At 63.1% G+C, this 53031-nt stretch carries 40 protein-coding genes and 2 tRNA genes; 20 read left to right on the top strand and 22 right to left on the bottom strand.

Translation table 11 applies throughout. From position 1 onward, the window contains the following. Positions 1-99 precede the first annotated feature (99 nt). The 9 genes from ACMLHG_RS02110 (at position 100) to ACMLHG_RS02070 (ending at position 10632) form a co-directional block, all read left to right on the top strand. A complete protein-coding gene (locus ACMLHG_RS02110) occupies positions 100-912 on the top strand; it encodes a helix-turn-helix domain-containing protein (RefSeq protein ID WP_417169392.1) in 813 nt (270 codons plus the stop codon). Between the two features lie 98 nt (positions 913-1010). Beyond that, positions 1011-2213 (top strand): tRNA uracil 4-sulfurtransferase ThiI, encoded by a 1203-nt coding sequence (gene thiI, locus ACMLHG_RS02105; protein ID WP_417169390.1) that lies wholly within the window; start codon positions 1011-1013, stop codon positions 2211-2213. Between the two features lie 118 nt (positions 2214-2331). After that, entirely contained in the window at positions 2332-4062 is a 1731-nt protein-coding gene (locus tag ACMLHG_RS02100; RefSeq protein ID WP_294432615.1) for a GspE/PulE family protein, read from the top strand. Positions 4063-4079: 17 nt separating this feature from the next. Beyond that, positions 4080-5771 carry a GspE/PulE family protein gene (locus tag ACMLHG_RS02095; RefSeq protein WP_295808863.1) on the top strand — a complete coding sequence of 564 codons (1692 nt, stop codon included), beginning with the start codon at positions 4080-4082 and terminating at the stop codon, positions 5769-5771. 54 nt (positions 5772-5825) lie between these two features. Then, the gene (locus tag ACMLHG_RS02090; RefSeq protein WP_417169389.1) at positions 5826-7091 is read left to right on the top strand and encodes a type II secretion system F family protein; all 1266 of its coding nucleotides are present in this window, start codon (positions 5826-5828) and stop codon (positions 7089-7091) included. A 22-nt stretch (positions 7092-7113) separates the two neighbouring features. Next, positions 7114-8208: a mannose-1-phosphate guanylyltransferase gene (locus ACMLHG_RS02085; RefSeq protein ID WP_295808858.1), complete on the top strand. Its 1095-nt coding sequence runs from the start codon at positions 7114-7116 to the stop codon at positions 8206-8208. Then, a complete protein-coding gene (locus tag ACMLHG_RS02080) occupies positions 8208-8906 on the top strand; it encodes a type III pantothenate kinase (RefSeq protein WP_295808855.1) in 699 nt (232 codons plus the stop codon). The genes ACMLHG_RS02085 and ACMLHG_RS02080 overlap by 1 nt, the downstream gene beginning before the upstream one ends. Before the next feature lie 102 nt (positions 8907-9008). Next, a complete protein-coding gene (locus ACMLHG_RS02075; RefSeq protein ID WP_417169388.1) occupies positions 9009-9761 on the top strand; it encodes an IclR family transcriptional regulator in 753 nt (250 codons plus the stop codon). 4 nt (positions 9762-9765) lie between these two features. Further along, a complete protein-coding gene (locus ACMLHG_RS02070; protein WP_294432623.1) occupies positions 9766-10632 on the top strand; it encodes a hypothetical protein in 867 nt (288 codons plus the stop codon). Between the two features lie 21 nt (positions 10633-10653). Here the strand turns inward: ACMLHG_RS02070 and ACMLHG_RS02065 are convergent, their stop codons facing one another. Genes ACMLHG_RS02065 through ACMLHG_RS02020 form a run of 10 tightly spaced genes read right to left on the bottom strand, consistent with a single transcriptional unit; the run spans position 10654 to position 25336 of the window. Next, a complete protein-coding gene (locus ACMLHG_RS02065; protein ID WP_294432624.1) occupies positions 10654-11106 on the bottom strand; it encodes an META domain-containing protein in 453 nt (150 codons plus the stop codon). Between the two features lie 47 nt (positions 11107-11153). After that, complete coding sequence (locus ACMLHG_RS02060; RefSeq protein WP_417169387.1) at positions 11154-11822, bottom strand: hypothetical protein; 669 nt, start codon at positions 11820-11822, stop codon at positions 11154-11156. Between the two features lie 4 nt (positions 11823-11826). Next, entirely contained in the window at positions 11827-15024 is a 3198-nt protein-coding gene (locus ACMLHG_RS02055; RefSeq protein ID WP_417169386.1) for an OmpH family outer membrane protein, read from the bottom strand. Then, on the bottom strand, positions 14993-16108 hold the full coding sequence (locus tag ACMLHG_RS02050; RefSeq protein ID WP_295808846.1) for a hypothetical protein: 1116 nt from the start codon (positions 16106-16108) through the stop codon (positions 14993-14995). The genes ACMLHG_RS02055 and ACMLHG_RS02050 overlap by 32 nt, the downstream gene beginning before the upstream one ends. Continuing rightward, positions 16105-18144: a hypothetical protein gene (locus tag ACMLHG_RS02045; protein WP_417169385.1), complete on the bottom strand. Its 2040-nt coding sequence runs from the start codon at positions 18142-18144 to the stop codon at positions 16105-16107. Before ACMLHG_RS02045 ends, ACMLHG_RS02050 begins: the two co-directional genes overlap by 4 nt. Continuing rightward, a complete protein-coding gene (locus ACMLHG_RS02040; protein ID WP_417169384.1) occupies positions 18141-19877 on the bottom strand; it encodes a BatA domain-containing protein in 1737 nt (578 codons plus the stop codon). Before ACMLHG_RS02040 ends, ACMLHG_RS02045 begins: the two co-directional genes overlap by 4 nt. Beyond that, positions 19877-20788 (bottom strand): DUF58 domain-containing protein, encoded by a 912-nt coding sequence (locus tag ACMLHG_RS02035; protein WP_294432631.1) that lies wholly within the window; start codon positions 20786-20788, stop codon positions 19877-19879. The genes ACMLHG_RS02040 and ACMLHG_RS02035 overlap by 1 nt, the downstream gene beginning before the upstream one ends. 1 nt (position 20789) lies before the next feature. Beyond that, on the bottom strand, positions 20790-21797 hold the full coding sequence (locus tag ACMLHG_RS02030) for an AAA family ATPase (RefSeq protein ID WP_294432633.1): 1008 nt from the start codon (positions 21795-21797) through the stop codon (positions 20790-20792). 12 nt (positions 21798-21809) lie between these two features. Then, the gene (locus ACMLHG_RS02025) at positions 21810-23327 is read right to left on the bottom strand and encodes a DUF4159 domain-containing protein (RefSeq protein ID WP_417169383.1); all 1518 of its coding nucleotides are present in this window, start codon (positions 23325-23327) and stop codon (positions 21810-21812) included. Then, positions 23324-25336: a hypothetical protein gene (locus ACMLHG_RS02020; RefSeq protein ID WP_417169382.1), complete on the bottom strand. Its 2013-nt coding sequence runs from the start codon at positions 25334-25336 to the stop codon at positions 23324-23326. The genes ACMLHG_RS02025 and ACMLHG_RS02020 overlap by 4 nt, the downstream gene beginning before the upstream one ends. A 185-nt stretch (positions 25337-25521) precedes the next feature. Between ACMLHG_RS02020 and ACMLHG_RS02015 the strand changes: the two genes are divergently transcribed. Further along, positions 25522-26397 (top strand): AraC family transcriptional regulator, encoded by an 876-nt coding sequence (locus tag ACMLHG_RS02015; protein WP_417169381.1) that lies wholly within the window; start codon positions 25522-25524, stop codon positions 26395-26397. Here the strand turns inward: ACMLHG_RS02015 and ACMLHG_RS02010 are convergent. The 5 genes from ACMLHG_RS02010 to ACMLHG_RS01990 all read right to left on the bottom strand — a co-directional run bounded on the left by ACMLHG_RS02010 (position 26391) and on the right by ACMLHG_RS01990 (position 29079). Next, on the bottom strand, positions 26391-27410 hold the full coding sequence (locus tag ACMLHG_RS02010) for a DUF3089 domain-containing protein (protein WP_417169380.1): 1020 nt from the start codon (positions 27408-27410) through the stop codon (positions 26391-26393). The two genes, ACMLHG_RS02015 and ACMLHG_RS02010, sit on opposite strands and share 7 nt — an antisense overlap. A 128-nt stretch (positions 27411-27538) precedes the next feature. Further along, a complete protein-coding gene (locus tag ACMLHG_RS02005; protein ID WP_417169379.1) occupies positions 27539-28270 on the bottom strand; it encodes a type II secretion system protein in 732 nt (243 codons plus the stop codon). 168 nt (positions 28271-28438) lie between these two features. Continuing rightward, the gene (locus tag ACMLHG_RS02000; RefSeq protein ID WP_294432642.1) at positions 28439-28837 is read right to left on the bottom strand and encodes a DUF4870 domain-containing protein; all 399 of its coding nucleotides are present in this window, start codon (positions 28835-28837) and stop codon (positions 28439-28441) included. A 35-nt stretch (positions 28838-28872) separates the two neighbouring features. Continuing rightward, positions 28873-28949, bottom strand: a tRNA-Asp gene (locus ACMLHG_RS01995). Between the two features lie 53 nt (positions 28950-29002). Next, positions 29003-29079: transfer RNA gene (locus tag ACMLHG_RS01990), tRNA-Asp, on the bottom strand. 236 nt (positions 29080-29315) lie between these two features. Between ACMLHG_RS01990 and carB the strand changes: the two genes are divergently transcribed. From carB to ACMLHG_RS01965, 5 genes are all read left to right on the top strand, one after another. After that, positions 29316-32522 (top strand): carbamoyl-phosphate synthase large subunit, encoded by a 3207-nt coding sequence (carB, locus tag ACMLHG_RS01985; RefSeq protein WP_417169378.1) that lies wholly within the window; start codon positions 29316-29318, stop codon positions 32520-32522. A 65-nt stretch (positions 32523-32587) separates the two neighbouring features. Next, on the top strand, positions 32588-34003 hold the full coding sequence (locus ACMLHG_RS01980) for a PP2C family protein-serine/threonine phosphatase (protein WP_295808831.1): 1416 nt from the start codon (positions 32588-32590) through the stop codon (positions 34001-34003). 147 nt (positions 34004-34150) lie between these two features. Beyond that, complete coding sequence (locus ACMLHG_RS01975; RefSeq protein ID WP_294432646.1) at positions 34151-35347, top strand: nucleoside-diphosphate kinase; 1197 nt, start codon at positions 34151-34153, stop codon at positions 35345-35347. Positions 35348-35374: 27 nt separating this feature from the next. After that, a complete protein-coding gene (gene amrB, locus ACMLHG_RS01970) occupies positions 35375-36262 on the top strand; it encodes an AmmeMemoRadiSam system protein B (protein WP_417169377.1) in 888 nt (295 codons plus the stop codon). Positions 36263-36287: 25 nt separating this feature from the next. Next, the gene (locus ACMLHG_RS01965; protein WP_417169376.1) at positions 36288-36704 is read left to right on the top strand and encodes a secondary thiamine-phosphate synthase enzyme YjbQ; all 417 of its coding nucleotides are present in this window, start codon (positions 36288-36290) and stop codon (positions 36702-36704) included. 13 nt (positions 36705-36717) lie between these two features. Here ACMLHG_RS01965 and ACMLHG_RS01960 read toward each other — a convergent pair whose 3' ends face one another. Then, positions 36718-37989: an acetylxylan esterase gene (locus tag ACMLHG_RS01960; RefSeq protein ID WP_417169375.1), complete on the bottom strand. Its 1272-nt coding sequence runs from the start codon at positions 37987-37989 to the stop codon at positions 36718-36720. A 148-nt stretch (positions 37990-38137) separates the two neighbouring features. Between ACMLHG_RS01960 and ACMLHG_RS01955 the strand changes: the two genes are divergently transcribed. Further along, a complete protein-coding gene (locus ACMLHG_RS01955) occupies positions 38138-38695 on the top strand; it encodes a hypothetical protein (protein WP_417169374.1) in 558 nt (185 codons plus the stop codon). Continuing rightward, the gene (locus ACMLHG_RS01950; RefSeq protein WP_417169373.1) at positions 38692-39192 is read left to right on the top strand and encodes a type II secretion system protein; all 501 of its coding nucleotides are present in this window, start codon (positions 38692-38694) and stop codon (positions 39190-39192) included. Before ACMLHG_RS01955 ends, ACMLHG_RS01950 begins: the two co-directional genes overlap by 4 nt. A 75-nt stretch (positions 39193-39267) precedes the next feature. Here ACMLHG_RS01950 and ACMLHG_RS01945 read toward each other — a convergent pair whose 3' ends face one another. The 6 genes from ACMLHG_RS01945 to ACMLHG_RS01920 form a co-directional block, all read right to left on the bottom strand. Further along, positions 39268-42606 carry a hypothetical protein gene (locus ACMLHG_RS01945; protein WP_417169372.1) on the bottom strand — a complete coding sequence of 1113 codons (3339 nt, stop codon included), beginning with the start codon at positions 42604-42606 and terminating at the stop codon, positions 39268-39270. Positions 42607-42647: 41 nt separating this feature from the next. Next, the gene (locus ACMLHG_RS01940) at positions 42648-43304 is read right to left on the bottom strand and encodes an H-X9-DG-CTERM domain-containing protein (RefSeq protein ID WP_417169371.1); all 657 of its coding nucleotides are present in this window, start codon (positions 43302-43304) and stop codon (positions 42648-42650) included. 14 nt (positions 43305-43318) lie between these two features. Next, complete coding sequence (locus tag ACMLHG_RS01935) at positions 43319-44371, bottom strand: substrate-binding domain-containing protein (protein WP_295808874.1); 1053 nt, start codon at positions 44369-44371, stop codon at positions 43319-43321. Between the two features lie 115 nt (positions 44372-44486). After that, a complete protein-coding gene (dinB, locus tag ACMLHG_RS01930) occupies positions 44487-45599 on the bottom strand; it encodes a DNA polymerase IV (protein WP_295808817.1) in 1113 nt (370 codons plus the stop codon). A gap of 9 nt (positions 45600-45608) precedes the next feature. After that, complete coding sequence (locus ACMLHG_RS01925; protein ID WP_294432660.1) at positions 45609-47261, bottom strand: solute:sodium symporter family transporter; 1653 nt, start codon at positions 47259-47261, stop codon at positions 45609-45611. A 42-nt stretch (positions 47262-47303) separates the two neighbouring features. Beyond that, positions 47304-49565: a hypothetical protein gene (locus ACMLHG_RS01920; RefSeq protein WP_417169370.1), complete on the bottom strand. Its 2262-nt coding sequence runs from the start codon at positions 49563-49565 to the stop codon at positions 47304-47306. A gap of 198 nt (positions 49566-49763) precedes the next feature. Between ACMLHG_RS01920 and ACMLHG_RS01915 the strand changes: the two genes are divergently transcribed. The 3 genes from ACMLHG_RS01915 to ACMLHG_RS01905 all read left to right on the top strand — a co-directional run. Beyond that, on the top strand, positions 49764-50936 hold the full coding sequence (locus ACMLHG_RS01915; protein ID WP_294432664.1) for a glycosidase: 1173 nt from the start codon (positions 49764-49766) through the stop codon (positions 50934-50936). Between the two features lie 14 nt (positions 50937-50950). After that, positions 50951-51835: a PPK2 family polyphosphate kinase gene (locus ACMLHG_RS01910; protein ID WP_417169369.1), complete on the top strand. Its 885-nt coding sequence runs from the start codon at positions 50951-50953 to the stop codon at positions 51833-51835. Positions 51836-51904: 69 nt separating this feature from the next. Next, on the top strand, positions 51905-53031 hold a 1127-nt coding region (locus ACMLHG_RS01905), incomplete at its 3' end, for an ArnT family glycosyltransferase (protein ID WP_417169368.1).

Genomic DNA, 53031 nt, shown 5'->3' with positions numbered 1-53031 from the left:
CCATCGGGTTGTTTTCTTTTTTTTTCTTACTATATTATACCTGAAATTATCCAAAAAAAAATGGTGAAATATCCAAAAAACCTTTGATTTTGTCTAAATATGCCGAAAGAACTCTATCCGGTTTCCGAAGATGACCTCATTTCCGGAGAAACCCTCAGTCTGCCGACGACCCGCCCCTGGTTTCAACGGCTGACCGCCTCGTGGGGATTGATCGTTATCCGCTCCGGCCGCGGCACACTCTCCTGTGAAGGCAAGGCATTCTCTCCGGAACAGGGGACGCTCATTCTGCTGACTCCCGGCTTCTGCCACCGGTTTGCGCCGGAGCCGGGCTGGGAACTGCTCTGGTTTCACTTCCTCGCCCGTCCGCATGTGGCGGAAGCACTGCAGTGGCCGCAGACGATCCCCGGAGCCGGCGCCGTCCGGTTTTCCGGCGAAGAGGAGACGACGATCGGGAATACGCTGCGGGAAGTCCACCAGCTGGAACGGCTTCGCCCTCCGGGCTGGAATCCGCTGGCGATGCTGCTGCTCGAAAGCGTGCTGGTGCGCGGCTTCAACCGGATTCAGGCGGTCCGGGCGGAGCCGGATTCCGCCATCCGCCTCGCGCAGGAGCTGCTGCTCAACAGCAGCGACAGCGTGGACCGCATCGCCGCCCGCTGCGGCCTGTCGCGCGCGGCGCTCTTCGCAAAATTCCGGCGGGAGACCGGAATTTCGCCGCGTCAGTACCGCGAGTGCGCCATGCTCCGCCGCGCCGCGCGGCTGCTCGAACAATCCGGCCTCCCGGTCAGCGAGATCGCCGAACAATCCGGCATGCCCGATCCCTACTACTTTTCCACGCGCTTCCGCAAATTCTTCGGCCTTTCGCCGCGGGAGTACCGCCGCCGGGCGGCCGGGGCCCGGGTGGAGGAGTCGTAATTTCCGCGGAAAGGTGCCTCTTTTCCCTGCCGTCGGGCTTGAAAAAAACACACTCCCATGGTATTGTCTGCAACCATCTGGAACTTCAGGAAGAAATCATGTACAACAGCATCATCTGCCGCTATCACGAAATCGCGACCAAAGGCAACAACCGCAATATGTTTGAACGCTGCCTGGTCGATAACATCGCCCATCTGCTCCGGGAGGTCGGCGTCTGCCGGGTTCACCGGGTCCGGGGGAGAATCTGGGTGAACCGCGTCGACGGAGGAGCCTTTTCCTCCTCTGAAATGGAGGCGATTCTGCCGCAACTGGCGAAGGCGTTCGGGCTGGAGTCCTTCTCTCCGGCGATACGGCTCCCGGTCGAGATGGATGCCATCCGCGAAGCCGCCGTCGCCATGGCGCCCGAAGTGCTCGGCGCGGCGATGGAGAAGCAGGACAACGTGACCTTCCGCGTGCGGGCCCGCCGGAGCAACAAACGCTTCCCCCTCCGCTCGCAGGAGATCGAAATCGATCTGGTCAGCGCCATCGCCGAACGGCTCGGAGAACGGCGCTTCAAACTCGACCTCGACCATGCGGAAATCACCCTCGGCTGCGAGGTGCGCGACGAGTTCGCGGCACTCTTCTGGACCTCCCTGCCGGGCCCCGGAGGCCTGCCGGTCGGGAGCAATCCGCGGGTGCTGACACTGCTCTCCGGCGGCATCGACTCCCCGGTGGCCGCGTGGATGGTCATGAAACGCGGCTGCCCGACCGATTACATCACCTTTCACAGCTCGCCCTACACGCCGCCGGAAACCGAGGAGAAGGTGCGCCGCCTCGCCCGCCACCTCAACGAGTGGCAGATCCGGGGGAAACTCCATCTGTGCAACCTCGCGCCGTTGCAGAAACTGATCCGCGACTGCTGCAACGAGCGGATGCGCACCGTCCTCTACCGCCGCGCCATGCTGCGCATCGCCGAACAGGTCGCACTGCGCAGCGACTGCCGCGCGCTGGTCACCGGCGAAGCGGTCGGTCAGGTGGCGAGCCAGACCATCAACAACATGAACACCATCAACCGCGCGGTCGACATGCTGGTGCTCCGCCCGCTGGTCGGCGCGGACAAGAACGAATCGATCCGGATTGCGGAAGCGATCGGCACGATGGAGCTCTCCTGCATTCCGGCGCCGGACAGCTGCACGGTCTTCGCCCCCTCCAGCCCGGCGACCTCGGTTCCGCTGGAACTGGCCGAGGCCGAGGAGCGGAAAATTCCCGAATATTCCGCGGTAATCGAGAAAATCATTGCAGATATCGTCACCGAGGCTTGACATTTTCCGGAAACGGCGTTAACTTTCAGAAACGAATATTTTTGCGGAGCCGCCGACAGCAGTTGTTCCTCCGAGGCGGCGCCGCTTTACAAGAAAACGGTTCAACAGGGGGTGGATTTTGGCCAGAGATACCGAATACGTTCTCGGGTTGCTTCAGGAGTACGGCATGGTCACTCCGGAGCAGGTTGCCCAGGCCCGGCAGGAGGCCGCCGACAGCGAGGAGTTCGTCGACGCGGTCGACATTCTCAAGAAGAAGGGCATCGTTCAGGAGCAGGAGCTGCTCGCCATGCTCGCACAGCAGTACGGCATGGAATTGCTCGACCTCAGCCATTACGATATTCCGCAGGAGGTGATCGACTCCATGAGCGGCGACATCGCGCTCCACTACCGGGTGGTGCCGGTGATGAAGCACGATAATCTGCTCACCATCGCCATGAGCGACCCGACCGATATGGAGACGCTCGACACGCTGCGCTATCTGCTCGGCGGCGACGTCGATGCGGTCATCGCTCCGCAGCGGCAGATCGACCTCCAGATCGCCAAACACTACTCCGACGAAACCGAACAGGTCAACCGCTTCCTCGGCGACGCCAACATCGCCGACGCCGACATGCTGATCGAACAGAACGAGGAGGCCGCCGACAGCCGTCTCGGCGAGGCGGAGTCTGCGGAGGACGCCGACGCCCCGATCATCCGGCTGGTGACCAAGCTGCTGATCGACGCCTACAAGATGAAGGCGTCGGACATCCACTTCGAACCGATGGAGAAACGCTACCGGGTCCGTTACCGGGTGGACGGCGCGCTCCGCGAGGTGGACGGGCCGCCGAAGTACCTGCAGGCGAACTTCACCAGCCGTATCAAGATCATGTCGCACCTCGACATCACCGAGAAGCGCATTCCGCAGGACGGACGCATTCAGCTTTCGGTCGGCGACAAGGACATCGACCTGCGTGTGTCGTCGATTCCGACCACCCACGGCGAGAGCGTGGTCATGCGAATCCTCGACAAGGCGAGCATTCAGCTCGACATTCCGAAGCTGGGTTTTTACGCGGACGACCTCGAACTGGTCAACCGCATCATCAGTCTGCCGGACGGCATCTTCCTGGTGACCGGGCCGACCGGTTCCGGCAAGACCACCTCGCTCTACGCGTTTCTCAACACGATCAACACCCCGAGCCGCAAGATCATCACCGTCGAAGACCCGGTCGAATACCAGCTGCCCGGTATCAACCAGGTGCAGGTGGACCGGCACGTGGAGATGACCTTCGCCGCGGCGCTGCGCTCGATGCTCCGCCAGGCGCCGAACATCATCATGGTCGGTGAGATCCGCGACGTTGAAACCGCCGAAATCGCCATCAACGCCGCACTGACCGGTCACCTGGTGTTCAGCACGCTGCACACCAACGACGCGCCGGGCGCGATCACCCGACTGGTCGACATGGGGGTGAAACCGTTCCTGGTGGCGACCGCGCTGCGGGCGGTGATGGCACAGCGGCTGCTGCGCCGGATCTGCCCGGAATGCAAGAAGCCCTACACGCCGTCCGCGGCGGAGATCAAGATGCTGCGGTTGTCGCCGGAGTATCTCGCCAACCACCAGTTCTACAAGGGGACCGGGTGCAAAAAGTGCGGCCACACCGGCTACAAGGGCCGGATCGGTATTTACGAAATTTTCCAGATCACCGAAGATATTGCGCGGCTGGTGTTTGCGAATGAGTCGTCCGGCGTGATCCGCGAAGCGGCCCGGCGGGCCGGGATGCGTTCGCTCCGCGACGACGCGATGCGCAAGGCGGAGGCGGGGATTTCCACGCTCGAAGAGGTGATCTTCGTCACGTTGATGGATGAAAATTAAGCGGCAGGATTGATAAAATGCTCGATATCGAAAGTTCCGCACTGATCGACTTGCTCACCAATGAGCGTTCTCAGGGCCACCCCGGTCTGAAGGACCAGCTCCGGGAGGTGGTCGACGAACATGAACGCTCCGGCAAGCCGGTCATGGAGATCATTGAAAATTACGGCATCTTCACCAAGAAGGAGATGCTTGAGGCGATGGCGGAGAACCTCGGCTCCTACGTCTGGATTCCCACCGAAGAGGATCTGCCGAAGGAGGTGATCGATCTCATTGAGGTCAACACCGCGCGCAGTTACGGCGTGATTCCGCTCAAGCTCGACGCGGATGAGGACATGCTCCACCTGGCGATGCGCAATCCGCTCGACTACCAGACGGTGGAGTCGCTCCGGTTCATCATCAACCACAACATTCTGCCGGTGCCGGTCGATCCGGACCGGTTCGACCAGGAGCTGGAGCGCTACTACCCGGAGAAGGTCGACACGGTGGCGGACATCGTCGCCGCCTTCGGGGAACACGAGGAGATCGTCGAGGAGGATGACGTCGACCACTCCAACGACGCGCCGATCGTGAAGTTTGTAGATGTGGTGATGCAGCAGGCGATCAAGGACAAGGCGTCGGACATTCACTTCGAACCGTTCGAGAAGAACTTCCGCATCCGCTACCGGGTGGACGGCGCGCTCTACGAGATGCCGCCGCCGCCGAAGAGCCTGGCGGTGCCGGTGATCAGCCGGGTGAAGATCATCTCCGGATTGAACATTTCGGAACGCCGCCGGCCGCAGGACGGCCGTATTCAGCTCAAGGTCAACGGCAAGCCGATCGACCTGCGTGTCTCCTGTCTGCCGACCAGCTACGGGGAATCGGTGGTGCTCCGCGTGCTCGACCGCTCGGTGGTGAATCTGAGCCTCGACTCGCTCGGCATCGGCGAGGACGTGCTGGAGAAGCTGCGGGAACTCATCCACCTGCCCAACGGCATTCTGCTGGTGACCGGTCCGACCGGTTCCGGCAAGACCACGACGCTTTACTCGGCGCTCGGCGAGATCAACAATCCGGAAGACAAGCTGCTCACCGCCGAGGACCCGGTCGAATACGATATCGAAGGGATCATTCAGTGCCCGATCAACGACGCGGTGGGGATGACCTTCGAACGGGCGCTGCGCGCGTTCCTCCGTCAGGACCCGGACCGGATCCTCGTCGGAGAAATCCGTGACTTTGAAACCGCCCAGATTGCGATCGAGGCGTCGCTCACCGGGCACTTCGTGTTCAGCACGCTGCACACCAACGACGCGGCGAGTACCGTGACCCGTCTGGTGGATATGGGGGTGGAGCCGTTCCTGATCAGCTCCTCGCTGGCCGGAGTGCTGGGGCAGCGTCTGATCCGCCGGGTCTGCAAGAACTGCAAGACGCTCTACACGCCGACCGACGACGATCTGGAGCGGCTCAACCTGACGCGGGAGGAGATCGGCGACCACAAGTTCTGCTACGGCAAGGGGTGCCCCACCTGCAACTACACCGGGTACAAGGGCCGGAAGGCGCTGACCGAGTTGCTGGTGGTGAACTCGGACATCCGGGCGCTGATTTCGGACAATGCGCCGACCTCCGCCATCCGCGACAAGGCGCGGGAGCAGGGGATGCGCACGTTGCGGGAAGACGGACTCGCGGCGATTCTCAACCATGAATCGAGCGTGGACGAGGTCGTCCGCTACACCTGATGAATGAACGGCGCGGAAAGCGCCTTTGCAATAAAACCAATTGGAGAATGGATCATGCCGCAATATCTCTACTCCGCAATGGACGGAAACGGCAAGGAACAGAAGGGCAAGATCAATGCCGATTCCGAAGAAATGGCAGCGGTCGAACTCAAAAGCAAGGGGTTGTTCCCCACCTCGATCAAACCGGCCGTACTGACCTCCAAGAAGAAAGCCGCCAACCGCACCGGCAAGAAGAAGGGGGGCGGTTCGCTGATGAACGTCAGCCTCGGCGCGGCGGTGATCAAGCGCAAGGATCTGACGGTGGTGACCCGGCAGCTGGCGATTCTGCTGAGCGCGGGGCTTCCGCTCATCCGTTCATTGCACACGCTGGAGAAGCAGGCGCGCAACCCCGCGGTCAAGCAGGTGCTCGGTAAGACGGCGGAGACGGTCGAAGGCGGAGCGACCTTCGCGGAAGCGCTGGCGCAGCACCCGAAGTCGTTTGACAAGCTCTATCTGAACATGGTGCGCGCCGGCGAGGCGTCGGGCGCCATGGAGATCATTCTCGACCGTCTGGCGAGCTTCATGGAAAAGGCGGCGCGAATTTCCGGCAAGGTGAAATCGGCGATGATCTACCCGACGGTGGTGCTTTCGATCGCCATCCTCGCCATCGTCGGCTTGATGATCTTCATCGTGCCGAACTTCCAGAAGATCTTCAAAGAGCTGCTCGGCCCGGACGAGCCGCTGCCGGATATCACGCTGCTGGTCATGGGGATCAGCAATACGCTGGTTTCGGACTGGTACTTCTACATCGGCGGAGTCGCCGCCATCGTCGCCCTCTATCAGGTGATCGTGCACATTCCCATCGGCAAATGGGGGGTGGACTGGGTCAAATACAACATGCCGCTCTTCGGGCCGATCATTGCCAAGACGGCGATTTCGCGGTTCAGCCGGACGCTGGGCACATTGATGTCTTCCGGCGTGCCGGTGCTGAATGCGCTGGCCATCGTCAAGGAGACCAGCGGAAACGAGGTTGTTGCCTCGGCCATCCAGAAGGTGCACGATGCGGTCAAAGAGGGCGAAGGCATCGCCGTCCCGCTCAGCGAAACCAAGATCTTCCCGGAAATGGTGATCAGTATGGTGGAGGTGGGCGAAGAGACCGGTAAACTGCCGGAGATGCTCGACAAGATCGCCAACACCTACGAGGAAGAGGTGGACAACGCGGTGAGTGCGTTGACCTCGATGATCGAGCCGTTGATGATCGTCGCGCTGGCGGTGATCGTCGGTACGATCGTGATCGCGCTGTTCCTGCCGCTGACCAAGATCATCGAAAAGCTGAGCTGACGCGGGGAGAGCGGCGAATTTCATGAATCAGCCGATTTACGCTGTCGTCATGGCCGGCGGCAGAGGGGAGCGTTTCTGGCCCAAGAGCCGGAACGCCCGCCCCAAGCAGCTGCTCAAGCTGACCGGCGATCTGACGATGATCGAAGAGACCGTCTCCCGGATCAAAGATGTGACGGATGTGAATCATATTCTGGTCATCACCAACCAGGAATATGTCGAAGTCATCCGGCAACTGCTGCCGGAGCTGCCCGAAGGAAACATCATTGGCGAACCGGCGGGGCGGGACACCGGTCCGTGCGCGGCGCTGGCCGCTGCGCTGGTGAAGGAGCGCGGCGGCGGGGATGCCGTCATGCTGCTGCTGCCGGCGGACCATGCGATCCACCGCAGGCGGGAGCTGGCGGAGGTGTTGCGCGACGCCGCGACGATGGCGACGGAGCGGCCGGGGTGCCTGGTGACGGTCGGCGTACCTCCCACCGGGCCGGAGACGGCGTATGGCTACATCCATTGCGGGGAAGAGAGCGGCAGGATCGGTCTGACCCGCTTCTACCGCGGCCTCGGATTCAAGGAGAAGCCGGATCTGGAACGAGCCCGCGCCTTTGTGGAGGCAGGCTGTTACCGCTGGAACAGCGGCATGTTCATCTGGCAGGTCGCTTCGCTGGAAGAGGCGTTCCGCCGTCACGCGCCGGAGTTGAAGGAGCTGTTCGACGACCTCTGCACCCTGCTTCGGGAGGGAAAATTCGCAACGGAACTCGCGGAACGTTTCCGCCGGGCGCGCCGGATTTCGATCGACTACGCGGTGATGGAGAAAGCGGAAGATGTGGCGGTCGCGGACTGCCGGTTCGACTGGGATGATGTCGGCAGCTGGACTGCACTGCGCCACCACCTCTCCGTCAACGAGGAGGGGAACGCGGTCGAAGGATTGTTCGCGGGAATCGACGCCCGCAATCTGACGGTCATGGGCTCTGCCGATCATCTGATTGCGGCGATCGGCGTGGAGGATCTGGTGATCGTGAACACCGACGACGTGACGCTGGTCTGCCGGGCCTCTGAAGCGCAGCGGATCAAAGAGCTGCTCAAACTGGCGGATACGCGGCCTGAACTGAGGAAATTCCTCTGATGCTTTTTCTGCTCAACATCGGCAACACCCACACGCAGCCGGGGCTCTGGAACGGAAAAACGCTGGAGCTTCTGCCCCGGATTCCGACTGCGGAACTCCGGCCGGACCAGTTGCCGGATGATCTGCCGGTGGCGGCGGCAACTGTGGTGCCGGAGGTGCGCCGGGTGCTGGACCGCGAAGAGATCTTCTGGCTGACGCCGCAAAACGCCGCCCGGTGCGTGGATTTCAGTTATGTGGACAGTTCCACTCTGGGGGCCGACCGGGTCGCCAATGCGGTGGCGCTGGCGGAGTTCTATCCACTGCCGGCGCTGGTGGTCGACTGCGGCACGGCGATTACGATTGAAATCGTCGACCAGGAGCGGATCTTCCGGGGCGGAGCGATTGCGCCGGGCCGGCAGCTGATGCGCCGGGCGCTGTTCACCGGCACCGCTCAGCTGCCGGAAATTCCGCTCTCCTCCGAACTGCCGCAACACCCGGGGAGCAACACCCGGGAGACGATCCGGTTCGGCATCGACCGCGGCGCTGTGGGGCTGGTGCGGGAACTGGTGGAGTGTTCCGCCGGGAAATACGGCTGTATCACCCGGGTTGTAACCGGAGGCGACGCGCCGTTCTTTTCCGCAGCGCTCGGCTTGCCGGTGACGGTGCCGGAGTTCACGCTTCATGGCATCCGGATTGCCTGGTCCCGTTGCCGGGATTGACCGATTTCCTCTCATTTTCCCTTCGGGAAACTCGATTCCGCACTTGTCATTGTTACAATAATATGGTATTTTATCCCTGAACAGTAACAGGAGACAAATTTCATGCCGGAAAAAAAACCGTTGATTCAAGTGCTGGACCGGGCGCTGGATTTGTTGGAGATGCTGGCGCAGGCGAAGACGCCTCTGCGGGCGACCGATATTGCGCGGGAGATGGGGGTGAGTTTGCAGAGTGCCAACAATCTGCTGCGGGCGCTCTATCTGCGGGGATACCTGTCGCAGGATGAATCGCGCAGTTACCGGCTGGGACCGCAGTGCCTCTATCTCGGCAGCTTCGCCGACCGCTGGAGCGAACTGCGTGCGGCGGTGGCCGGGCCGCTGGCGGAACTGACCCGCAAAACCGGGTTGAGCGGTTTTGTCGGCATCATTGAGAACGACAAGCTGCTCTGCGTGGCACTGGTTCCGGCGGAAGAGCCGGAAATGTCGATTCAGCCGCCGCAGTTCTGGATGGAGGAGCTTCACTGCACCGCCTGCGGCCGGGTACTGCTGGCGGCGCTCACGCCGGAGGAGCGGCGAAAGCTGTTCGCGCGGACGACCCGGCGGAAGATCACCGGCCGGACCGAGGTGGATCCGGCGGTGCTCGAACCGCTCTGCGCGGAGGTGGCGGAGGCGGGCTTTGCGGCGGTGGATGACGAATCGCGGCAGGGGGTCTCCTCGCTGGCGATTCCGCTCCGGGACCGGGCGGGGAAGGTGTACGCGGCCATCGCGCTCTCCGGCCGCCGCGGGAAGTGGGAGCTTCTTCCGTTTGAACGCAAACTCGAAGCGCTGACCGAAGCGGCGTCGAAGATCCGGAGATAGAGGGGTGTGGCAGGGATTTCTGCTGGCGGTTTTAACCGGCTTCACCTGGACGGCGATCGGCGTGGTGCTGAGCCGGTGTGCAAAGGCGCGTTTTGATGTGATCGCCTACAGTCTGGCTCAGACCTTCTTCGGAATTCTTCTCACGGCGTTCTGCTACGTCCATTTTGGTGCCATCGCGTGGAGGGAGCTGCTGATCCTCCTCGTGCTGGTGGGAACGGGCGGGGTGATCAACTCCATTGCACAGATGGTGGTCCGGCAGGCGATGAGCCGGGGGAATCACGGTCCGGTGTGGGCGATTTCGCAGGCGGCGCTGGTGATTCCGTTTCTGGCGGGTGTGGTGCTCTGGGGGAACACCGGTTCGGTCGGCCAGTGGCTGGGGACAGGATTGATCGCCGGGGGAATTTTGATTCCGGTGGCGAAGCAGTTCCATTCGCAACGGAGCGGACTCCTGCCGACACTGCTGGCATTTCTGCTTTTCGGCGTGGTGCAGACGCTGTATGCGGCGCCGTCGCAGATTCCGGATTTCCACGATTCGGCGGGACTGCGTCCGACGCTGGTGTCGCTGGGCGGGTTTGCCGGGTGGTGCATCGTGCTGTCGGCGCGGCGGGAGCGGCCGGTCTGGAATCGGCCGACGCTGGCTCTGGCACTCTTCATGGCGCTGCTCTCGCTGGTGAGCTTGAAGATCTTCTTTCTCGGGCTGGATCAGCTCAGCCGGGCCGGGCTGGGGAACGTGGGAATTCCGCTGATTGTCGGCGCGAACATTCTCGGGTTCGCCTTCTACAGCAGGGTGGTGCTCCGGGAGAAGCCGTCGAAGCCGGAGGCGGCGGGAATCGCGATGGTGTTGGCGGGAATCGTCGCCACCGCATTCTGAAGGCCGCCCCCGGGAGAAACTTCATTTTTCCGGAGTAAATTCCGCGACGGTGGCCTTGCCGGACTTCAGCAGCAGACGGCCGTCCGCGCAGGAGAAGGCGTCGACCGACGCAAGCATTTTGAGGTAGGCTCTTTCATACTCCAGCCCGGGACCGGCCATCATCGTGGCGCCGAGGGTGCCGAACCGGATTGTCCCGGCGGCTTCGTCGTACGTGACCGGCCCGAAGTAGCGGTTGACGCCGGCGCATCCGGAGACGCGCCCGGCCTCCTTCCCGGCGGGGGCGAAGGAGAGGGTGATGGCGTTTGCCGGTTTTGCCCAGCTGCTTTGCGTGCCGGAGAGGGTGGCAAGATCGAGCTTCCACGCGCTTCCGGCGAGCGGCGTTGCGGCATTGCCGGGGCAGCTTACACAGGCGCATCCGGCGCCGCAGAGAACGGCGGCCGCGACGGCGAACACTCCCAGGAGCAGTTGTTTCATTTTCATCTGATGTTCCTCCATTCTGAATTTATGTTTGCATTGCCGGATCATTTCTCCGGCGGGGTTTCGGTTTCACTGCGCTTCTTTTTGAGTTCGGCGGCCTCGGCGGGGGTGATCGCTTCGAGGCGGACGTTGTCGAAGCGGTAGATGCCGGCCGGCCAGTAGGCGTAGATGCGGACCTTCATCTTCACCGTGTTGCGGGTGGGGCGGAAGGTGATTGCGGCGGTGCGCCACTTGCCGGAGGGGGAACCCGCGGGCGCGAGGCGGGTCTGGTAGCAGTCGGTCAGCGTTTTCCGCCGCGGATGGATCATGAACCCCTTGATCCAGACGAACGGGGTGCCGCGGCCGAGGTAGTCGACGGAGAGCTTGTAATCCTGCCCGGGCTTGACGTCGAGCAGGACGCTGTCGAGTGCGGCGCCCTCGTAGGCTCCGACGCTTTTGAGCGGGTCGGTAGGGATGACCGGCGCGGGAGGCGGGGTCGCGGGATTCTCCTTTCGTTTCTTCTGGTATTCGAGCACCTGCGTGCGTTCCGGGCGGGTGTCGAGTTCGAGGATGCGGCCGCGGGCGCCGTCGGTGCGCCAGAAGCTGGTGAGGTTATCGACCTTCTCCCAGTGGAGAGCTTCGGTTTTCCCCTCATCGAAACTGCCGTTCGGCAGGAGATTTTCCGCCCCCAGCGCGAAGGCGGCGAAGAGGACGAACAACGGAAGAGTGCGCATGGTTTTACTCCTTGTCATTACGCGATAAGTTCGGCTCCGCGGAATCCTCCGCGCCGAGCGCCTTGAAGTAACTGCCGACCCAGTCGTCGAAGCCGGGCGGAATCTTTTCCGCGGCGGCGGCTCCGGTGGAGAACTTCCGCAGCCGGGTGGTGCGGATCGTTTCAGCGTCGGCGCGGGCGACGGCGTCGATGGCGGTGCGGGCGCGGCGCAGCGAAGCGGCGATTTCGCCCCGGATGCGGCGGATGTCCGCGCCGCCGGACTCCGAGGTGGCATCGACCCGGGCGAGTTCATCGATCTTGCGCAGTGCCGCGTAGAGTTCGCCGGAGGGGAGCCCGCGGGCGCTGACCTGCCGGAGCAGAGCGAGGGTGCGCTGTTTGAGTTCGGCCTGTTCCCCGGCGAGGCGGGCGGCAATGGCGGGATCCTGGTCGGGGGTGGTGCCGGAGAGCCCTTCGGAGCCGACGCCGGACTGTTTGCCGCCGCCGGTGGCGCCGCCCTGGGAATCGTTGGAGCGGTCCTCGACCGTGCCCGCTTCGAAGGGGGACTGGACCAGCCGGGTGGGGGTCTTGCGTCCGCCCTTGCCGGTGGCGGTCTTCTCGACGAACTGCCCGGAGGATTTGCCGGAACGCCCCTCGCCGGAGCGGCCGCCGACCTCGTTGTTGTTGGGCAGCACGTTGCCGGTGATCCCCTTGGCCTGCATGCTGTCGATGGTGCCGTCGGAGACCCCCCAGCCGAGGCCGTCGTCGGTGTCGAAGGTGAAGGAGTTGGTGCCGTCGGAGGTGTCTTCGCCCATTTCCTCTTCGGTTTCGATGAGATCGCCGATGATGTCGGTGAGTTCGGCGGGCAGGTCCGTAAGATCGACGTCGGCCATTTCGCCGTTCTCCTCGGAGATCCACTTGATGTAGTCCTTGGCGTCGGCGAGCCAGCGCTCAAGGTTGTTGGCGACCGCCTCGGCGCTGTCGCAGGCGGTGTTCTCAGCGAGGGTGGCGATTTCGATCTTCTTTTTGATCAGGGCGTCGCCCGCCTTCTGCAGCTCTTCGTACATCTCGACGAACTCGTCGGCCATCGCGGAGTTGGAGAAGTCCTGGCTCTGGAGTTTGGAGAGGTCGTTGAAGGCGGCACGGAAGTATTGGCTGAACTCCGCCTCCTTCGCGGCGAGGTCGCCGAGGAGCTTCTCCTCGCCCTCGCTCCAGTCGTCGGTCTTCGCCGGGTCGAACGCCTCGGTCTGCGCGATGATCTTCTTCTGTTCGGTACGGAATTCGGTAAGTTTCTCCTGAAGACTCTGAAGTTTTTCGTAGAACTCCTTCTCTCCGGCGGCCTCCATCTTCTTCTGTTCGCGCTTCTCCCAGTTGCGGCGGACGGCGGCCAGCCCGGTCAGCAGGCGGCGCAGCCGGTCGATCGCGGCGCTCTGGTGAAGCACCACTTCGTTGAGGTGGCGGGTCAGGACATCACCGGAGCGGTTGAAGGGGGGCGCGGTCTCTTTTTCGAGCGGAGAGAACACCTCGCCTTCGAGCGCGTCGATGGCCTCGGCGGCCTTCGCCGGAATCGCGCCGGCGTTTCGCATCGACTTCACCAGCGGCCGGGTGGATTTGCTGAGCCGGGCGATCTCCCGCTGGCGGTTGTAAAGCGTGCGGGCGTCGTTGTAACGGAAGTTCCGGAGCCGGGCGGTGACGAAACTGCGCGCCGCCTCCTGTTTGTCGAGCATGGCAAAGAGGATCTTGTAGAGCCTGCCGTCGCCCTGGCTGGAAGCGGCGCGGCGCAGTTCGTCGAGCGGGTCGGTGACATGAATGGTGAGCGGCAGGGCGGTTCCGGGCGGGGAATCGGGCCGGAAATCGAACGCCGCCCCGTGCACCTCGACCGTACTGCCCGGCGGGAAGTCGCGCAAACTCAGCCGGAAGGGAACCGCTTCGCGGAGGGTTTTGCGGGGCGGAGCAACCGGATAGTCGTAACTGCAAATTTCGGCGCTCTGCCCTTCGCGCCGGGCGGTGAGGATGATCCGGCGGAGCGCCGCGTCATCCTCGGCGGAAAGCTCCAGCATCACGGTGGAGCCGGCGGGCGCTTCGAAGTTCCGTTCGCGGTTGAGAAAGCGTATCGCAGGGGGGCGGTCGGTGCGGCACTTCAACAGGTAGCGGGCGGAATCCGGGTAGCGGATTCCGTCGGCGGTGTCGACCAGCGTGACGGCGAGCGTCGTGTCGCCGGTGAGCGTGAAGAGTTCGCCGGGAACCACCTCCATCCGGTAGCCGGCGGGCGGCCGGGCCGAGAAGCGGATGCTGCTCCCCTTCCAGAAGGTGAATTCGCCGCGCGGCTCGGTGGAACTCCCGGTTTTCAGCCCGAGGTAGGCGGGCGGAGTCGCGGCCAGCTCAATCGCTTCGAGGCGCGGCGCCGGACGGACCCGGATGCGGTAACTGCGCGAAGCGTCGCGCCCGCATTCAATCCGGTAGACGGCGTCGCGGGTGATGCCGGAGAGCTCCCGGGTGGCGCCGCGGTCGTGGCCGGTCATGTCGAGACTGGAGACGCTTTCGCCCGACTCGACCCTCAGCCGCAATCCGGCGCGGGGGCGGCCGTCGATCAGCGCCGACGCGCGGATCAGCACCTTGCCGCCGTAAGGGATCTCCACATCGCCAGGCTCCACCCGGAATTCGGTCCGGTTGATCGGGGCGATCTCCCGCCACGGCATGAGAATCCGGCCGAAGGCGTTCGCGGCCGGGCGGGGCCAGAGCGCGGCGTATCCGGCGCAGAGCAGGGCGGCCGCGAGCAGCATCCCGCCCTGACGGCGCAGCTCCGGCAGCCGGAAAATCCGGAACTTCTCCCGCTTCTCCGCCGCGGCGGCGGCACATCCGGCGTAGACCCGCCGGATCGATTCGGGCAGGTCGGTGCGGCGGCGGAACTCGACCCCGTTGACCAGCGCATTGCCGGGAATGTGAAGCCGCCCTTCCAGCTCGAGCGCGATGGAGCGGTCGCTCCGGCGGAAGAGGGTCCGAAGAGAACGGCCGAGCCGCCAGGCGCCGCCGACGGGCAGAGAGAGCAGAGCCGCCCAGAGCAGCCAGCGCAGGGAATCGCTCCAGCCGAAGAGATTGTCCAGCGCCGCCGCGGCGAACGCGCCGGCGACGAGCAGCGCCCCGGCGCAGAAGAGCGTCGAAACGGCCGCGCGGCGGAAGAGATAGCGGCGGAACTCAATCAAGATTGCAGATAAACTGTCCTTCATTCTCGCCTTTTTCTCCGTTTTTCAGTTCGATATGATCGCCCGGCGCGACGCGGCCGAGCCGGTCGAATTTCAGAAGTTTGCGCGGGGAATCACTGCCGGGCTGTTTGTAACGCACCGGAATCTGGCGGGTGTCGAGCTTCCACGCTTCGCCGTCGAAGTGGAAGTTCCAGATATCCAGATGCCAGACGTAGCCGCCGCCGGGCACATGTTTTTCGGCGGCGTAGAAGTTCGACCGCCGCTTGTAAAGAAGCGCCCGCGCCCGCTTCGCGTCGCCGTTGGCTTCGAGCAGACGGCGGTCGGGGAAGAAGTCGTCGGCCAGCGGAACGACCCGGCGGATTCCGTCGAGCTCCTCCGGCTTGACCGGTTTTCCGGCGAGTCCGTAGAGCAGAAAGCGGTCGGTGCGCAGATAGAGCTCGTAGTTCCCCGGCAGAAGCGGCGGAAACTGGAAGGAACCGTCCGCCTTGACCGTGCCGGGGCAGACCACGTTGCGTTCCACGTCGAGCAATGTCGCCGCCTGCAGTTTTCCGTAGCCGGAGAGTTTGCCGGTGACCGGTTTCGCCGGGCTCTTCTCCGCCTTCGGGAAGCGGATGGTGACCGGGTAAACCTTCTCCTCGAGCGTCTCGCCCACTTTGCCTTTGATCTGCCGGGTGAGGAAGAGTTTCCCGTTCCCCTGTCCGCCGCGCAGACGGAAGGCGAGCGAGATCAGATGCCCCTTGAGTTTTTCGCCGGAGACCAGCTCCACCTCGGTCGCAAAGTTGATGAAGGGGTAGCTCCCTTCCAGATAGGTTTTGTCCACCTTGCCCGCCTCGGTGTAGAGCCAGGGGCGGTTCATCGTCGCGCTCTCGATGCTCTGGGTGATCGAAACGAGGTCGGCCAGCTGGAACTTCCGCTGGATCTTGCTGTCGGGGAGCCGCAGGATCAGCGGCCGGTTCCCCATGATCGAAAGTTCGCCCGACCGGCTGCTGCCGTCGGAGTAGAGAATCACCGCGGGTTCGGCAAACAGCGTCACCGCCGCCGTGAACAGCGCGGCGACGAGGGCGGCGCAACGGAACGGAATCCGGAACAGAACGTGATCGCGATTCAATGCAGTCTCCTCCTCATGAACCAGATGAGCCCCGCCAGCAGCAGTGCCGCCGCGAGGAACCAGATTGTTTCAAACACCGGCCGGAACTCCCGCTCGGTCGCACTCTGCGAAATTCGTTCGGCAAGATCGGCGGCCAGCCGGTCGAGGTCGGCGGGGGCGTAGATCCGCTCCGGAGATGCGATGCGGCGGAAGTTCCCGTCGAGAGTGCGCAAGTCGGAACTCTCCTCCATCGCCTTCCCGACGGCGACCGGCACCACCCGGCGCGCCTCGGGGCGGGATTTGCTCCGGGCGAGAATCTCCAGCTCGCCCGCCGCCCCGTCCGGAAAGGTGACGGCACCGAGGAAATTGCCGGACTTCTGCCGTCGGAAAAGGATCGTCCGCGCCGCCGCGTCTCCGGCAGAGAAGCTGCCGATCACCTCCTCCGTATCCGGCGGCGGCGTCACCCGGATCGCCACCGCCTCGCCGGGCAGCGGCAGAGCCGGAAGCAACTCCACGCGCCACTGCGCGGCGGCGCGACTGCCCAGCCAGGCGGAGAGTTCCGCCAGAAACGCGCCGAAGTTGGCGTCGCGCTCGGAGGCGTTCTTCCCCCACAGCGGGAGCGATGGCGACAGAATCGCCGCCACCTGGCCCCGGCCGTAGGGCATGGCGACCACCAGCGGGAACTCCCCCGCCTGGAGCAGAACCGACGCGCCCGGCTTGAGCGATTCGACCGCGCGGAGCCCGCGAACCGAGCCCGGAGCGAACCGGCCCGCGAAGGGGCTCTCCTCCGGCGCGGAGATCTCCAGCGGCACGTCGGGCAGTTTCTGCGCCGACGGCGTGAAGGGGAGCAGTCGGGCCGCGGGCGAACCCGGCGTCACCGAGAAGGAGTCCGCGCCGCCGAGCAGAACCAGCGTGCCGCCCTGCTCGACGTAGGATTCGACGGCGGCGAGCTGTTCGCGCGAACCGGCGGATTCGTCGAAGTCGCCGAGGATCAGCATGCCGACCGGTTTCAGCGCCTCCGCCATGGTCGGCAGGCCGTTTTCGAACCCCTTCCCGGCATTCGAACCGATCCGGCGGACGCCGCCCGCCGCGCCGGCCGGATAGAGCGCGGTGAAATCCGCCTTGCTCCGGGTGAAGAAGCGGACCAGCGGCCGGAACCCGGTGGAGAGCCGCGCGAACGAGATCAGCGTGAAGCGGGAGTCCGGCTCGGCGTCGACCGCGGCGGTGCGGCGGTTGTCCAGCGCGGTCACTTCGCCCGGGAGCGGAGCAAGTTCAAAGGTGAGGCGGTGAAGTCCGGCCATGGCGAGCTCCGCCTTCACCGGAATCTGCCGGGTCTCGCCCGGACGCAGTTCGAACCGTTCGGACGCCGCCGGTTCGCCGTCGACCAGCAGTTTGAATTCGACCTGCCGCGGCGCCTCGAACCCGGTGAGCGTCACCGGAATCCGCAGATCGAGCGACGCTCCGGCGCGCGCCGTCTCCGGCACCCGGAACTCGCCGAAGGAGAGGTTGGGCGCCGCGTTGAGTTCACTGCCGAATTTCACCGCGAACACCGGGGAATCCGAGCTCTCCACCCGATGGCCGGAAAGGTCTCCGCCGTCGGTGAGAAGAACCGTCGCGGCGAGCGCTCCCGCGCCGTACCGGCGGTCGAGCGCGGCGAACGCCCCCCGGAAGTGGGCCGCTCCGGCAGGCTCATCGGCGTGTTCCTCCCGCAACTGCCAGTCGAAGTCGAACCGGGTGACCGGAACGTCGTTCCCTAAGCGGCGGAGCAGCTGCCGGGCGAATTCGTCGGCCGCGGCGAACCGCGACTCCCCGTTTCCGGCGTCGCGGACGCCCATCGAAAGCGAGGAGTCCACCAGCACCGCCACCCGGCCGGTCCGGTCGTCCGGACGGCGGAGGATCACCACCGGATTGGCCGCCATGAACGCCAGAAGTCCAGCCAGAAGCCAGCAGACCAGCCGGAGACGGCGGCGCGTCGTCGTGCGGAAAATACAGTATCCCACCGCGGCGAGCGAGAGCAGCAGCAGCCAGACCGGCACCAGGGGAGCAAACGAGATCATGCGGCCTCCTTTCTGCACATCCAGCAGTCGACGCCGAAGAGCAGCAGCGCCGCCAGCAGCAGCCAGCCGGCCAGTTCGGTGCCGCGCCGGAGCTCCTCGAGCCGCAGTCGCCAGTCGCCGTCCAGCCGCAGTTCCCGCACCCCGGGCAGAGTGCGGCGCAGTTCCGCGGCGGAGGCGGCGGCCGGTTCCGATTCCGCGCCCGCCGGCTCACTGCGGGTGACGGAGGATCCATCGTCCGGCGCCATCGCTTCGACCAGTTTCGCCATCGCCACCGGGAAGGAGCGCAGAAGCGGCCAGTTCGACGCGCGGCTGCGCAGGTCAAACGCGCTGTCGAACCGGATGCTGTCACCGAGCCGACGCGCCGTCAGCAACGGGGTGCCGTCACCGAGGCGGAGCCACGTTTCCGCCCCCGCCGGAACGGCGGGCGGCACAATCTGTTTCCACTCGACAAAATCCATCTCCAGCAGGTCGTTGAGCGGCGCGAGCGCTCCAGCGAACGCGGCCTTCTTTCCGGCGGCCGGAACCGACTTCGCCTCCGGCGCGGGAAGCCGCCAGAGTCGCCCGCCGTTCTTCACGAATTCATCGCAACGGGCCTCCGGCACCGTTCCGGCGACGATCACCAGGCCGAAGCGGCGGAGATCCCCGGAACCGAGTTCCGCCGGAGAGAGCTCCTCGAAACGGACGCCGAACCGCCCGTCGCCGCCGGGATCGAGCGCGTAGCGCAGAAAGTAGAAGGGGTCCGGCATGCGCCCGCCGCCGCGCACCAGCGCGACCGGCAGAGTTTCCGCAACGCGGAAGGAGAAGGTCGCCCGGTTGTCGCCGGGGATGTTCTCATCTTCGACCGCGACGCTCCCGGCACACTCTCCCGCCGGCGGGGCGAATTCGAAGGCGACCTCGGTCCACTCCCCCGGCGCCAGGCTCAGCAGGCGCTCCCCGGCCGGACGGGAGTGGAGCAGGAACTCCACCCGGCTCTCGACCGGGCGGTTCGAATGGTTGGCCACCTTCGCCCGGAGAATCCGGCGCACCCCGGCACGGCGGGGCAGTTCGGAGAATCCGGCGATTTCCACCGAGAGATTGTCCTCGCGCCCCCGCAGCGGCAGGGCGTAGATGCGCGCCTCTTTTGCTTCGCTCCAGCTGCCAAGGGTGCTCTTCTGGAAGTCGGAGAGGAGGAACACCTCGCCATCCCGCACCGTCCGGACCGCTTCGGCGAGCGTTTCGGCAAGCGTTCCGGCGCGCGGAGCCGTCTTCGCCTCCCGAATCGCCTGCCGCACCTTGTCGCGGTCGGCGGTCGGCAGTACGCCGGGCCGGGCGGAGGAGAAGAAGAGCGCCGTCTCCCCCCCGTCGTCAAATCCATCGAGCAGGGAGAGCGCGGTGCGCTGTGCCGCCTGAAACGCGGTCTCACCCGCCGGGAGTTTCCGCTCCATCGAGAAGGAATCGTCCAGCACGATCGCCCGGCGCACCGCACCGCCGCCGCCCGGCGGAGCGATTCCACGCAGCCGCGGCTGGGCGACCGCGAGAACCGGCAGTGTCAGAATGAGAAAGCGCACCAGCAGTTTCAAAAGATCCCGCAGACGGCGGCGCATCGCCGGATGGTGTTCGTCGCGCAGAAAGAATTCGAGGTCGGAGAAGCACACCACCATCCGGCGCCGCCGGAAATAGAGGTGCAGTACCAGAGCCGCCAGCCAGACCGCCGGCAGAATCCAGAGCAGATGCGGTGCGCCCCAGTCGAGCATCAGAACAGCTTCTCCCGTTTTGCGAAGTACGCCGCCAGCGCCCGCTCGAACGGCGTCGAGCTCGACAGCGTCTCAAACATGAAATTCATCGAATCGCAGAGGTTCCGGAGCTTGCGGTTGTGCGTTTCCAGCCGCTTGAGGTAGGCGTCGCGAACCGGCTCCGCCTCCAGCTCCAGCCGCTGCCCGCTCTCCAGATCCTGCAGCTCCACCCGCCCGCGGTAGGGGAAATGGAGCTCCGCGTCGTTGAGCACCTGAAAGAGGATCACTTCGCACTGCTTGAACCGGAGCAACCGCAATGCCGGAGCAAAATCCCCGTCGAGCGAAAAGAAGTCCGAGAAGAGGATCGCCAGCGAACGGCGCGGCAGCTGTTCGGCGATCTGCCGCAGACAGGCGCCGTTCCGGGTCGCCCCCTCCGGCTTGAGCGATTCGAGCGTGCCGAGCAGTGCGGTGAGGTTCGCCCGCCCCGCCCGCGCCGGCGAGGCCCGCAGAATCCGGTCGGAGTAGACGAAGAGCCCCGACGCATCCCGCTGCTGGTACATGAGGTAGCAGAAGGCCGCCGCGAGATAGCAGGCGTAGTGAAATTTGACCGGATGCCCCGCCGGGTCGCTCATCGCCATCGAGCCGGAACTGTCGAGCAGGATGTAGCTCTTGAGGTTGCTCTCCTCCTCGAACTCCTTGATGTAGTATTTGCCGCTGCGCGCCAGCGCCTTCCAGTCCAGATAGCGGATCGAATCGCCCGGGGCGTACTTGCGGTCCCCGGCGAACTCCGAGGAGAATCCGTGGTACGGCGAGCGGTGCAACCCGAGCAGTGCCCCCTCGACCAGCGAACGGGCGACCAGCTCGATCCCCTTGAGATTTTCCAGGGTCCGGGCCGGCAGGTAGGTGAATCCGGTGGCGGCTTCGCGTTTCATCTTATTCGGCGCTCTCCGGAACCGCTTCCATCAGCTTTTCGACGAGGATGTCGCTGGTCAGGTTCTCGCCGACCGCGTGGAAGTTGCAGGCGATGCGGTGGCGCAGCACCTCCGGCGCGAAGCGGCGCACGTCGGCACAGCTCACGTTGATCCGCCCCTCCAGCGCGGCGGCGGCGCGCGCCGCCAGCAGAAGGTACTGCCCCGCCCGGGGACCGGCGCCGTAGGAGAGGTTTTCGCGGATGAAGTCAGGCGCGTCCGGATTCTCCGGCCGCGACATCCGGGCAAGATCGGCACAGTAGGCGATCACATGGTCGCTCACCGGAATCGAACGCACGCACTTCTGAAAGTGAAGCAGCATCTCCGCGTCGAGCACCGGCTGCGGCTGCGGACGGCTGTTGCCGGTGGTCTCGCGCAGAATCGCAATCTCCTGATCGCGCTCCGGATAGGTGAGCTTGATCAGGAACATGAAGCGGTCGAGCTGCGCCTCCGGCAACGGATAGGTGCCCTCCTGCTCGATCGGATTCTGCGTCGCCAGCACGAAGAAGGGGCGCGGCAGCGGATTGCGCACGCCGTGGTTGGAGACCTGCCGCTCCTGCATCGCCTCCAGCAGCGCCGCCTGGGTCTTCGGCGGCGTCCGGTTGATCTCGTCGGCCAGCAGAAGATTGGTGAAGACCGGCCCGGGGATGAAGCGCAGTTCGCGCCGCCCGCTGCCCGGCTCCTCGTCGAGAATGTCGCTGCCGGTGATGTCCCCCGGCATCAGATCCGGCGTGAACTGGACGCGGCGGAAGTCGAGCGCCAGCGCCTGGCCGAGGCTCTGCACCAGCAGTGTCTTGGCCAGCCCGGGCACCCCCTGCAGCAGGCAGTGGCCGCCGGCAAGCAGGGCGGCCAGCACCGCTTCGATGACCGCCTCCTGGCCGATCACCGCCTTGCCGATTTCCGCGCGGAGAAGAGCGAACGCGCCGCCGAGCTGCGCGATCTCCTCCGGGAGCTGTTCGAGTTGGGATTGCATAAAATTCCTCTCCTAATGGGTTAAGAAGTAGCTTGCGATCGAACCGCCGAGGCGGCCCGCCGCCTCCGGCGTGTACATGATGCTCCCGGGGCGCGGCACCTGCTGCCAGCCGCCGGCGAGATCCACCGGCGAGTAGATCAGCGTCAGCCGGTCGCCGTCGTTGACGCCGTAGAGCAGTGGATAGCGTTCATTCGGGTAGCGCGCCGCCGCCTCGGCCGAAAATCCGCTGTCGGAGAAGCGGTAGGGCCCCCGGGTGAAGAGCGGATGATTTTCCGGAATGCGTTCGAGCGCCCGCCCCGGATAGAGCCGGGCGACGAGCTTCCGCACCGCCGCGTCGAATTCGGAAAGCCCCATCGTGTTGTTGATCAGCAGAAATCCGCCGTCGTCCAGATAGCGGCGCAGTTTGGCCGCCGCCGCGTCGGAGAGCTGGAAGTTCCCGAGCCCGCCGAGGTAGCAGAAGGGGTAGTCGGAAAGTTCCGCCCGGTCGATGTTGACGTAGTTGACGCTCCCGGCGGTGTTGACCTTGAGGTTCCGCCCGAGATGGCGCAGAAAGCGCTCCCCCGCGCCCGGGTCGGAGTTCCAGAAGCCGTCGGTGACCAGCTGCGCGAAAGGAACCTGCTCCGGATTGGCCGCGTCGGGCTCCGCCCCGCTCTCGCCGGCCGCGTAGCGCCGGGCGCTGTCGAACCAGCCGATCGCGTAGAGTGCGAGGTTGACGCCGAGATCGACCGCCGCGCCGGCCCGGTAGAAGGTGGCCGACGGAATGAGCTCCGGATAGGTGTTGTCCCACCCGCAGCCGAGCCCGACCGGCGAGATCACCGCCGCCAGCCGCGGCCCGAGAAAGAGTCCTTCGAGTTCAAACGGGCGGTTCTTGTCGCGGTTGGTCTCCCCGGCGACCAGCGATTTGGCGATGTGAAAGACCGGATGATCCGCCGGAACCCGCCGCAACGGCGCCTCCGGCAGAATCCGCCGCAGTTCTTCGGCCGCGCTCCGCAGAAAGAAGGGCGAGCCGACCACCGAATCGAACCAGATCATGCCGCCGTCGAGCAGATATTTGCGCAGTTTCGCCCGCTCCTCCGGCGTAAAATTGATCCGCCGCCCGCCGGAAATGAGCAGAACGGGTACCTCCGACGGGTCGCCGGAGAGCATCCCGAGGTCGAGCGACGACGCCCGATACTCCAGCCCGCTGCGCGCCTTGAGCTGGCGGAGCAGCTGCTGTGCGTCCGCCGGAACCATGTTCCAGTCGAACACCCGGGTCACCACCCCGTTCGGCCAGGTGTAGTCGAGGTAGCCGCCCCAGATCACCTTGCCGATCAACGTCGTCGGCGCCGGCGGATGCTTCTTCTCCGAACGGCGCAACGGCGTCGCCGGCAACGGCAGCGGCGGCAGAGATTCCCCGGCCTGACGGCGCTGTGCCTTGGCCGCCGGAGGCCGGCCGACCGGACGCAGAAAGGCGTCCTCCTCCGGCGAGGCGGCCCCCGCCGCCAGCGCGGCCGCCAGCAGAATTCCACAATATCGCAGAACGCATCTCATCGCTCCACCTCCTTTTGACGAATCTCCTTCAACAAACGCGCCGCCGTCACCGCGGAACGGGAGCGGGGCGCGGCGTCGAGCACCTCTTTCCATGCCGCAATCGCCGCGGCGGTCTCGCCGCGCCCGGCGTAGAAGCGGCCCAGTTCCAGCGCGATCTCCGCGCGCAGTTCCTCATCCTCCGGCGCGAGACTCCGCGCCAGCTCCAGCAGCCGCGCCGCTGAACGGGGACGGCCCAGCCCCGCCTCCAGACGGCTCTTGAGCTGCAGATAGTCCGGCGCCAGGCGGACCGCCGGACGCTGTTCCTCCAGCTGTTCGGCGTAGCGCATCCCGTCGGCAAACTTCCCGAGCACGATCGCGTTGCGGATCGCCAGCTTGATTCCATCCAGCCGGAGCAGCTGCCGCCGGTCGTACCGATCCGACGGCGAGGCGATCTTCGCAGCGAGCGCTTCCGCCGCGGCACGCCCCTCCCTCATTGCGGCAAGATCCACTTCGAGCAGTTCGTACGAACGCACCCGCGCCTTCGGCAATGCGGAGCGCTCCACCGTCGCAAACACCTCCGCCGCGGCGTCGGTCCGGCCGGAGCCGTAGAAGAGCAGTTCCGCCAGCGCCAGCCGGGCGGTGTTGAGTTCCGACGGCGCCCGGAGCCGGGCGATCAGGTTCCGCAGTTCCGCCGCCGCGGTATCGAACGCTTCGGAACGCCGCTGTTCGTCGAGCCGGGTCGCCTCGTAGTGGCGGAAGAGCACCTCCGGCTCGACCTTGTCCTGATTGCGGATCATCGTCTCGTAGAACTCCCGGCTCTCCTTCGCCAGCTTCGCCCGGCGGAGCGCCTCGCTCAAGTAGCGGTATCCCCCTTCCTGAAGCCCGGTCTCCGCCTCCTGCGCCAGCGCGGTGCGGAGAATCTCCGCTTCGCGCCCCGGCTTCGGCAATGACTGCCCGTACCGATAACTCAGCTCCACCCGGTGGGAGATCTTCTTCCCGTCGGCGGTTCGAACCGAAACAACGTAATCGCCCGGCTTGAAGTAGGCGTGCGTGAGCGTCTTCCCTTCGCCGGTGCCGTCGCCCCAGTCGACCGAACGGATTTCGGTGCCGACCTGCGGAGAAAGCGAGACGAAGTAGAGCTGGAGCTTCTGACCCTCCTCGGTGAGCATCTCCTCCAATTGCCAGCCGAAATCGGGAATCTTCCGCCCGTACTCATCCAGCCGGGGGCCCACCTTCGCCCGGAGCGTCGGGGTGTAGGCGCTCTCCGGAATCGGCGAAAACTTCTTTTCACTGCCCGGGGTGCGCCACCCCGCCAGCGAATAACAGCTCCAGCGCGAATTGGCGTGCAGATAGGTGATGCGGTGCTCCCCTGCGGCGAGTTCGACCGTTCCGGCCCGTTCGCCGCGCAGTCCGCCCCAGACGTCGTGGTTCCCCGGCCAGGCGACGACCGGCTTGCCGTCGATCTCCAGAAAGGAGGCGTCGGTGGAGGCGGTGCAGAAGGTGTAGCGGCCCGGCCGGGCGATCCGCAGCACCCCTTCGAACACGTGCAGACTGCCCGGATTCGGCCCGAGCGGATTCCAGCCGGAGTAGATCCGCTTCTCGACCACCGCGCCGCGCGGTTCGGCCTCGTCGAGCAGCCGTTCGAACGCCTTCCGGTTCGGAACCTGCCGGTACTTGACCCGGTAGACGCTCCGGATCACCCCGGAGGCGGGGAGCCAGTCGCTCGCCGCGTCGACGGGCTTTTTCCCCTCCTCCAGCCGGAAACTCTCCCCCGGTTTCGCGTTGAAGACGAAGCGCACCAGCGAACCGCGGCGCAGCAGCACTTTCGCCGGGCGCTCTGTGCGCAGGGAATCGGTCAGCCGGAAATCGGGGGTCTCCATGTGGCACTCCGCCTCGACCAGGTATTGCGGATGCGATTGCGCCCTCCCCGTTTCCGGCACGGAGAGCCGCCGTTCCGCCGCGGAGGCCGGCAGGAGGAGTCCGGCGGCCAGCACAGCCGTGCACGGCCAGATTCTCCATCCACGTTTCATTCCGCACCTCCGGCTCGATCGAACAGTTTCACACCGGATAACATTTCCCCGTTCCCCTGTTCTTTCAAATGGATTTTTCTCTTTTTTCCATTATTTTTTTGTAATGCCGGGAAGTGCGGTTGACAGAGGAATCCGGACGGGCTATTTTGAAGCGGATCAAGCGAACCCCGGGCGGAGGCCTTCCCGTGAATCTCCTGAAAACCAAACTCAACTGGCAGGATTTCGAATTTCAGGTGCTCTACTGTGTCCATGACCGGGAGACCGACGTGAGAAATTCCCACTCCCACGACGACTACTATGAGCTGGTGGTGGTCCGCGAAGGGAACGCCTCCCACGGCTTCGGCGGCGCCAAAAACCGGATCGGCCCCGGCGACGTCTTCCTCATCCTCCCCGGCGAAACCCACTACTACGCGGAGGCGCGAAAGCTCGGGATCTACAATATCCTGTTTTCCCGCCACTTCTTCGCCCAGCTGCTGGCCGAATTCCAGGGCGCGATCGAGATCGAAGCCTATCTCGGACTGCCCAACGCCTCCTCGCCGAAACCGCGCTCCTTCGAAATCCGCCACTTCGATCAGCGACTCTTCTTCCAGATCACCGAACTGCTCGATGAAATTCTGCTGGAAGAAAAGGAGAACCGCTCCGGCGCCCGGCTGATGGTGCTCGGCAACGCGCTGAAACTCCTGACGCTGATCTGCCGGCACGCGAAGAAAAACGCCGCCGTGCAATCCGGAGACGCCGCGGGGAAAATCCATGGAATGGTCCGGGAACTCGACCGCTCCTTCGCCGAAGAGTGGTCGCTCCGCAGCATGGCCGAAGCGAGCGGATTTTCCGTCGGCGGCTTCCGCCAGCAGTTCCGGCGGATCATCGGGGAACCCCCGGTCGCCTGGCTGCTCTCGCTCCGGCTGGAAAAGGCGGCCCACCTGCTGCGCAGCAGCACCCTGCCGGTGGCCGATGTGGCGGAACGGTGCGGATTCCACGACAGCAACTACTTTTCCCGCCAGTTCCGCCGCAAGTTCGGCTGTTCGCCGCGCCGCTTCCGGCAGCGCGACGCAGCTCAGTGACGCAGGTTCAGAAACGTTTCCGCGCGCTTTGCGGCGTTCTCGGCGATGTTCCGGTAGAAGAAGAGGACATCCCCCATGTGCAGCACGCCGCGGGGAAAAAACTCCGCCTCGTACTTCTGCGGCGACTCCAGATCGACCACCATCGTGCCGCGTTCGAGATCGAGTGCACCGCCGCAGAAACCGGGCCGCTCCAAAGCGACACTGCCGTCCGGACGGAAGAAGACCGCACCGCGGTTCGCCTCCTTCGGCGCCGGCTGTTCATCGGTGCGCCAGTTCAGCGGATTGATGGCGACACCGCCGCAGAAGATTGACTGTTCCGCGCCGGGCGACTCGGTGTTCCACGAAACCACTACGCCGGTATCGCGCTCGCCGCGCGCCATCCGAAGCTGCGGATACGCCTCCAGATCCTCCTTCGTCACCGGCCAGCCGATCACGTAGGCCGCGACCAGCTGTTTCAGCGCCGGCGAATCGGGCGGAAGTTCGTTTTTCAGCAGATCCAGCACCGCCATCGCCCCCTGGCTGTGCCCCATCAGAAGGAACGGGCGGCCGTTGTTCCGGTGTTCCAGATAGTGGCGGAACGCCCGGCGGATGTCCTCCAGCCCCGGCTCCATCGACGAAAGATCCTGCGGCGAAGCGGAAAGGCCGCGCAACGCCCGGTTCAGCTCCGCCTGCCGGTAGTGAGGAGCGAAGATATTGAACTTCCCCCGGAACATCATCGTGTGCTCTCCGGAGATCAGTTCGCCGCGGTGACGCAGCGCCGGGACCGCGATGTCCATCACCGGGTGCGCCGCGTCGACGAAGACGGTCGGGTAGACGTAGAAGACGTCCACCGGGAGTGCCGACGGATTTTCCGGCAGCGGCACCGCCCAGCTCTCCGGCTTCGCGTAATCGGGCTCCACTGCGGCCTGCAGGGCACGCACCTCCGCCGTGGTCTCCGGGAGAACCGCACACCCGGCGGCACACCACAGCACCGCCAGCAGCGGAATGAACAACAGCCGCAACCAGAATTTCATCTTCGCCTCCTTCACACACTCACGACACGAAATCTCAGCAACCGTGCCGGAAAATTCTCATTTCACAATTAAAAAAAACTCCGGTCAGGCAGACCCCGGCCGGAGTGAATCATCACAAATTACGGAAATTACTCCCCGGCAGCCTCCGTTGAGGCAGTCCCGAAATTGAGCTCGTCCAGATTGTTGTCCCGAAGGCTGGTAAATCCCAGCGCCTGCAACTGTCTTTCATTCAGCGCTTCGGCCCGGCCGTCGGGGAACGCCGCCACCGTCATGTTGCCATGGATCAACGTCACACGCGCGCTACCAGTGGCTTCAGTGTTTGGAATGAAACTCCAGTACTGGACCGGGTCTCCATCATCGTTTAGCTTGTAAGTATCCGCATACATAACCAGTTCACTGGGGGATTTCATTTTCTCCAGAACATAAGCCATGCAGTTCGCCGTTGCTCCTGCTGAACGGAATCGACCATGCGTCCTGTAATTTGCCGAGTACCATGAAGTTTTTCCTGTGCCCGACGCATCAAGCATGCCGGCGACCTCGTCGTAACTGTCGAAGTCCTTCTTATTCAATTTACAGAGCATGATCTTGCCCGGTACATACTCCTGCGACCTGGTAGTACCGGATTTGTTCCCGGTCAGGATTCTCGCGTAATTGCCTTCACCGGTCTGATAGACCAGCATGTTCTCGTTGTCATTGGCGTAGAGCAATGCACCGGTCATCAGCTGTTTGTAGTTGTTGATGCAGTCGGTGCGGTTCGCGGTCGCCCGGGCGTTGTTCAGCGCAGGCAGCAGCATACCGGCGAGAATCGCGATGATCGCGATCACGACGAGGAGTTCAATAAGGGTAAAATTTTTTCGCATTTTTCACGCCTTTCCAGTAAGGTTGGTTGCCTCTGATAAAATTTTCCAATGGTAATCTATGCTGAAAACGGCAAAATTCAAGGGGGAATCCGCGACAAAGCGGATTTTTTCCGGAATATTCAACCGAAAAGCAGAAAGGATTGACCCGGGACCGGACAGCGTCTCGTTTCAGCGAATCAGACGGAAGATCCAGGGGAACCGGAAAACCCGCCCCTCCGACGCCTTTTTCGTGGCAAGGACAATCAAAATCAGCGCCCAGATTCCGAGCATGGCCAGCAGCGGAAACCCGATGACGACGAAGAGCAGGAGACCGCAGACAAAGGAGTAGACGATCAGGGAGATCTGAAAATTGACCACCTCTTTGCCGACCTCGTCAAGAAACGCGGACTCCTTCCGCTTCAGCAGCCAGAGGATCAGCGGCGCAAGCAGATTGCCGAAGGGACAGATCATCCCGGCGAACTGCAACAGCTGACAGAGCACCGCCAGATTGCACTCATCACGCGTCGGAAGCGCTTCTCCCTTCGCCTCTTCTTCAGGGGTCACCGGGCCATTGCTGACGTTGTCCATCCTGCTGCCGCCTTTTGGTTGAGGGGTAAAAAAAATGGCGAGAGAGACGGGACTCGAACCCGCAACATCCACCGTGACAGGGTGGTACTCTAACCAGTTGAGCTACTCCCCCGCGTTCTATTCAGAAACGCAGTACCGCCGCCCGGATGCAGCCATTTGAAAAAATGGCGAGAGAGACGGGACTCGAACCCGCAACATCCACCGTGACAGGGTGGTACTCTAACCAGTTGAGCTACTCCCCCGCATCCATATGCGATCGGCAACGGTCTTTAAAATAACCCATGTTGAGAAAAATTCAAGCTCATTCGACAAAAAAACCGAGGAATTTTCATCTCTTCTGCGGGATTTTCCGGGTTTACGGGAGATTTTCTTTGACTTGGTTCTTCTTACGTGATATATTACATCCCGGTTTGTCCACGACCGGTTTGTTCGCAGAGCCGGGATTCTCGATTTGAAACAGGCAGGAAAGGTATTTTTTATGGCGAAGCGGGAAGATGTGAAGAAGATCCTGATTATCGGTTCCGGACCGATCATCATCGGACAGGCGTGTGAATTCGACTACTCCGGAACCCAGGCGTGCAAGGCGCTGCGCGAAGAGGGGTACGAAGTGGTGCTGGCCAACTCCAACCCCGCCACCATCATGACCGACCCCGGCATGGCCGATCACACCTACATCGAACCCTTGACCGTCGACAGCGTCGAAAAGATCATCGAACGCGAGAGACCCGACGCCCTGCTGCCCAACCTCGGCGGCCAGACCGCGCTCAACCTCGCGATCTCCCTCCAGGATGCCGGAATCCTCGACAAGTACCACGTCAAGGTCATCGGCGTCGACCTCAACGCGATCAAGCGCGGCGAAGACCGCATCGAATTCAAGAAGACCATGGACATGCTCGGCGTGCCGATGGCAAAATCCGAACCGAGCTACTCGGTCGAAGAGGCCGAGAAGATCGCCGCCGAACTCGGCTACCCGGTCGTCCTCCGCCCCGCCTACACCATGGGCGGCACCGGCGGCGGCATCGTCTACAACGTCGAAGAGCTGCGTGAAGTGGTCGCCCGCGGCCTCGCCGCCTCGCTGATCGGCCAGGTGCTGGTCGAAGAGTGCGTGCTCGGCTGGGAGGAGCTCGAACTCGAAGTCGTCCGCGACGAGAAGGGCAACAAGATCACCGTCTGCTTCATCGAAAACGTCGACCCGATGGGCATCCACACCGGCGACAGCTTCTGCGTCGCCCCGATGCTCACCGTGCCGGAATCGGTGCAGAAGAAGCTTCAGGAGTACAGCTACCGGATCATCGACGCCATCGGCGTCACCGGCGGGTGCAACGTCCAGTTCGCCCACAACCGGGAGGACAACCGGATCATCGTCATCGAAATCAATCCGCGCACCTCGCGCTCCAGCGCCCTCGCCTCCAAGGCGACCGGCTTCCCGATCGCTCAGGTCTCCACCAAGCTCGCCACCGGCGTCACCCTCGACGAGCTGCCCTACTGGCGCGACGGATCGCTCGACAAGTACACCCCCTCCGGCGATTACGTGGTCGTCAAGTTCGCCCGCTGGGCGTTTGAAAAGTTCCCGCAGGCCAAGGACCACCTCGGCACCCAGATGAAGGCGGTCGGCGAGGTCATGAGCATCGGCAAGAGCTTCAAGGAGGCCTTCCAGAAGGCGATCCGTTCGCTGGAGATCGGCCGCAGCGGGCTCGGGCTGGTCAAGAAGATCGAAAAACTTTCGCTCGAAGAGCTGATTCCGCTGGTGGCCACGCCGTCGAGCGAACGCTATTTCCAGCTCTACGAGGCGTTCAAGAAGGGGCTGACCGTCGCCGAGGCGCGCAACCTCACCAAGATCACCGAGTACTTCCTCACTCAGATCAAGGAGCTGGCCGACTTCGAACTCAAGCTCGCCGGCTACACCTGGATGGCGCTGCCCGATGAGCTGCTGATCGAAGCGAAAAAGTCCGGCTTCTCCGACAAATATCTCGGCCGTCTCTTCGGCGTGCCGGAGAAAGAGGTCCGCGAGAGCCGCATCGCCCTCGGCTGCGTCGCCACCTACTGCCGGGTTCCGGTCAGCGGCGTCGAAAACGCCGACTACTACTACTCCACCTACTCCGGCGCGCCGGACGAGGTTCCGGTCTCCGGCAACCGCAAGATCATGGTGCTCGGCGGCGGACCGAACCGGATCGGCCAGGGGATCGAATTCGACTACACCTGCGTCCACGCCGCCTTCGCGCTGCGCGACGCGGGCTACGAATCGGTGCTGGTCAACTGCAACCCCGAAACCGTCTCCACCGACTACGACACCAGCGACAAGCTCTACTTCGAGCCGCTGACCACCGAGGATGTGCTGGCGATCTACGCCAAGGAGAAGCCCGAAGGGGTGATCGTGCAGTTCGGCGGCCAGACCCCGCTCAACATCGCTCAGGAGCTCAAGGACGCCGGCGTCAAGATCATCGGCACCCAGCCGGAAGGAATCCGGCTCGCCGAGGACCGTGAATACTTCCGTGAACGGATGATCGCGCTCGGAATCCGCCAGCCGGAGAGCGGCACCGCCCGTTCGCTCGAAGAGGCGGTCGCCCTCGGCCGCAAGATCGGCTACCCGGTGATGGTCCGTCCCTCGTTCGTGCTGGGCGGCCGCGGCATGGCAGTGCTCTACGATGAGGCGATGCTGACCCGTTACGCGATCGAAGCGATTCAGGTGAGCCCGGAATATCCGATGCTGATCGACCGCTTCCTCGACAACGCGATCGAATGCGAAGTCGACGCCATCTCCGACGGCAAGGACACCTTCGTCGCCTCGGTGATGGAGCACATCGAGCTGGCCGGAATCCACTCCGGCGACTCGGCCTGTTCGATTCCGCCGGTGACGCTGGCGAAGAAGTACCTCGACAAGATCGAGGAGCAGGCGGCGGCCATCGCCCGCGACTTCCGGGTCAAGGGAATTCTGAACGTGCAGTTCGCGGTCTGCGAGGATCAGGTCTGGATCATCGAAGCGAATCCGCGCGCTTCGCGGACGGTTCCGGTGGTCTCCAAGGTGACCGGCATGCCGCTGGCGCGGATCGCCACCTACCTGATGCTCGGCCACTCGCTCTCGGAATACAAGGACATTCTCAAGCCGCATCCGCAGACCTACTTCGGCGTGAAGGAGGCGGTCTTCCCCTTCAACATGTTCCCGGAGGTCGACCCGGTGCTCGGCCCGGAGATGCGCGCCACCGGCGAAGTGATGGGGCTGGCGCCGACCTTCGGCATGGCCTACTTCAAGGCGCAGCAGGCGGCCGGTTCGCGGCTGCCGCTCAAGGGGACGGTGCTGGTCTCGGTTTCGGAGCGGGAGCGCAAGTACCTGCTGCCGATCGTGAAGACGCTGCATGAGCTCGGCTTCAAGCTGGTCGCGACCGAAGGAACCGCGAAGTTCCTCGCCGAAAACGGCATTCCGCACTCGGAGGTCAAGAAGCTCAACGAAGGGCGTCCGAACGTCGCCGACCTGATCAAGAACCGCGAGGTCGCGCTGATCATCAACACGCCGATCGGGCGGCTGGGCAAGATCGACGACAGCTGCATCCGCATGCTGGCGATTCAGTACAAGATCCCGTACATGACGACGATCGCGGCGGCGAAGGCCTCCGCGGCCGGAATCCGCGAAGCGCTCCACGGCGACTCTTCGCCGAAGTCGCTGCAGGAGTATCAGGCCGGCCGGTAAGCTCCGGTTTCAACCAAACCTCCCGGGCGGGCGCGCCGCCTTCCCGGGAATGAAGGACGGGAAAAATGACAGGTTGGCTCATCGCAATTCTGCTGCTGGTGCTGCTCCCCCTCGGGGGAGTTGCATTGCACTTTTTTCACCGTTCGAAACTGCTGGCGCGCCGGCTCGATGAATCCAACGAGCGGCGGAGGGAGATCACCAACTTCCTGATGCGCTTCTCCACCGGACTGCAGGGGGACGAAGGGGTGGCGGGGGCCATGCACGCGGCCGCCCGCCACGTCAGCGAACAGACCGACGCGGAGGCGGTCGCCATCTACGAACTCGCGGATGACGAACTGCGCGCGGTCGGCGTCTGCGGCACCTATCCGCTGGTTCACAGCACGAACAAGCTGCTTTTCACCCGCCAGCACCACCTGTTCGAAGCGTTGCGGCGCGAACGGATTGCGCCGGGGCAGGGATTTCTCGGCGGAATGATCCTCTCGCGCCAGCCGGAGCTGGTTCCGGATGCCTCGGCCGACGAGCGGTTCAGCGAATATCCGGACAACGCCCACCTGGGCAGCGTCATGGCCATTCCGCTGCTGCGCGACGGCATCATGGTGGGCGCGGTCTGCGCGGCGACCAACCGGCTGCAGCCGGGGCGCCCCTTCTCCGAGCAGCAGTTCAGCCGGCTGAAACTGCTCTCCGGGCAGGTGCTGATGGTGCAGAATCTGATGCAGGTTTACAGCGAGATCAGCCGCCGGGAGCGGATCGACCAGGAGCTGGAGTTCGCCCGCCATCTGCAGCTTTCGCTGCTGCCGCACGCGTTCCCGGCGTGGGATCAGTTCTCCATCGACGCCTACACCCGCTCGGCCAAGGAGGTGAACGGCGACTTCTACGACTTCGTGGAGATCGACGAGAACCGGCTGCTGGTCATCATCGGCGACGCCTGCGGCAAAGGGATTCCCGCCTGCATGCTCACCGCCATGGCCCGCAGTTTCGCCCGGAGTCTGGCGGACAACTTCACCACCCTCAGCGATTTCCTCAAGGAGATCAACAACAAGCTCCACCGCGACACCGATGCGGACCGGTTCATCACCCTCGGCTGCTGCCTGCTGGACCGCAGCAACTCGCTCATCGAATTCGGCCGTGCCGGACACACCGATCTAATCTCCTACATTCACGGCCACATCCGCACGGTTTCGCCGGACGGCACCGCACTCGGCATTCTGCCCGATGAATTCGCCTCATTCGACACCTTCTGCATGAGCTTCGAACCGGGAACGGCGCTGATGATGTTTTCGGACGGCCTCTCCGAAGCGCTGAACCGCGACGCGGAGGAGTTCGGGGTGCACCGTCTCACGAAGGTGTTCCGCCGCTCCTGCGAGCTCGGCGGGACCTCGCAGGCGATCATGGACCGCGTCCTCGACGAAGTCGCCTCGTTCGAGGCGGAACAGAACGACGACCAGACCATCGTGCTCATCCGCCACACCGGGAAAGCATAGGGTTTCCTGAATAAAAATTCACATTTTTCCCCTCTCCTCTCTTGCCGGATTGCGAAAGTGCGCTATATTAACTGATTATCCTTATTCGAGAGCGGCGCCGGACGGGAAACCGGTGCAGTCGTTTTCATACACAGGGAAGGGAATATCATGGCCATCGAGTTATCTTACATTATTATTACCCCCTACAGTCTGCTCAAATCCCGTACCGGCGGCATCATCGCCCGCCTGATGTCCCGCACCGACCTGGAATTCATCGGCGCCCAGATGCTCTCCTTCACCCGGGAGATGGCGGAGAAATACGCGCGCAGTCTGGAGGACGCCGCCAGCCACATCTCCTCGGAGAGCGGCAAACTGCTGGCCAACTATGTTCTGGAAAATTTCCCGCCCCGCGAGGACGGCAGCCGGGAACGGGCGCTGATGCTGCTCTTCCGCGGCGAGGACGCCTGCCGCAAACTCTCGGAGATCACCGGCCGTCTCTCGCCCTATTCGCCGCGCAATCCCGGAGCCGGCGAGACGCTCCGCGACACCTACGCCGACCTGGTCAAGGACAAGGAGAACCCCTCGGTCGTGCGCTACTTCGAACCGGCGGTGCTCACGCCGCCGAACATGAAGGAGGCGCTGGTCAAGCTCCGGCTGTTCGCCGACTTCGCCGCCGCCTCGCCGAACCTCATCGACAACTCCCTCGGTTCGGCCCCCGGAGACGAGCGCACGCTGGTCATCATCAAGCCGGACAACTGGCGCTGCCCCTCCAGCCGGCCGGGGAACATCATCGACATGCTCAGCCGCACCGGCCTGCGGATTGTCGGGTGCAAGGTTCACCGCATGAGCGTCAATGACGCGCTCGAATTCTACGGCCCGGTCCAGAATGCGCTCCGCTCGAAGCTCGCGCCGAAGATCGCCGAGCGCGCCCGCCACCTGCTCGAAGAGAATTTCAAGGTCAAGCTGCCCGACGCTTCGCTGCCGGAGCTGGTGGAGTCGGTCGGCATTCCCTACGCCGACGACCAGTTCTCACAGTTGATCGAATTCATGTCCGGCAAACGCCCGGAGAACTGCAACGAAATCGAACGCCAGCAGCAGAACAGTCAGGCCAAATGCCTCGTTCTGATCTACGAAGGCCCCGACGCCATCAGCAAGATCCGTTCGGTGCTCGGGCCGACCGATCCCTCGAAGGCGCCCGGAGGAACCGTCCGCCGGGACTTCGGCAGCAACATCATGGTGAACACCGCGCACGCCTCCGATTCGCCGGAGAGCGTCGAGCGGGAGATGAAGATCATCCGCATCCAGCAGAATTCGCTCTCGGCCCGCATCTACGAATTTCTGGCGGAATCCAGCATCGACCGCTGACCCAAATCATCCGGAAAGGAGCACGCCATGCCGATCCGCGATCAGCAGAAAATCCGCCGGGCGGCCGTCGCCGGCCGCTTCTACGAGGGAGAGGCGCTGGACCTGCGCCGGAGAATGGCGGAAACCGAGGCGCAGTTGCCGCCGCCGGCCGCGGACGCCCGGACCACGCCGGTGCGCGGCTGCATTCTGCCGCACGCCGGCTACCTTTTCTCGCTCGGCGTGGCGATGGAGACGATGCGGGAGGCGCGGCACGGCAGCTACCGCAATGTGGTACTGCTCGGCCCCTCGCACTATGTGGGATTTCACGGGGTGGCGGGTTCGACCTACACCTCGTGGCGGACGCCGTTCGGCGACCTCTCCACCGCGCTCGCATTGCAGGAGAAGCTCGAAGAATCCGGCAATCCGCTCTTTCAGATCTCCGACGCGGCGCATACGCAGGAGCATTCGCTCGAAGTGGAGTTCCCGCTGATCCAGTACTTTCTCGGGTCACCGGAGATCCTGCCGCTGGTGGTGGGCGGAATCGCCCCGGCCGATCTGGAACCGCTCGCGAAGATGTTCGCCGCCATCGACTCGCCGGAGACGCTGTGGATCATCAGTTCAGATTTCACCCACTACGGCGAGAACTTCCGCTACACGCCGTTCGGAGAGAGCGCGACGCCGGAGGAGCTGAACCGGCTGGACCGGGAGGCGGCGGAACGGATTGCGGCGCGCGACCTCGACGAATTCTGCCGTTTTCTCGGGCGCACCGGCGCGACGATCTGCGGCGCGAATCCGATCGCGCTCTACCTTGCGCTGCTCGACCGGGTCGACCCGGAGCGGAAGATCTCCGGGGAGATCGTCTCGATGGCCGACTCCGGCGAGGTGACCGGCGACTACTCCCACGTCGTGGACTACGCCGGAATCCTTTTCCGTTGACAACCCGCAACCTTGGAGGCCTCTCATGAAATCGTACCGCAAGGAGCTCTGTTTCAATCTGCCGTATCGCCGCGGCTTTCTCAACATCACCCACGAGGTGGAGACCGCGCTGAAGGAGTCGGGCATCCGCGAAGGGCTGGTGCTCTGCAACGCCATGCACATCACCGCGTCGGTGTTCATCAACGACGACGAATCGGGGCTGCACGCCGACTTCGAGCGGTGGCTGGAGCGTCTCGCGCCGGAGAAACCCTACGACCAGTACGCTCACAACGGCTATGAGGACAATGCCGACGCGCATATGAAGCGGCAGATCATGGGGCGCGAAGTGGTGGTCGCCGTCACAAACGGCAAACTGGATTTCGGCCCCTGGGAACAGATCTTCTACGGGGAATTCGACGGCAAACGCTCCAAGCGGGTGCTGATCAAGATCATCGGCGAGTGACGCAGTCCCGGGGTCACTCCCGCTTCAACTCCCGGAGCAGTTCCGCCTCCCCGGCCCAGAAGACCGCGCCCGCGTGGCCGCAGTCGGGGAAGTCCATGATCTCCTTCTCCGCCCCGCCGTAGGCGTTGAACGCCGCGTAGACCGAGGAGGGCACGGCGGCGGGATCGGAAAATCCGACCGTGAAATAGGCCTTGGCGCGCGAGCGGCGGGCGAGAGAGACGCCGTCGAAAAGGGCGGCGCACCGGTTTGCCTCCGGCGAGACCGGGTGAAAGCTCACCGCGCCCGGCCACGATGCCGCGCGCCCGACCAGCACGCCGAGCTGATCGCATCCGGCGGGTGCGTTGAAGAGCCCGACGGTGACCGCGGGATCGAAGGCGGTCGCCGCCAGCGACTGGAGTCCGCCCTGACTGCCGCCGTGGACGGCGAGATTCTTCCCGTCCCACTCCGGCAGGCTCCTGAGGAACTCGAGTGCGCGCAACACCCGCAGAAACATGTCGCGGAACGGCGACGCCTCTCCTTCCAGCACCGGGCGGCGGGCGTAATCGGCCAGCTCGCCTTTTTCGAGCTCCTGATAGTATTCCGGCGGCTGATTGTTTTCGATGCCATGGGCGTTGACGTTCAGCGCGATCAGGCCGTGAGCGGCCCAGGTGAGCGGCTGAAAGGCACTGCGCACCCCGGCGCCGTGGAAGAAGGCGTAGCCCGGGCAGCTCCGCGGCGCGGCGTTGCGCGGCATCGCGAGGATGGCCGAGACCGGTTTCGCTCCGGCGCAGGCGATCCGCAGGTCGAAACAGCGGACCCGGTCGGCGTACTCCGGCAGAACCGGCGCGATCTCCTCCATTTTCAGCACCTTCATCGGCACGGAACGGAGCAAAGCGAGCTGCCGCTGCCAGAACTCGTCGAAACCGGGCACATCGGGCAGACCGGCGATTTCGAACGGAGCGACGGCGCCGCCGCAGGCGGCGGAGAGTTCGCCGTACCTCGCCTCGAGCCGGACAAATCCCGGCCGCTCCAGATCGGTCGTCACCTCCACCGGATAGGAGCGGGTCGGCAGCGGAAACTCCACCGGCTCGTGGAATTCACGCTCCATTTTGCATTTGAGACCGATTCCGGAGACCGGTTTCCCGTGCCGCAGAAGCGAGACGCCGAAGGTGACCGGCTCCCCCGGGGCGACCACCGGCGAAGAGAGCGGGACTATGGAGAGGCGCTCTTCCGGCTCCGGAACGGGGGCAAGTTTCCACTCCGGGCAGAGGGCGTCGTACAGCGGCTGAGAATCGACTCTTATCATTGCAACTCCTTCCTGCGTGAATCGGCTCGAACGACGGAGCCGGGCCGCAGATTTTTTAAAAAATTCTCCGGATGATCTTGATTTGTCCAGTCCGGAGATATAATGTATCCCGAATGGGGAAAATTCAACCGGAGAATGCGATAAAACGATGAAATCCGGCAGAAAAAAACTCTGGATTTTCGCCGCAGTGCTGTTCCTGCTGGTTTTGGCGACACTCGGCGCGGTCGTCTGGTATTGCACCGCCGAAGCCGCCGCAGAAGCGAAACTCCCGCCTGAGGAGCGAATCAAACGGAATTTCGAAAACGCCTTCGATCCAACCCAGTCGACGCTGGGGCGGCTCGACCAGCTCCGCCGCAGTTTCCGAAACGCGCAACAGGTGCCCGCCGAGCGGCGCAATGCGGTGATCATCGACGCGATCGCCGGCTCGATCGACCGGTTGCTGCAGGATTTCGCCGCGCTGCCGCCGGAGGAGAAGCCGGAGCGCGCCCGGCTGCTGCGCGAGGATGCCGAAAAGACGCTCGCCTACTTCCGCCGCCTGCCGCGGGAACAGCAGCAAAAGGCGCTGGCACTGCTGATGAGCAGCGAGGGGGGGCGCGCCTCCTTCGACCGCGCGGTCAACACCGCGACTAACCGGCTCTCGCCGCAGGATCGGGAACAGCTTGGCCCCACCTTTAAAATCTGGAAGAAAATGCTGGAGAAACTATGAAAAGATACTCGTTCACCCTGGTGGAACTCCTGATCACGATCGGAATCATCGCCCTTCTCGCGGGGTTGCTCATCCCGGCGGCCGGGCGGGCGCGGGAGACGGCGCGCCGGGCCGGCTGTCTGAGCAATCTCAAGCAGATCGGCGCCGGGCTGGAACTGTACGGACAGGCGAACCGCTTCTGCCTGCCGACCTGCTGCGGGTCGCAGGATCCGGCGGCCGGACCGACGATCCGCGAGGTGCTGCTGCCGAATTTATCCGGCAGCGAAGATCTGTTCCGCTGCCCCTCCGACGCGGAGTATGCGGAGCGCCGCGGCGGCAGCTACGACTGGAACACGCTCGCCAACGGGCAGAAGATGGATGAGAAGACGCTTCGGATTCTCGACTTTTCGATGCCGGTGATGGGCGACTACGACAACTTCCACGGCAGTACCGGAGAACGCGACGCCAAAAACTGGCTCTACCTGCCGGCGGAAATTCAGAAGCGTCTGAAAAAGTAACGGAATGCTCCGTCACTTTCCCGCCATTTCTCCGTTATTCAACCGAAAATGGCGGATTCTCCGGAAACGGTGGTATTATTTCTGCTCCAGCATCTTGAGTGAAACGTCGTCGAAATATGCTTTCGCCGCGGCGGGACTCTTCCGATTTTCCCCGTAACCGGCGACCAGCAGGACCCGAATTTCCGCCGTATCGGGAACAAACAGCAGCTCCATTTTCCGCCAGGAGCCGTTCCCCCGCTGACCGGGAGCAGCAAACATGCCGATGTACTGTTTGTCCCGAAGCCGTTCTATCCGGAGCTGAACCACGTCATCAGCGTCGAAATTCTCCGTCTTCACCCAAGCGGACAGCAGGCAGGGGGAGCCAGGCGTCACTGCCACGGCCCCGGAATACCAGCGGCAGTCGTTCCCATCCGGGGAGTTCAGCACGACCGACGCCTTCCCGCGGTGGACCTCTTCCCCCGGCTTCCCGGCGTTGATATACTGCCTCGAAGCGAATGAATTCCAGAAATCCGGACGGGCAGCCCCCTCTTCAAATCCATTGTTGACCAGAAGCTCCCGGCCGTTTTCACGAATGTCGCGCATCAGATTTTCCGGATTAAGCGCCTGTACTTTCCGCGCAGTACTCTGCAGCTGGTTCAGCGTCTCCCGGAATGCGGCGGAATCCCGGCCGAAATAGATGATGTCACAGCTGGCGTTCGATTTCAGCTCGATGAATCCCTCCCGGGAACTCCTCTGCATCTCCCGGCGAAGATCGTAAAAGTGAAATACCAGATATTCGGTCTCCGGTTCGGCGGAGACGCGGACCGTCCGGCTTTCCGGCAGAATTTTACGCTGAAAATACTGTTCTTTCTCCATTGCGGTCAGCGACGGGGTATCCCACAGGACGAGAGCACGGCCGCCGGGAACGTCGTAAAGATGCACCCCCGCCTTCGGATCCGCTTCGCATTCTGGCCTCTCCCCGGCCACCCGCATGGTGAAGTCCACCAGCGCCCGGCTGAATTCCGGAGCACGGTCCAGCGGCATTTCCGCATGAATGTAAAAGATCTCGCCCCTCCCCGCCGGAATGCGGGAAACCAGCGGCAGTCCGTTCTCCGCCCGGAGCAGCACTTCGCCCGGATTCTTCAGCAGATAGACGCTGCGGTCACATCGGAAGGTGCGATTCCGGTCGGCGAACGAGAGCGCCGGGCACATCTTCCGCTCTGCAAGCTCCAGCCCCAGGATGGAGTTCTTCGCCACCAGAGGATTTTCCAGATTGCAATCATAACTCTTTTCGGGATGCCACAGAATCTCCCGGACGTTCTTTTTCAGATTCACTCCGCCGTTGAACTGCGAGAACGGAACGGAGGAGTGGAGGATCAGCCTGCGTCCGGGAACGGCGTCCAGCCATTTCCTGGCGGCGGCGAAGTGCATCGACGACGACTCCGCCGGATTGAACACCAGAATGTCGGCCGCATCGCAGAATCCGTCGAACAATCCCTCCTTGCCGGCGGAGTCGAATGAATAATGCAGCTGATCCAGAAAGAGGGAGAGATTGCCGGCCTGTTTCATTCCATTGGAAAATCCACTCTGATACTCCAGAATGTTGCGGCTCGCGATCACCGCAGTCTGCCGGGGAGACGGGAGTTCCGGCCGTTCCCGGAAACTCTGCAGAAACGCATACGCGCCCGCAGCCCAGTGGCCATAGCGCCCCTGATGGTAAGGGGTGGAGGGCAGACGGCCGTCCCAGGGGGCCTCCATATACTGGTTGTTGTAATCCGACGGCTTAGCGGCGGAGGAGAGATCGTAGAAGAAAGCATAAGCCGCTTCCGGGGAATACTTGGTCTTTCCATGTCCGCCGTTATTGATCTCGCCGATGATGTAGATATCCTTGCCCATCTTTTTCAGATGACCGCTGAAAAAGCGCATGTTGTGATACCAGGCGAAGGTTCCGGCGGGAGAACCGAAGAACTCATATCCGAGTTTGTCCACCCCCTGCAGATTGGCGGAGAGATAGTGATCGTTTCCGTTGGCGATGTCCTCCGGGTTGGTCCCCGCCACCATGCGGATCCCCTTCGAGTTGGCATAGAGGCCGGTCTTCTGCAGAAATTTCAGGTACTCGTAATGGTACAGCGCCAGAAAGAGGAAAAGATTCCGTTTTTCGTACACACTGCCGCGGGACGCCTGCTTCTCCGTCACCGGGGAATAGTCCCGAAAGCTCTTCAGCCCGAGCGATTCCGGCGTATACCGGTAATCGGTGAAAAGCCGGAGGTAGTCGAAGAAGCCGATCTTCCGGTACTTCTCTCCGGGGGAACTGCGATAGAGCAATCCGGCATCTTCACCGGTCAGATCGCGGCGGAACGCCTCCCGTGTGGCATCGTCATATCCCCAGCGCCCCCGCCACGGCCAGATGTAATCGATCATCAGGTATTCGGAGATCCCGTTTTTCGCCATTTCATCGATCGTCGCCCGCAGCGGCAGAAACGCCCGCTCGTCGAAAATGCTGATTCCGTGGTAGGGCCACAAGTAGCGGTTCGGTTTTCCCCAGTTCGCCGGATCGTTCATCGAAAATCCGTCATCCCGGGTCAGAAAGAGCCGGTTGCTGGTAAGATAGTCCTGATAACCGGAGGTGACGTGGTTTTCAAAGGTGGTTTTGATTCCGAGGGCGTTGTAAAAGGCGGCGCTTTCGGAGACGCCGGGATGCATGCCCCCGTTGAAATGAACCCCGAGATGTCCCTTGAACTGCTGATGAAGCCGGCGAATCGCCTCTCGGAAAGGCAGAGAGCAGAACAGCGAGGTATTGTCCGCCACAAAAACCCGCGGCACACGATCATCCTGGAACCGAATGGGAATCGGTCTGGCGTATCTCCTGCTCTCGCCGAAAATATTGCGAAACTCTCTGGTGAACAATTTGATGGAACGATCCCCGGCGTGGATTTGGAAATTCCGAATCTCGCCGTCGAACACCGCCCCGTTTTCCCCGGCAACCACGAGGGTCAGCGTGTTGATCTCCTTCAATGCGTCTGAGGGAGAAACGCGGGGAAACCCGGATTGGATTTTTTTGAATTCTCCAGTCGGGACGACAATTCGATGAAACATTCCATCCGCTTCCGGTAGATTCAGCTGTCTGCGGAACACTGCACTGGCGGTATCCTTGAGTTCGATATTCCATGCAGAACCGGAATTCCGATTGATTTTCAGATCGAACGAAATCTTTTCCGGATCTTCCAGGTACTGCTGTTGAAAAATCGAGGCGGAAAGCGGCTTGCCGCTTTTGTTTTCCCATTGCAGAGTAAACCCTTCTGTGGTTTCCGACGTCCGGATCACCCCCGGCAGTCCGGCAGGAGCGTTGCTGCGGAAGTTGCCGAAATAAAGCGGTTCAGCACCGGTTGCCGCAATCAGGGGAACCAGAAGCAGAGCAAAATAGATCTTCTTCATTTTTACACAACAGAGGTTAGATTGATTTTCATAAAACCGATTCAGGGTTTTACTCCGGCAGAACTTTGTTCCCAGATCAGTTCCCCTTCCGGCGCGTTGGGCCAGCCGGAATAGCCGCGGAAAGTGCCGTTGCTGGGATACCAGCGGGCATGACCGTCGACAAATAATATATTGACCCCGTTATTGTGGCGGGCTTCCGGCGGACGATCCGGCCAGTAACTGCCCAGAGCTGCATCATATTTGTTGGATGAGTTCACCCAGCTTTCCGTATTCAGCGCAGTAATAGAGGGTTTTTTTATCTTCTTTCGGGATATCAGCCGGCCGGTACTGTTGGGCAGATTGACCTGGACCAGATTCAGGCTGCCGGATGTTTTACGCCTGGCAAGTCCGCTGGGACACTGAAGCTTAAACACACTGATTTCATCATTTTCCTTACTTCCCGGCAGGAAGTACGGCATCATGAGTCGGAACCAAGGCACATATGATGTTCCCCGGTTGTAGATTCCGGGAAACAGCTGATCGAAATCATCCGCGTAGAGATTGTACCCCAGTGCATATTGTTTCAATACAGACAGACATTGTGTCGTGCGCGCCCGCTCTCTCGCCTTGTTCAGCGCCGGCAGCAACATGGCAGCCAAAATGGCGATAATGGCAATTACGATAAGGAGTTCGATCAGAGTAAACATTTTCCGTCGCATGGTTCTTCTCCCTGTTACCGGGTAACGGCAGAAAGTGCCGCCACCGAATTTCTTTCCATGATATAAGGACGCAGTTCGGTGTGGAAGTATTTCACTTTCCCGTCCAGAACTGCATCCAGGCCATTCAGCACCGCTTCCGCAAACGACCCTTTCACGCCGATGCCGCTCAACATGGGGGTGACGTAGTCATAATCGTCCGCGTAGTCGCATCCGGCGACACTCACATCGTCCGGGATTTTCAAACCGTTCTCGCCCAAGGCGCGATAGATGCCGGGAATGCACCCCGAGGACATGGCGGCCAGTGCAGTGAAGGTGTCGCGTTTTTCCGTCAGGTAGGAGGATAAAGTTTCGTATGCTTTCCGCACCGCATACTCCCCAAGCTGCACTTTGCAGTCCAGTTCAACAAGTCTGATCCCGGAAAGCGAGGCGAAATTCCGCATACCCTGCTTGCGCAGCACAATGGAGGAGTTGACCGGCTCGGCATTGAACAGCAGGATCCGCCGATGTCCCCGGTCGAACAGGTACTTTGCAAGAAGAAAACCGGCGAACTCATCCATTACATTGACGGAACTGATGGAAATATCCCCCACCCGACAATCCGTCAGCACCAGCGGGAGCGTGATATGCTGCAACCACATCAAATGACGCTTGTCGAGGACAGACGGCTTGTTGATGCAGATGGCATCAAGTCCGATGGCCGGCACCAGCGGCAGATTATTTTCCGCATCATACAGGCGGCTCTGGAACAACCAGTGCTTCGACCGGGCGACCTCCTCCTGCAGATCCAGCCTGTTCTTCTGGAGCATACGGCTCGGCCAGTCCGGAGCGAGGTAGAGCAGATGGCGTTTCCGGGAACTCTCCCGCATCGCGTTGAACATTCCGACATGCGGCTCGCAATGGATCAGCTTCTTTTCCTTCAGCTTCGAAATCGCCCCGTTGACTACCCGCAGATTGCAGCTGTATTTCCTCATGATCTCGCGCACAGAATAGAACTTGCTTCCCGGCGCAAAATTTTCCAGATCCTGCCGCAGAATCTGATAGAGTTCTTCTGGTCGTATCGAGTGCATCACCGTCTTTCTCCCGGATTGTCTGCTTTAATTATACTGAATGTATACAGTGGCGCCAACAACTGTATACATTAAAAATACATATTTTTTCTTGCTCGTCAGAGACGGGGGTGGTTCAGAAGTCAAATTCTAACTGGACCGGGCGGTTCAGCTCCTCGGGGGTGAGAAAGTTGCTCACCGTCACCCCGACCAGCCGGATCGGATGCTGATACATTCCGCCCTTTTCCGCCAGTTCGAGCGCAATTTCTCCGAGGCGGCCGCCGTCCGGCACCGGCTCAGGAAGACTCTGCGAACGGGTCACCGTGTGAAAGTCGCCGAACCGGAGCTTCACCGTGACGGTCCGCCCGAGCAGACCCCGGCCGAGCAGCAGCCGCGCCACCTTGTAGGAGAGGGTGCGCACCATGATCCGCAACTGGCGGCGGTCGGTGCTGTCTGCCGACAGAGTGATCTCCTTGCCCACCGACTTCGGTTCGTCACCGGTTTCCACCGGCCGGTCGTCGACCCCGCGGACAATCCGGTAGTAGAATTCCCCCACCTTGCCGAAGTGCGCCGCCAGCGTCGACCGGTCGAGCTGCCGCAGATCGTGCCCGGTGCGGACGTTCATCGCCAGCAGTCGCGCCGCAGTCGCCCGCCCGATGCCGTGAAACTTCTCCACCGGCATCGCGTCGAGAAACGACTCCGCCTCCTCCGGCCGGATGACCGTCAGTCCGGCCGGTTTGTGCAGGTCGGAGGCGACCTTCGCCAGAAATTTGTTGCAGGAGACCCCGGCGGAAGCGGTCAGGCGCGTCTTCAAAAAGATCTCCCGCTGAATCTCCCGCGCAATCCGGGTGGCGGAGCGTTCGCCGCGCTTGTTCACCGTGACATCCAGATACGCCTCGTCGATCGAAACCGGCTCCACCAGATCGGTGTATTCGTGGAAGATTCCGCGGATGACCGCGGAAATCCGTTTGTACTTCTTGATGTCCGGGTGCAGCAGCACCGCCTCCGGGCAGAGACGGAAGGCGGTCCGGGTCGGCATCGCCGAATGGACCCCGAACGCCCGCGCCTCGTAGGAACAGGTGGAAACCACGCCGCGATGCTCCGGCGAACCGCCGACGATCACCGGACGGCCGCGCAGTTCCGGGCGGTCACGCTGCTCGATCGACGCGAAGAAGGCATCCATGTCGATGTGGATGATCTTCCGCGCCGCTCCGGCACCGCCCTCCGGAGCTCCTGCCGGAGACTCCATTGCGCCGCCTCACTTCACCAGCAGAACGCTCGTATCCGCGAAGAAGAGGTAGATCGTCAGCACCGCCAGCAGCAGCAGAACGCCGGCCAGCCGCACATGTTTCCACGGCGTGAGGTCGACCGCCTTGGCATCGATCTGGCAGTACTCCTCCTTCCGCGGCGAAATCTCTCCGTACACCAGCATGAAGACGATGAGGTAGAGGAAGACCAGACCGAGGAAGTTGTAGTCGTTCATCGCCTTGACGATGCGGTCGAAGGGCGGCACGAAGTAGAAGAAGGCGATGAAAATCACGCCGCCGCCCAGCGCCCAGCGCGCCGCCGCCGCCGGAACCCGCCGCGACACCATGCCGACCAGCACCACCGCCAGCAGCGGAATGAAGTAGATGCCGTTCATCTTCTGGAGGTAGCTGAAGATGCTGTCCACCTGATTGAGCAGCGGCGCGATGGCGACCGAGACGACGGCGATGATGAGGCCGAAGTACTTCCCGGAACGGACCACCTGCAGATCGGTCGCATTCGGGTTGAAATATTCGCGGTAAAGCCCGAGGCTGAAGAGCGTGCAGGTGGAGTTCAGCGCGGAGTTGAAGCTCGACAGGATCGCGCCGACCATCACCGCGGCGAAGAATCCGGTCAGGACCGGCGGCATCACCGTGCGGACCAATGCCCCGTAGGCGAGCGAGGAGTCGATCGAACCGTTGGCGCGGACCACCCCCGGCAGAAGTCCCTGCTTGTAGAGGTAGTAGGCGACCAGCCCGGGAACCACCAGATAGAGCGGTCCGAGCAGTTTCAACAGTCCGGTCAGCAGCACCCCCTTCTGCCCCTCGGCGAGCGAACTCGCGCCGAAGGTGCGCTGGATGATCTGCTGGTTGGTGCACCAGTAGAAGACGTTGATGAAGAGCACCCCGGAGAAAAGCGTGGTGAAGGGCACCGCCTGATGGTTTCCGCCGAGGCTGTTGAACATCGCCGGCTCGTAGGTGCGCACCTTTTCCAGCCCGGCGAACATCCCCTCGCCGGCACCGGCGTACCGGAGCGCGAAGTAGACGATCATGAAGCCGCCGATCAGGAGGCCGATGCCGTTGAGCAGGTCCGCGACCGCCAGCGTGCGCAATCCGCCACAGAGCGCGTAGACCGAACCGACCACGCCGATCAGGATGACGATGAGGTAGAGCATCCCCAGCTCGGAGGTGATGCCGAAGAGCGACTGAACCCCGAAGATGCTCAGCAGCCCCTTGGAACCGGTGTAGAGCACGATCGGCAGCAGAATCAGCATGTAGGCGAGGAGGAAGATCAAATTCGCGATCGAACCGGTGTGTTTGTCGAACCGCAGCTCCAGATACTGCGGCACCGTCGCGATGCCGCTTTTGAGGAAACGGGGCAGGAAGAAGAGCGCCATCGCCACCAGCGCCACCACCGCGACCACCTCCCAGGCCATCACGCTCAGTCCGTAGGAGAAGGCGTCGCCGTTGAGTCCGACCATCTGCTCGGTCGAAAGGTTGGTCAGCAGCAGCGAAGCGGCGATGAAGGGATAGGTGAGCGAGCGGCCAGCGAGGAAGTATCCCTCGTTGGTGCGCCGCTCGTCCCGGCGCGTGATGAGATAGGTCAGCAGTGCGACGGCTCCGGTGAACAGCAGAAAGGTCACCGGCGTAATCCAGACATTGTTCATACCATTTTCTCTTCTATTTGTATTGAGTTGACAAAATCATAATCAGGCCAGCAGATCCGCTTCTCCGTTGGAAACCACGAGGAAACACGGCGGCAGCCCGGCCAGATCGCGCTTGAGCAGCTCGTGAGTCACCAGCTGCCTCCGCACGTCGGTCGTGTTGTAATCGGGGAACTCGATGAAGACCAGCTCCGCGCCGGACGAGTATTTCGGCAGCACGCGGCGGAGGCGGACCTCCTCGTCGAGCCCGACGATCTCCGCCTCGATCCGGGCGGCGTCGAGCACCTGACGGATTCGGCGGACCTTCTCCCGGTTCATCGGCAAAAAGATGCGCAGCACACTCTTGCGCCAGTCGCGGTCGAGCTGCACCAGGTAGGCGAGAATGGTCATCAGCGACCCCCCTTCCGGCGTCTGCCACCAGATGTCGATGGTGCCGCCGTCGTACCGCTGGGGCCGGGCGCTGGAACGCTCGTTGGCCAGCACGATCGCGTTGCGGTGAAAGTCCCCGACGATGGTCTGCAGATGGGTGAAGAAAGGCACGACCCGCTCGGCCCGCCGCGGCCACCCCATCATCACGATGTTCGGCCGGATGGGATCGAGCGAATGGCTCTGCAGAATGATCCGCAGCGCGCTGTCGAATTCCGGCGCGATCACCACGGTCGGGAAGACCGGCCACTGCCGTTCGCGGGCGAGCCGGCGCAACCGCCGGAGCTGGGGAGTGCGCCGCTCCCCGATGTTGTGCGGATCGTCGGAAATGACGATCTGAATCAAGCTGACGATGCCGCGCCGCTGGCTGAAGAGCAGCGCGTACTCCATGAGCATGCTCCGCTCCTCCGGCTCACCGGAGAGGACGGCGATGGTGGGCCGCCAGTTCTTCGGGTGGAGCGGCAGCCGGGCGTACTGATGCAGCAGCGAATAGATCCGCGAATAGACGAAGCCGCGCCGGGCGTCGCCGTACGCCATCGTGAGGTTGCGGTAGCGCAGCCAGATGTAGAGCCCGAGGATCACCAGAAAGGCGACGATCGACAGCTCCAGGTCGATCAGAAACGCCGCCAGCACGCACGCCGCCGTCCCGTAAGCGGCGATTCCCCAGTGAAAAAAGCGGAACCGGGGGCGGAACGACGGATTCGCGCCGAGCGACTCGACGAACGCCGCCAGGTTGATGATCGCGTAGGTGAAGAGGAAGAAGAGCGAAACCAGTTCGCTCATGACCGTGATCGGCGAACTCTCCGTATCGGACGCGTTCCGGCCGATCATGCCGGACCAGATCAGAATCGGCAGCACGATCACCGCCACCAGAATGATGGCGCGGCGGGGTTCGTTGCGCGGCCCGGCCCCCGCGCGGAAGAAGCCGATGCCCGGCAGAACGTTGTCCACGCCGAGGCTCTGGAGCACCCGGGGCGCGCCGAGCATCCAGCCGAGCGCGGTCGAGAGCGTCGCCGCCAGCACGCCGGCCAGCACCATGAATCCGAGCCCGAAGAGCGCGTTCTTCGTGAGCAGCACGTAGGGGTAGGCGATCATATCCTGCCGGTTGAAACAGCCCGCCGCGATGATGATCTGAATGAGGTAGAGGACCACCGCGGTGCCGAGCGCGTAAAAGGTTCCGCGCGGAATCGAACGGTGCGGGTCGCGCAGGTCGCCGGACATGTTCACGCCGGCCATGATGCCGGTGACCGCCGGAAAGAAGATCGCGAAGCAGGGAATCAGCGAATGCACCGTGTCGAGCGGCCCCCAGTTGGCCCGCAGATTCTCCAGCGAGAAGTTCCCGAGCGGCCCGGCGAGGAAGACGATCACCGACACGCCGAGCACCGCCATGATGAAGAACTGCGCCCGGATCGCCCAGTCCGCCCCCTTCCAGACGAAGAAGAAGAGAATCGCGCCGAGAGCGACGTTGACCAGCGGGAAGTAAGGGCGCAGCACCGGCCAGCCGTCGATGATCGCTTCGGTGGCACCGAGGATGTTGAAGGGAATCGCCAGCGACTGCGACACGAAGAGCGTCAGCCCGATCGAGGTGCCGAACGCCGGCCCGAGCACCCGGCTGATGAGGTAGTAGGCGCCGCCGCCGCCCACGTCGGTGTTGGTGGCGATCGCCGAAATCGAAAATCCGGTGGCGAGGGTGATGCTGCTGCCGACCAGCAGGATCAGCAATGTCTGAAACAATCCGGCGTTGCCGAGCACGAAATTCGTGCGCATGAACATGACCAGCCCGAGGATGGTCAGCAAGGCGGGAGTGTACACCCCCGCGAATGTGCCGAAATTGTAGCCGCCCGGCGTCTCCTCCGGAGCGGAAAAGTTTTCGTTCTGCATCTGTGAATCACCGCCGCTGGTCGTGGAAATCCCGGCCGGAAGGCCGGGCCGCTCCCGGAAATCCGCCGTCAATTCAATGTAGCGCCGGACTGCTTTTTTTCAACTGCAACGTTATTTTTTTTTAGGGTTTCTTGCATTTTCCCTGAATGCACCGATATTATACAGCAGAGGATCAATTTCACTACCGGGAGGTTCCCCATGAGTTTCTACAAGAAAGTGGATAAGCTGTTCCGGAAGCACGAAAAGCTTATCGCCCGCAAAAATATCATGAAATCCGGCAACGGCGTCTACAACCGCTTCAAGTATCCGGTCGTCACCGCCGAACACACCCCGATCTTCTGGCGCTACGATCTCGACCGTTCGACCAACCCGATGCTGCTCGAGCGGATCGGCGTCAACGCGACGATGAACTCCGGCGCGATCAAGTTCGGCAACCGCTACTGCCTGGTGGTCCGGGTGGAGGGCGCCGACCGCAAATCCTTCTTCGCGCTGGCGGAGAGCCCGAACGGCGTGGACAACTTCCGGTTCCGCGACTACCCGATCACCATGCCGGAAACCGACAACCCCGACACCAACGTCTACGACATGCGCCTGACCCACCATGAAGATGGCTGGATCTACGGCATCTTCTGCTCGGAGCGGCCCGATCCGGATGCCGCGCCCGGCGACCTCTCCAGCGCCGTCGCCGCCGCCGGCATCGCCCGGACCCGCGACCTGGTCAACTGGGAGCGGCTGCCCGACCTTAAGTCGAAGAGCCAGCAGCGCAACGTGGTGCTCCATCCGGAGTTCGTCAACGGCAAGTACGCCTTCTACACCCGCCCGCAGGACGGCTTCATCGACGCCGGTTCCGGCGGCGGCATCGGCTGGGCGCTGATCGACGACATCACCCATGCGGAGGTCAAGGAGGAGAAGATCATCGACTTCCGGCGCTATCACACGATCAAGGAGGTCAAGAACGGCGAAGGACCGGCGCCGATCCGGACCGAATTCGGCTGGCTCCACCTCGCCCACGGCGTGCGCAACTGCGCGGCCGGAATGCGCTACGTGCTCTATTTGTACATGACCTCGCTGGAGGATCCCTCGAAGGTGATCGCTTCGCCCGGCGGCTACTTCCTCGCGCCGAAGGGGAAGGAGCGGGTCGGCGACGTCTCCAACGTGCTCTTCTCGAACGGCTGGATCGCCGATGATGACGGGACCGTCTTCATCTACTACGCCTCGAGCGACACCCGCATGCACGTCGCGGTCTCGAGCATCGCACAGCTGGTGGACTACTGCTTCAACACGCCGCCGGACGAAGGCCGCTCGGCGCTCTCGGTGGAGACGCTCGACAACCTGATCGACCGCAACCTCCGCCTGCTTAAAAAATATTGAACCGGGGCAGAATCATGGAGCGCTTCTACGAGAAGTACATCATCCGCGAGGGGACGAAAGTCGATCTGTCGAAGTTCGACCCCGACGACACGCTGGAGTTCAAGGACAAAGCGGCCGGGCTGGCGCTGCTCGAAAAGAACAACCACCGGATCGCCCGCCTCCAGACCGACCTCTATTCCGAGGGCAAGCAGTCGCTGCTCATCGTGCTGCAGGCGCTGGACGCCGGCGGCAAGGACGGCACGATCAACAACGTCTTTTCGGCGATGAATCCGCAGGGATGCCGGGTGCAGTCCTTCAAGACGCCGACCGCGCTGGAGCAGGCGCACGACTTCCTCTGGCGCGCTCATCCGGTGGTGCCGCGCCGCGGGGAGGTGGTCATCTTCAACCGCTCCTACTACGAGGCGGTGCTGGTGGAGCGGGTGCACAAATTCGCCTCCGCCGAAGAGCTGGACTACCGCTACAAGGCGATCAACAACTTCGAGGATCTGCTCGCACACAACCGCACCCGGATCGTCAAGTTCTATCTGCACATCGACAAGGATGAACAGCTCCGGCGCTTCGTCCGGCGGCTGAAACGGCCGGAGAAGCACTGGAAGATCTCCAGCAACGACTACCACGAGCGGCAGTTCTGGGATGACTACATCGAGGCGTTCGAGGTGGCGCTGAGCCGCTGTTCGACCAAACAGGCCCCCTGGTTCGTCGTGCCCGGCAACACCAAATGGTTCCGCAACCTGGTGGTTTCGCAGATCCTGCTCGAAACGCTCGAATCGATGAAGATCGAGCTCCCGGCACCGTCGGTGGACCTGCAGGAGACCCGGCGGCTGGCCGCCATCGAACTGGCCCGCCAGCGGCAGGAGAAAAACTCCATCCGGCGGAAATTCAAAAACTCCGGCAAATGATTTCCGGATGGAACGCAGGAGAATGACGCGGCTCTCTCCCCAATCCGGAGATTCCGCGGGAGAATGCGCATGAATCGAGCGACGCTCTGCCGATTTCTGCGGGAGAACCGGATTCTCCTGCTGCTTCTTGCCGCCGGGCTGGCGGCACGGCTCTGCCTCGCCCTGCCCGGTCTGCTGACGAATCCGACCGAACGCTTCTCCCGCCCGGACAGCTCCGGCTACCTCGGTCCGGCGCTGGCGCTGGCCGAATCGGGCCGCTTTCTCGACGCGCCCGGCGGAGAGCCCTCCGCGGTCCGCGCCCCCGGCTTCCCGGTTCTGGCGGCCCTCTGCTACCGGCTCTTCGGCCTCGGGAACAACGGCGCGCTGGCCGTGGTGCTCATTCTCATCAGCACGGCGGCGGCGATTCCAATCTGGCTGGCCGGGTGCGAACTCGGCAGCAGACGCACCGGGGAGATCGCCGCCGGTCTGGTGCTCTTCAACCTCACGATGATGGCGCAGGCGCCGATGCTGCTCTCCGACACTCTGCTGGCGTTCACCGCGGCAGTGCAGTTCTACTGCTTCATCCGCTTTCTGCGGCGCGGCCGGGTGGCTGATTTCCTCTGGTGCATCCTCTTCGCCGCGCTCGGCGCGCTGATCCGGCCGATCAATTCGGTGTGGATTCTCCCGGCGCTGGTGCTGCTCTTCACCGCCCCGGCGCCCGGATGGCGGCAGAAGCTGTGGACCGGCGCGGCGGCGGCACTGCTCTTCGCCGCGGTTCTGACGCCGTGGATGTGGCGCAACGCCCGGTTCGGCGCCGGATTCTGCATCGACACCAACACCGGGGCGATGCTCCATCAGAACGGGGCGATGCTGCTGGCGAAGGTCAACGGCACCTCCTACGAATTCGAAAAGGCGAAGATCCTCGCCGAACTGGAGCAGCGCTTCGCCGACCACGAAAGATTTCCGGACGAGGCGAGCCGGGTGGACTACCGGCTGAAACAGTTCAAAGCGCTGATTTTCGCCCACCCCCTCGCCTGGCTGCCGCAGCACTTCCGGCCGCACATCCTGCTGCCCGACGCCCCGGGATTCTTCGAACTGCTCGGCGCGACCCGGTCGGACCGCGGCACGATGAACGTGCTCCAGAAGCAGGGACTCTTCGCCGCCGTCAACCACTATTTCGACGGCCGTCTCTGGCTGCCTTTGCTGCTGCTGCCCCT

It is taken from the genome of Victivallis sp. (genome assembly GCF_048170485.1).
Lineage (GTDB): Bacteria > Verrucomicrobiota > Lentisphaeria > Victivallales > Victivallaceae > Victivallis.
Note: the sequence above shows the minus strand (reverse complement) of the source record. Positions and strands in the feature narration are given on the sequence as shown.

Bases quoted from the DNA above. Each gene is read 5' to 3' on its own strand.
- dinB (WP_295808817.1), bottom strand. From the start codon at position 45,599: ATGGAGTCTCCGGCAGGAGCTCCGGAGGGCGGTGCCGGAGCGGCGCGG.
- ACMLHG_RS02035 (WP_294432631.1), bottom strand. From the start codon at position 20,788: ATGAAACGCGAAGCCGCCACCGGATTCACCTACCTGCCGGCCCGGACC.
- ACMLHG_RS01920 (WP_417169370.1), bottom strand. From the start codon at position 49,565: ATGCAGAACGAAAACTTTTCCGCTCCGGAGGAGACGCCGGGCGGCTAC.
- ACMLHG_RS02040 (WP_417169384.1), bottom strand. From the start codon at position 19,877: ATGCTCGACTGGGGCGCACCGCATCTGCTCTGGATTCTGCCGGCGGTC.
- ACMLHG_RS01955 (WP_417169374.1), top strand. From the start codon at position 38,138: ATGAAATCCGGCAGAAAAAAACTCTGGATTTTCGCCGCAGTGCTGTTC.
- ACMLHG_RS01950 (WP_417169373.1), top strand. From the start codon at position 38,692: ATGAAAAGATACTCGTTCACCCTGGTGGAACTCCTGATCACGATCGGA.
- ACMLHG_RS01980 (WP_295808831.1), top strand. From the start codon at position 32,588: ATGACAGGTTGGCTCATCGCAATTCTGCTGCTGGTGCTGCTCCCCCTC.
- ACMLHG_RS01945 (WP_417169372.1), bottom strand. From the start codon at position 42,606: ATGAAGAAGATCTATTTTGCTCTGCTTCTGGTTCCCCTGATTGCGGCA.
- ACMLHG_RS02090 (WP_417169389.1), top strand. From the start codon at position 5,826: ATGCCGCAATATCTCTACTCCGCAATGGACGGAAACGGCAAGGAACAG.
- ACMLHG_RS02025 (WP_417169383.1), bottom strand. From the start codon at position 23,327: ATGAGATGCGTTCTGCGATATTGTGGAATTCTGCTGGCGGCCGCGCTG.
- ACMLHG_RS02045 (WP_417169385.1), bottom strand. From the start codon at position 18,144: ATGATCTCGTTTGCTCCCCTGGTGCCGGTCTGGCTGCTGCTGCTCTCG.
- ACMLHG_RS02000 (WP_294432642.1), bottom strand. From the start codon at position 28,837: ATGGACAACGTCAGCAATGGCCCGGTGACCCCTGAAGAAGAGGCGAAG.
- ACMLHG_RS02110 (WP_417169392.1), top strand. From the start codon at position 100: ATGCCGAAAGAACTCTATCCGGTTTCCGAAGATGACCTCATTTCCGGA.
- thiI (WP_417169390.1), top strand. From the start codon at position 1,011: ATGTACAACAGCATCATCTGCCGCTATCACGAAATCGCGACCAAAGGC.
- ACMLHG_RS02095 (WP_295808863.1), top strand. From the start codon at position 4,080: ATGCTCGATATCGAAAGTTCCGCACTGATCGACTTGCTCACCAATGAG.
- ACMLHG_RS01940 (WP_417169371.1), bottom strand. From the start codon at position 43,304: ATGCGACGGAAAATGTTTACTCTGATCGAACTCCTTATCGTAATTGCC.
- ACMLHG_RS01965 (WP_417169376.1), top strand. From the start codon at position 36,288: ATGAAATCGTACCGCAAGGAGCTCTGTTTCAATCTGCCGTATCGCCGC.
- ACMLHG_RS02080 (WP_295808855.1), top strand. From the start codon at position 8,208: ATGCTTTTTCTGCTCAACATCGGCAACACCCACACGCAGCCGGGGCTC.
- ACMLHG_RS02060 (WP_417169387.1), bottom strand. From the start codon at position 11,822: ATGCGCACTCTTCCGTTGTTCGTCCTCTTCGCCGCCTTCGCGCTGGGG.
- ACMLHG_RS02030 (WP_294432633.1), bottom strand. From the start codon at position 21,797: ATGCAATCCCAACTCGAACAGCTCCCGGAGGAGATCGCGCAGCTCGGC.
- ACMLHG_RS02005 (WP_417169379.1), bottom strand. From the start codon at position 28,270: ATGCGAAAAAATTTTACCCTTATTGAACTCCTCGTCGTGATCGCGATC.
- ACMLHG_RS02010 (WP_417169380.1), bottom strand. From the start codon at position 27,410: ATGAAATTCTGGTTGCGGCTGTTGTTCATTCCGCTGCTGGCGGTGCTG.
- ACMLHG_RS02085 (WP_295808858.1), top strand. From the start codon at position 7,114: ATGAATCAGCCGATTTACGCTGTCGTCATGGCCGGCGGCAGAGGGGAG.
- ACMLHG_RS02065 (WP_294432624.1), bottom strand. From the start codon at position 11,106: ATGAAACAACTGCTCCTGGGAGTGTTCGCCGTCGCGGCCGCCGTTCTC.
- ACMLHG_RS02055 (WP_417169386.1), bottom strand. From the start codon at position 15,024: ATGAAGGACAGTTTATCTGCAATCTTGATTGAGTTCCGCCGCTATCTC.
- carB (WP_417169378.1), top strand. From the start codon at position 29,316: ATGGCGAAGCGGGAAGATGTGAAGAAGATCCTGATTATCGGTTCCGGA.
- amrB (WP_417169377.1), top strand. From the start codon at position 35,375: ATGCCGATCCGCGATCAGCAGAAAATCCGCCGGGCGGCCGTCGCCGGC.
- ACMLHG_RS02075 (WP_417169388.1), top strand. From the start codon at position 9,009: ATGCCGGAAAAAAAACCGTTGATTCAAGTGCTGGACCGGGCGCTGGAT.
- ACMLHG_RS01935 (WP_295808874.1), bottom strand. From the start codon at position 44,371: ATGCACTCGATACGACCAGAAGAACTCTATCAGATTCTGCGGCAGGAT.
- ACMLHG_RS01915 (WP_294432664.1), top strand. From the start codon at position 49,764: ATGAGTTTCTACAAGAAAGTGGATAAGCTGTTCCGGAAGCACGAAAAG.
- ACMLHG_RS01960 (WP_417169375.1), bottom strand. From the start codon at position 37,989: ATGATAAGAGTCGATTCTCAGCCGCTGTACGACGCCCTCTGCCCGGAG.
- ACMLHG_RS01925 (WP_294432660.1), bottom strand. From the start codon at position 47,261: ATGAACAATGTCTGGATTACGCCGGTGACCTTTCTGCTGTTCACCGGA.
- ACMLHG_RS01975 (WP_294432646.1), top strand. From the start codon at position 34,151: ATGGCCATCGAGTTATCTTACATTATTATTACCCCCTACAGTCTGCTC.
- ACMLHG_RS02020 (WP_417169382.1), bottom strand. From the start codon at position 25,336: ATGAAACGTGGATGGAGAATCTGGCCGTGCACGGCTGTGCTGGCCGCC.
- ACMLHG_RS01910 (WP_417169369.1), top strand. From the start codon at position 50,951: ATGGAGCGCTTCTACGAGAAGTACATCATCCGCGAGGGGACGAAAGTC.